The 57,671-nt window shown below is 39.4% G+C and carries 40 protein-coding genes, 1 tRNA gene and 2 pseudogenes (1 of these 43 running past the window's edge); 26 read left to right on the forward strand and 17 right to left on the reverse strand.

Annotated elements, in window-relative coordinates:
• The 12 genes from FVQ77_03985 to FVQ77_04040 all read left to right on the forward strand — a co-directional run.
• On the forward strand, nt 1-1,327 hold a 1,327-nt coding region (locus FVQ77_03985), incomplete at its 5' end, for a gliding motility-associated C-terminal domain-containing protein (protein MBW8049495.1).
• Nucleotides 1,328-1,590: 263 nt separating this feature from the next.
• Nucleotides 1,591-3,612, forward strand: coding sequence for a gliding motility-associated C-terminal domain-containing protein (locus FVQ77_03990; GenBank protein MBW8049496.1), 2,022 nt, complete (start codon nt 1,591-1,593; stop codon nt 3,610-3,612).
• Nucleotides 3,613-3,803: 191 nt separating this feature from the next.
• Complete coding sequence (locus FVQ77_03995; GenBank protein ID MBW8049497.1) at nt 3,804-4,484, forward strand: Crp/Fnr family transcriptional regulator; 681 nt, start codon at nt 3,804-3,806, stop codon at nt 4,482-4,484.
• Nucleotides 4,485-4,672: 188 nt separating this feature from the next.
• Complete coding sequence (locus FVQ77_04000) at nt 4,673-4,927, forward strand: hypothetical protein (GenBank protein ID MBW8049498.1); 255 nt, start codon at nt 4,673-4,675, stop codon at nt 4,925-4,927.
• Nucleotides 4,927-5,316, forward strand: coding sequence for a hypothetical protein (locus FVQ77_04005; GenBank protein ID MBW8049499.1), 390 nt, complete (start codon nt 4,927-4,929; stop codon nt 5,314-5,316). Before FVQ77_04000 ends, FVQ77_04005 begins: the two co-directional genes overlap by 1 nt.
• A gap of 125 nt (nt 5,317-5,441) precedes the next feature.
• Nucleotides 5,442-6,257 carry a purine-nucleoside phosphorylase gene (locus FVQ77_04010; protein ID MBW8049500.1) on the forward strand — a complete coding sequence of 272 codons (816 nt, stop codon included), beginning with the start codon at nt 5,442-5,444 and terminating at the stop codon, nt 6,255-6,257.
• Nucleotides 6,258-6,375: 118 nt separating this feature from the next.
• Nucleotides 6,376-6,891, forward strand: a complete 516-nt coding sequence (locus FVQ77_04015) for a rhodanese-like domain-containing protein (protein MBW8049501.1) — start codon at nt 6,376-6,378, stop codon at nt 6,889-6,891.
• 227 nt (nt 6,892-7,118) lie between these two features.
• Entirely contained in the window at nt 7,119-7,799 is a 681-nt protein-coding gene (locus tag FVQ77_04020) for a glycosyltransferase (protein ID MBW8049502.1), read from the forward strand.
• Between the two features lie 60 nt (nt 7,800-7,859).
• Entirely contained in the window at nt 7,860-8,444 is a 585-nt protein-coding gene (locus FVQ77_04025; GenBank protein MBW8049503.1) for a peroxidase-related enzyme, read from the forward strand.
• 28 nt (nt 8,445-8,472) lie between these two features.
• Nucleotides 8,473-9,870, forward strand: coding sequence for a DUF4403 family protein (locus tag FVQ77_04030; GenBank protein ID MBW8049504.1), 1,398 nt, complete (start codon nt 8,473-8,475; stop codon nt 9,868-9,870).
• Between the two features lie 277 nt (nt 9,871-10,147).
• Nucleotides 10,148-10,798 (forward strand): DUF4159 domain-containing protein, encoded by a 651-nt coding sequence (locus FVQ77_04035; protein MBW8049505.1) that lies wholly within the window; start codon nt 10,148-10,150, stop codon nt 10,796-10,798.
• Nucleotides 10,799-10,831: 33 nt separating this feature from the next.
• On the forward strand, nt 10,832-11,674 hold the full coding sequence (locus FVQ77_04040; GenBank protein ID MBW8049506.1) for a hypothetical protein: 843 nt from the start codon (nt 10,832-10,834) through the stop codon (nt 11,672-11,674).
• Between the two features lie 76 nt (nt 11,675-11,750).
• Here FVQ77_04040 and FVQ77_04045 read toward each other — a convergent pair whose 3' ends face one another.
• Nucleotides 11,751-11,984, reverse strand: coding sequence for a hypothetical protein (locus FVQ77_04045; GenBank protein ID MBW8049507.1), 234 nt, complete (start codon nt 11,982-11,984; stop codon nt 11,751-11,753).
• Nucleotides 11,985-12,140: 156 nt separating this feature from the next.
• A pseudogene (locus FVQ77_04050) lies at nt 12,141-13,214 on the reverse strand (aspartate aminotransferase family protein).
• Nucleotides 13,215-13,571: 357 nt separating this feature from the next.
• On the opposite strand from FVQ77_04050, the gene FVQ77_04055 reads away from it, so the two are divergent.
• The 3 genes from FVQ77_04055 to FVQ77_04065 all read left to right on the forward strand — a co-directional run bounded on the left by FVQ77_04055 (nt 13,572) and on the right by FVQ77_04065 (nt 16,481).
• Nucleotides 13,572-14,861 (forward strand): tetratricopeptide repeat protein, encoded by a 1,290-nt coding sequence (locus tag FVQ77_04055; protein ID MBW8049508.1) that lies wholly within the window; start codon nt 13,572-13,574, stop codon nt 14,859-14,861.
• 285 nt (nt 14,862-15,146) lie between these two features.
• Nucleotides 15,147-16,178 carry a type IX secretion system membrane protein PorP/SprF gene (locus FVQ77_04060; GenBank protein ID MBW8049509.1) on the forward strand — a complete coding sequence of 344 codons (1,032 nt, stop codon included), beginning with the start codon at nt 15,147-15,149 and terminating at the stop codon, nt 16,176-16,178.
• A gap of 78 nt (nt 16,179-16,256) precedes the next feature.
• The gene (locus FVQ77_04065) at nt 16,257-16,481 is read left to right on the forward strand and encodes a hypothetical protein (GenBank protein MBW8049510.1); all 225 of its coding nucleotides are present in this window, start codon (nt 16,257-16,259) and stop codon (nt 16,479-16,481) included.
• 29 nt (nt 16,482-16,510) lie between these two features.
• Here the strand turns inward: FVQ77_04065 and FVQ77_04070 are convergent, their stop codons facing one another.
• A complete protein-coding gene (locus FVQ77_04070) occupies nt 16,511-17,473 on the reverse strand; it encodes a threonine/serine dehydratase (GenBank protein MBW8049511.1) in 963 nt (320 codons plus the stop codon).
• Nucleotides 17,474-17,829: 356 nt separating this feature from the next.
• Entirely contained in the window at nt 17,830-18,783 is a 954-nt protein-coding gene (locus FVQ77_04075; protein ID MBW8049512.1) for an ornithine cyclodeaminase family protein, read from the reverse strand.
• 249 nt (nt 18,784-19,032) lie between these two features.
• On the opposite strand from FVQ77_04075, the gene FVQ77_04080 reads away from it, so the two are divergent.
• The 4 genes from FVQ77_04080 (at nt 19,033) to FVQ77_04095 (ending at nt 23,433) form a co-directional block, all read left to right on the forward strand.
• The gene (locus FVQ77_04080; protein MBW8049513.1) at nt 19,033-20,049 is read left to right on the forward strand and encodes a threonine aldolase; all 1,017 of its coding nucleotides are present in this window, start codon (nt 19,033-19,035) and stop codon (nt 20,047-20,049) included.
• Nucleotides 20,050-20,124: 75 nt separating this feature from the next.
• Entirely contained in the window at nt 20,125-21,750 is a 1,626-nt protein-coding gene (locus FVQ77_04085) for a two pore domain potassium channel family protein (GenBank protein ID MBW8049514.1), read from the forward strand.
• 186 nt (nt 21,751-21,936) lie between these two features.
• Nucleotides 21,937-22,779, forward strand: coding sequence for a protein-glutamate O-methyltransferase CheR (locus FVQ77_04090; protein ID MBW8049515.1), 843 nt, complete (start codon nt 21,937-21,939; stop codon nt 22,777-22,779).
• A gap of 84 nt (nt 22,780-22,863) precedes the next feature.
• On the forward strand, nt 22,864-23,433 hold the full coding sequence (locus tag FVQ77_04095) for a chemotaxis protein CheB (protein ID MBW8049516.1): 570 nt from the start codon (nt 22,864-22,866) through the stop codon (nt 23,431-23,433).
• A gap of 86 nt (nt 23,434-23,519) precedes the next feature.
• Here FVQ77_04095 and FVQ77_04100 read toward each other — a convergent pair whose 3' ends face one another.
• The 5 genes and pseudogenes from FVQ77_04100 to FVQ77_04120 all read right to left on the reverse strand — a co-directional run bounded on the left by FVQ77_04100 (nt 23,520) and on the right by FVQ77_04120 (nt 31,179).
• Nucleotides 23,520-23,738, reverse strand: a complete 219-nt coding sequence (locus tag FVQ77_04100) for a hypothetical protein (GenBank protein ID MBW8049517.1) — start codon at nt 23,736-23,738, stop codon at nt 23,520-23,522.
• A gap of 249 nt (nt 23,739-23,987) precedes the next feature.
• The gene (locus FVQ77_04105; GenBank protein ID MBW8049518.1) at nt 23,988-25,238 is read right to left on the reverse strand and encodes a T9SS type A sorting domain-containing protein; all 1,251 of its coding nucleotides are present in this window, start codon (nt 25,236-25,238) and stop codon (nt 23,988-23,990) included.
• Nucleotides 25,239-25,370: 132 nt separating this feature from the next.
• Nucleotides 25,371-25,526: pseudogene (locus FVQ77_04110) on the reverse strand (ATP-binding cassette domain-containing protein).
• 27 nt (nt 25,527-25,553) lie between these two features.
• Nucleotides 25,554-26,885, reverse strand: a complete 1,332-nt coding sequence (locus FVQ77_04115; protein ID MBW8049519.1) for a Fic family protein — start codon at nt 26,883-26,885, stop codon at nt 25,554-25,556.
• A gap of 292 nt (nt 26,886-27,177) precedes the next feature.
• The gene (locus tag FVQ77_04120; GenBank protein MBW8049520.1) at nt 27,178-31,179 is read right to left on the reverse strand and encodes a T9SS type A sorting domain-containing protein; all 4,002 of its coding nucleotides are present in this window, start codon (nt 31,177-31,179) and stop codon (nt 27,178-27,180) included.
• Nucleotides 31,180-31,385: 206 nt separating this feature from the next.
• Between FVQ77_04120 and gldH the strand changes: the two genes are divergently transcribed.
• Complete coding sequence (gene gldH, locus FVQ77_04125; GenBank protein MBW8049521.1) at nt 31,386-31,856, forward strand: gliding motility lipoprotein GldH; 471 nt, start codon at nt 31,386-31,388, stop codon at nt 31,854-31,856.
• Between the two features lie 586 nt (nt 31,857-32,442).
• Here gldH and ygiD read toward each other — a convergent pair.
• The 5 genes from ygiD to FVQ77_04150 form a co-directional block, all read right to left on the reverse strand.
• A complete protein-coding gene (gene ygiD / locus FVQ77_04130) occupies nt 32,443-33,327 on the reverse strand; it encodes a 4,5-DOPA dioxygenase extradiol (protein ID MBW8049522.1) in 885 nt (294 codons plus the stop codon).
• Complete coding sequence (locus FVQ77_04135; protein MBW8049523.1) at nt 33,324-33,791, reverse strand: peroxiredoxin; 468 nt, start codon at nt 33,789-33,791, stop codon at nt 33,324-33,326. The genes ygiD and FVQ77_04135 overlap by 4 nt, the downstream gene beginning before the upstream one ends.
• Nucleotides 33,792-33,793: 2 nt before the next feature.
• Complete coding sequence (locus FVQ77_04140; protein MBW8049524.1) at nt 33,794-34,447, reverse strand: YceI family protein; 654 nt, start codon at nt 34,445-34,447, stop codon at nt 33,794-33,796.
• A gap of 79 nt (nt 34,448-34,526) precedes the next feature.
• Nucleotides 34,527-35,807: a T9SS type A sorting domain-containing protein gene (locus FVQ77_04145; GenBank protein MBW8049525.1), complete on the reverse strand. Its 1,281-nt coding sequence runs from the start codon at nt 35,805-35,807 to the stop codon at nt 34,527-34,529.
• 35 nt (nt 35,808-35,842) lie between these two features.
• A tRNA-Arg gene (locus FVQ77_04150) sits at nt 35,843-35,919 on the reverse strand.
• Nucleotides 35,920-36,071: 152 nt separating this feature from the next.
• Here FVQ77_04150 and FVQ77_04155 point away from each other — a divergent pair.
• From FVQ77_04155 to FVQ77_04170, 4 genes are all read left to right on the forward strand, one after another.
• On the forward strand, nt 36,072-36,797 hold the full coding sequence (locus FVQ77_04155) for a PorT family protein (GenBank protein MBW8049526.1): 726 nt from the start codon (nt 36,072-36,074) through the stop codon (nt 36,795-36,797).
• A gap of 319 nt (nt 36,798-37,116) precedes the next feature.
• Nucleotides 37,117-37,644 (forward strand): Uma2 family endonuclease, encoded by a 528-nt coding sequence (locus FVQ77_04160; GenBank protein ID MBW8049527.1) that lies wholly within the window; start codon nt 37,117-37,119, stop codon nt 37,642-37,644.
• A gap of 5 nt (nt 37,645-37,649) precedes the next feature.
• Nucleotides 37,650-38,057 carry a hypothetical protein gene (locus FVQ77_04165; protein ID MBW8049528.1) on the forward strand — a complete coding sequence of 136 codons (408 nt, stop codon included), beginning with the start codon at nt 37,650-37,652 and terminating at the stop codon, nt 38,055-38,057.
• Nucleotides 38,058-38,078: 21 nt separating this feature from the next.
• Nucleotides 38,079-50,519 (forward strand): PKD domain-containing protein, encoded by a 12,441-nt coding sequence (locus FVQ77_04170; protein MBW8049529.1) that lies wholly within the window; start codon nt 38,079-38,081, stop codon nt 50,517-50,519.
• A 4-nt stretch (nt 50,520-50,523) separates the two neighbouring features.
• Here the strand turns inward: FVQ77_04170 and FVQ77_04175 are convergent, their stop codons facing one another.
• The 3 genes from FVQ77_04175 to FVQ77_04185 form a co-directional block, all read right to left on the reverse strand.
• Complete coding sequence (locus FVQ77_04175; GenBank protein ID MBW8049530.1) at nt 50,524-52,152, reverse strand: DUF4139 domain-containing protein; 1,629 nt, start codon at nt 52,150-52,152, stop codon at nt 50,524-50,526.
• Between the two features lie 343 nt (nt 52,153-52,495).
• A complete protein-coding gene (locus tag FVQ77_04180) occupies nt 52,496-53,635 on the reverse strand; it encodes an acyl-CoA dehydrogenase (protein MBW8049531.1) in 1,140 nt (379 codons plus the stop codon).
• Between the two features lie 219 nt (nt 53,636-53,854).
• Entirely contained in the window at nt 53,855-54,775 is a 921-nt protein-coding gene (locus tag FVQ77_04185) for a hypothetical protein (protein ID MBW8049532.1), read from the reverse strand.
• A 386-nt stretch (nt 54,776-55,161) separates the two neighbouring features.
• Here FVQ77_04185 and FVQ77_04190 point away from each other — a divergent pair, with 386 nt between their 5' ends.
• Both FVQ77_04190 and FVQ77_04195 read left to right on the forward strand, forming a co-directional pair.
• Complete coding sequence (locus FVQ77_04190; protein MBW8049533.1) at nt 55,162-56,475, forward strand: UDP-glucose/GDP-mannose dehydrogenase family protein; 1,314 nt, start codon at nt 55,162-55,164, stop codon at nt 56,473-56,475.
• A gap of 322 nt (nt 56,476-56,797) precedes the next feature.
• Nucleotides 56,798-57,671 carry the 5' portion of an SDR family oxidoreductase gene (locus tag FVQ77_04195; protein MBW8049534.1) on the forward strand. 116 nt of this gene lie beyond the right edge of the window, so the window shows 874 of its 990 coding nt (coding positions 1-874); the start codon lies at nt 56,798-56,800; its stop codon lies off the right edge, out of view.

The following is a 57,671-nucleotide window of genomic DNA, read 5'->3' on the forward strand; positions in this document are numbered from 1 at the left end:
ATCCAATGTAACAGGCAACCCTTCTATTCCCATGCAAATAGATGCTTTTACCGGCAAATTAAGTGTTACCCCTGCCTCCACCGGCCTTTTTGTTTTCTCAGTGTTGTGTGAAGAATTTCGTGGCGGTGTAAAAATTGGAGCAGTAAGAAGAGATTACCAGCTTTTGGTGATTGACTGTCCCGAAAACTTAAAGCCGGAAATCAATCTGGAATTACCTGATACCTCTGCATTTTATATTGAAGGAAAAGATACTATAGTTATCTACACTGCGGATTCGACAGATAAGTGGTGTTATCAATTAGCTATAACAGATAGCAATATAAACGAAAATGTAACCATAAAAATTATTCCACAAAATTTCTCACCGGGGATAATAACCCTTTCCCAAAATCAAGGCTTTTTGGCGGATACATCCGATACATTGAAAATTGACATGTGTTGGGATGATTGCAGAAATATTCAGGATACGGCAACATTTTATATATTTGATATAGTGGTGCAGGATAATGGATGCCCTGTGCCCAAAACCGACACCCTCAGTGTAATATTATTGGTCATCCCTGAACCTAATGATACTCCAGGTGTATTTAATGATACCGTTTATATAGAACATACTGATATTGAAAATCCACTCAATAATTATGTTAAAATAATAACAAATGATACAATTTACTTCTTAATAGTTGACGATTCAATTTACTTTAATGTATCCGGCACTGACCCTGATAGCGACTTTGTATCCTTATATGCTTTTGGAGAAGGTTTTAATTTGCAGGATTACGGGATGGTTTTTAACGATACATCCGGTATTGGAAGTGTAACGTCTCAATTTTATTGGAAAATTGAATGTGATAAAGTAGAAAAAGGAATATATGTTGTAAAATTTGTTGTTGATGACAATACCTGTTTTGAATCTCATAAGGATACTATCGCGGTAAAATTTATTGTAAGAGATATATTCACGGTTGACACATTCAAAATTCCTAATGTTTTTACGCCCAATGGGGATGGTAAAAATGAGTGTTTTGAAGTAAGATCGGGAATCAGGGATTTGAATCCTGAAGTTTCTATTATTTATGATGAAAGTCAATTTCCAAAAACATCAATATATAATCGTAAGAAAGGTCTTTTAGAGCTACACAAGGCAAGCTGCAAAGATTATTTTTTTGAGATTGAAATTTATAACCGCTGGGGCAGGCTTGTTTTTAAAGATGATAAAAGAGATTTCAAATGGTGTGGAGAAGGATTTCCCGATGGAGTTTATTTCTACATAATCAGCTTTTCAGAATCTGATCATTTTAAAGGCACGGTTACGATACTCAGGTAGCTAAAGAAGAACATAACTTCACCCGCCTGCCAAAGCGCCTGTCTGTCACAGGCAGGCAGTGGCGGGCAGGTAAGTTGATTAAAAATAATATTAGCCACTAATTATAATAAATAAATTCGTTCAAATTCGTGTAATTCATGCCTAAACATTGATATTCCGATACGTATATTTAATCTATTATAAACTAAAAAAGGATAAACAAAATTTTTAAAATATAACAATAGTATTATGTTATTTAGATAAAATATCTTTATTTTGCAGTTATGAAATGGACATTTCTATATACCATTCTGTTATTGTTATTATCCCCCTTCGCCCATGCCACGCACATTGTAGGCGGAGAGTTTGAGCTTATTTATCAGACAGGATATACTTATGTGTTAAACTTAAATCTCTATTTTGATGACGTAAACGGCAATCCTGGAGCAGAGGATGACACAGTAAAAGTACATACATTTGATAAAAAAACAAATACATGGATAGAAACTTTTAGTTTGCCGAAAACAACCAACAGTGAATTTATTAAATATACCGATCCGGATTGTGAAGATAGCAGATTGAGAACCAGGATCATCAAGTACCAGGCAGAGGTTTATCTCAACCCGGCAGATTATAGTGGCCCGGAAGGATATTATCTGATCTGGGAACGCTGCTGCCGGAATAACATCATTGATAACATTAATGACCCTGGAGTTACAGGCATGACCTTTTACATGGAATTTCCCCCTGTGGACAAAGAAAATACTTCCCCATTATTCAAACTGCCTTTTGGTGATTACGCTTGTGTGGATGAATTATTTGAATACGACTTTTCTGCAGTGGATCCGGACAGTGCTCTTTTCGGTGATTCATTGGTTTATTCGCTTGTAACGCCTTTAAAAGGACATAGCAGTCTTACGCCTGGTAACGTTATACCTCCTGCAATGCCTGCACCTTATGTTATTGTTAGTTGGTTAGATCCGCCATATAGTTTATCCAATGTAACAGGCAACCCTTCTATTCCCATGCAAATAGATGCTTTTACCGGCAAATTAAGTGTTACCCCTGCCTTCACCGGCCTTTTTGTTTTCTCAGTGTTGTGTGAAGAATTTCGTGGCGGTGTGAAAATCGGAGCAGTAAGAAGAGATTACCAGCTTTTGGTGATTGACTGTCCCCAAAACATAAAGCCGGAAATCAATCTGCAATTACCAGACACCTCTGCATTTTATACAGAAGGAAAAGATACTATAGTTATCTACACTGCGGATTCGACAGATATATGGTGTTATCAATTGGCTATAACAGATAGCAATATAAACGAAAATGTAACGATAAAAATTATTCCAAATAATTTCTCACCGGGGATAATAACTCTTTCTCAAAATCAAGGCATTGTGGTGGATACATTGAAAATCGATATGTGTTGGGATGATTGCAAAAATATTCAAAACATGGCAACACTTTTTATATTTGATATAATGGTGCAGGATAGCGGATGCCCTGTGCCCAAAACCAGTACCCTCAGTGTAATATTATTGGTCATACCTGAACCTAATGATACTCCAAGTGTTTTTACTGATACTGTTTATATAGAACATACTGACTTTGACAATCCACTCAATAATTATGTTAAAACAATAACAGATGATTCAATTTACTTCTTAATAGTTGACGATTCAATTTACTTTAATGTATCCGGCACTGACCCTTATAGCAACTTTGTATCCTTATATGCACTTGGAGAAGGTTTTAATTTGCAGGATTACGGAATGGCTTTTAAAGATACATCCGGTATTGGAAGTGTAGCGTCTCAATTTTATTGGAAAATTGATTGTGATAAAGTAGAAAAAGGAATATATGTTGTTAAATTTGTTGTTGATGACAATACCTGTATTGAATCTCTTAAGGATACTATCACGGTAAAATTTATTGTAAGAGATTTCGTTACAGTTGATACATTCTTTGTTCCCAATATTTTTACGCCTAATGGTGATGGTATAAATGATTGTTTTTATATGCCTCACGGTAACATAATAAATGACTCTGTTATTTATTATGATGGAACTCAAATCCTGAAAATACAGAAATTCAATTTAAAGGAAGGTCATTTAGAACTACAAAAGGCAAGCTGTAAAGATTATTTTTTTGAAATTGAAATTTATAACCGCTGGGGCAGGGTTGTTTTTAATGATGATAAAAGAGATTTCAAATGGTGTGGAGAAGGATTTCCAGATGGGGTTTATTTCTACGTGATCAGCTTTTCAGAATCTGATCATTTTAAAGGCACGGTTACGATACTCCGATAATCGGAATTTGAATCTCGAGTACCCGGGATGAAAGTTTTTAACATATAAAGCTGTATTTTAAATAATCAGATATTGGATATTAGATATTTGCCCTACTAATTACGAATTGGCGAATTACGAATTCGTAATTCGCCAATTCGTAATTGGTAGGAATTTACGAGCATCTATCAACATCCAATATCATTTTTATCATGGCAACGAACACTAAATTCTGGTACCTCGAAAATTTCATCTTATTTAGTTGTCTTTCCAAAGATGAAATGGGGGATCTTGCGCAAAAAACAACTATGCGTAACTGCTCAAGGGATAAATTTATTTACTTTCCTGATGAACCTTCCAGGAATATTTACTTTTTAAAAGAAGGGAGGGTGAAAATCGGTTCATATTCCGAAGATGGAAAGGAAATTATAAAGACAATTTTACAACCCGGGGAGATCTTTGGAGAATTATCAATAACAGGTGAAGAAAAAAGGAATGATTTTGCTCAAGCCATAGACGATAATGTGATGATATGTGTGATGAATATGAAGGATATGGAAGAATTGATGGAAAAAAACACCAAATTAGGAATGAGACTTACAAAGCTTATCGGTTTTCGCCTTAGAAAAGTAGAGAGGAGATTAGAATCGCTTATTTTTAAAGACGCCCGCACCCGCATTGTTGATCTCATAAAAGATATGGCGACAGAAGATAGCAAAATGGTAGGCACCGAAACATTGATCATGAACAATCTTACCCATCAGGATATGGCGAAGCTAACTGCCACTTCCCGTCAAACCGTAACCACCGTTCTGAATGAATTGCGTGAAAAAAATCTTATTTATTTTGACCGGAAAAGGATATTGATCCGGGATATTGGCAAACTGATATAGGCGTTTAGGGCATCTCTAAAAACTACATATTTTTTAAAACACACCCCTTGCCCCTCTTGATAGAGGGGAATATATGGTGTAGTTTTTAGAGATGCCCTTTAGTTAGCGGTCATGCTATGGGAACACTGCAAACTTGGAACTGACGGATATAAACCGCAACTTTGCACCGTAATCAAACTGCAATAAATATGGAACAACTATTAAACATCAACGACATCAAAAAACTTTATCCAGACGAGTGGGTTTTGATTGGTAATCCTATCATGGACGACAGTAAAATAAATGTTCTGTCTGGCATACCGATATATCACAGCAAAGACCAGAAAGAAGTTTGCTACATCGGCAGGGAAAAAACGGCTAACTTTGACAAAATCACTTTGGTTTTTACCGGAACATTTAAACCAATAAGAAAGATAACTGGTATTTTCAATCGCATCAAATAATGACATTTCCATTTGAACGAGACCCCGGCAGCGGACTAATCATTGTCAATACTGAAATTGACGGGAAGTATGAACTGAAGATGGTACTTGACACAGGAGCAACCAACACAACTATTAACAGCAACGCATTGTATTTATTGGGTTACGACCTCAAGGATAACATCGGCAAAGTAGAAATTGAAACAGCTAACGGAGTTATAGAAACAGAAGTTTTTGAAGTTGGCAGTTTCGATTCTCTTGGACAATCAAAAGACAAATTTCAAATTCAGGTTTACGACTTCTTAGCTCACGGTATTTTTTTTGACTACAACGGACTTCTTGGACTGGACTTTTTAGAGGGGACAAAATTTTGCATTGACACGAAGTTAAACACAATAACATTGAGCTGATGAAAAATTTGACGCTTAATTTAAGACGACAGACCTTCGTGAACAGAGCAGCACGAACCGCTTACGAATATTTGTTGAGTACATTCGTAATTCGTGAAAATTCGTAATTTGTAGGAGATTACAAAATGAAAAACCAGCTTATAGAAGCAGTTCAAAAGCTAAAAGAAAAAGGGATTACAAAACCACAAATCGGTATTGTATTAGGTACAGGATTAGGAAACCTGATAGAAGAAATTGATATTCAAGTGGAAATTGAATATAAAAACATCCCGCACTTTCCTCTTTCAACGGTTGAAACGCATTCCGGTAAGTTAATTTATGGTGATATTTCAGGTAAAAAGGTCCTGGCAATGCAAGGACGTTTTCACTACTATGAAGGATATAGTATGAAACAAATTACTTTCCCGGTAAGGGTAATGAAACAATCAGGGATAAAATACCTCTTGTTATCAAATGCTGCCGGAAGTATGAATCCCCGGATCAGGAAAGGATCGTTAATGCTCATAGATGACCACATCAACCTTTTGCCGGATAATCCGCTAAGGGGATCAAATTTAGATGAACAGGGCCCCCGTTTCCCTGACATGAGTGAACCTTATTCACCACAATTAAACGAGAAGCTGGAAAAAATTGCAGATGAAGAAAATATCACATTACACAAAGGCGTATATGCAGCCGTTGCCGGGCCTAACCTGGAAACACGTGCAGAATATCGCTACCTGCGTGGTATGGGGGCTGATGTTGTAGGAATGTCAACTGTACCTGAAGTGATTGTAGCAAATCATTGCGGGCTGCCGTGTGCTGCCATCTCAGTGGTCACCGATGAATGTGATCCCGATAACCTTGCAAAAGTAAATATTGAGGAGATCATTGAAACTGCCAATAAAGCACAGGCTAAATTGACAAAGCTGTTTGTTGGTTTGGTAAAACAAAGAACATAATTTTATGAATTAAAATAATGAAACCACTAATTACACGAATTTAACTAATTAAGAATTACACTAATTTAATTTGTGTAATTCGTGGTTAAACATTGAGATTCCGTTACAAATATCTCTGATGAACACAATTATCTGCCCCTTCTTATTCCTGACAATTTTTAATCTCGCTCTCACTGCCTGCTCGCAGAACGATGATCTTGATAAAAAACTAAAAAACATATTAGAATACAGCGTTCCAATTATTAAAGTAGAAGAAGCGCTAACACAGGAACAAAAGGATAATGTTTATTTTTTAGACACCCGCTCCAATGAGGAATATCTTGTAAGCCACATCCCCAATGCAATCTGGACAGGCTTTGATAAATTTAATATTCAAAAAGTGCTCGATATTCCAAAGGATGCATTAATTATCACATACTGCTCAGTAGGTTACAGAAGTGAAAAGATCGGGGAAAAGCTGCAGGAATCCGGTTATAAAAATGTTTGGAATCTATACGGTGGTATCTTTGAATGGGTAAACCAGGGAAATGAAGTTTATAACAAATTTGACCAACCCACAGATAGCGTGCATACTTATAACAGGAGTTGGGCAAAATATTTAGAAAGAGGGATAAAGGTAGTAAGTAGTAAGTAGTAAGCAGTAAGCAATAGGCAGTAGACAATAGACAGTAGACAAAAGACAGTAGACAATAGACAGTAGACAATGGACAATAAGACAATAGATTAATTGTTTTTTTTACAGGACGCACCTACGGTGCTTAATTTTTTATTGTTTTAAATTTTCTTATAATTATCTTTGCATCAATTATCATTCATTATTTTTACTTTTTACTTTTTACTTTTTATAGTGCATTTGGACCAGTGAAAGAGCTTCTGATCATCTTCGTCAAAAATCCTATTAAGGGCAAGGTAAAAACCCGTTTGGCCAAAACGATAGGAGATGATAAGGCTTTGCTAGTTTATCAATCCCTGTTGAGATATACAAACAGTGTTACAAAAAACATGGGCGTCAGTAAAGCTGTTTATTATTCTGATTTTATCCCTGAAAATGATATATGGACAGATGGAGTTTTTTTAAAATACTTACAAAAAGGGGAAAACCTGGGTGAAAGAATGAAAAATTCTTTTGAGCTTGCCTTTGAGCAGCATTATCAATCCGTTGTAATAATCGGCACAGATTGCCCTACCCTATCCCAAAAGATCATTGAAGATGGTTTTTCTAAACTTAAAATTTTTGATTTTGTCACCGGCCCTGCCACTGATGGCGGTTATTATCTTTTAGGGTTGAATGACCGCATACCTGCATGGCGTTCTATCTTACAAAATAAAAAATGGAGTACAAATACCGTTTTTAAAGAAACAATGAATGATATTCAGAAATTAAATAAAACAGTCTGTGTTTTACAAAAATTATCAGATATTGATACGGAAAAAGACCTTTACAAATTACGAAGTACGAATGATGAATTCGTACTTCATAAGATAAAATCCGAAATTCAAAATCCGAAATCCGAAACCACTAATTACACTAAATTAGTGTAATGCTTAATTAGTGTAATTCGTGTAATTAGTGGTTTCATAATTCATAATTCGTAATTCATAATGGCATACATAAAAATTATTCAGCCTGAAGAAGCCGATAAACGGTTAAAAGAGATTTATCAGGATGTAATTAAACGCAGGGGCAAATTAGCTGAAGTTCATAAGGTCCAAAGCCTCAACCCTGAAACTATTGTCAAGCATATAGACTTGTATATGTCAATCATGTATGGGCGTTCACCATTAAGCAGGGCGCAGCGGGAAATGATCGGTGTGGTAGTTTCTGCTGCAAACCAGTGTACATATTGTATGATACATCATGGCATGGCTTTAAACCATTACTGGAAAGATGAGAACAAAGTAGCTCAATTGCGATTAAATCTGTCCCGCCAGAGGCGGGATCAATCCCGGGTACCCGGGTTAAATAAGGTTGATAAATTACTTTGCCAATATGCCCGGGATTTAACTAAAGAACCGGACCTGGCTAACGAAGAAAATCATGTTAAACCATTAAAACAAGCCGGCCTTGATGATAGGGCAATCCTTGACGCAACGCTGGTAATTGCTTATTTTAATTTTGTCAACAGGATGGTGACTGGGCTGGGAGTTACGTTGGAGGAAGAAGAAGCGGGAGAGTATAAATATTGAGTAGTGAACGGTTAGACAATCTTTTTTTATGAATATTTCAAAACTATCTGTTTTTTCATTGCTCTCTATATTGATCTATACCAGCAGTTGCAAAACCATAAAACCCCAACGCCCCGAAAGCTCAACCTTTACAAAAACCCCTGCAAAAGAACTATCCGTTATCAATCTCCCTGTTGAATACGCTCTGCTAAATATGGAAAAAGAAATTAACGAAGCGTTTCAGGGTGAGATTTACAGAGATGACAGCTTTGAAGATAATGAAGGCGACAATCTTATGGTAAGGGCCTCCAAAATAGAAGCTATTACCTTATCAGCAAAAGGAAATGTGATCAGCACTGATATTCCGTTGCATATTTGGTGTAAGGTTCGCTGGCAGGAGAAAATACTGGGAATTAAATTAACCAAAATCGCAGAGACCGATTTTGACATTGTATTTAAATTTAACACCCAATTTAATGTTGATAAAAAATGGAACTTAATTACCAAAACCGCATCAAGTGGGTATGAGTGGATTAAAAAACCGCTCATAAAGCTCGGGCCAATACATATCCCTGTTACAAACCTGATAGAAGATGTGATCAAAGAAAAAATGGATGAGGTGGCAAAGGAAATTGATGATGATATAAAAAATTCATTTGATGTAAGAGCGTATATAGATAGTCTTTGGTTAAATATTCAAGAACCCATATTGATCAATGAAGATTATAACTTATGGTTAAAATTAGAACCTGTAAGTTTTGTTATGACCCCCATAAAAGGCTGGCAGAAGAAAATTTACCTCAATTTTGGGATCAATACATCGCTTGAAATCGTAACGGGAAAAAAACCACTTTATATTGTCAATACCTCACTTCCGGACCTGATGATCAGAAAGGATATTGATAAAAAATTCCATCTGGTGTTGGCAGCAGAGATCTCCTATGCCGATGCTTCTAAGCTGATGTCCGATAAGATGATCGGGGAGGTTTACGAATTTAAAAATAAAAAAATAAAAATTGAAGCGGTAGATATCTATGGCAGTGGTAAAGACCTTATTCTAATGCTTGACTTTTCGGGAGATATTAAAGGCACGGTCTATTTCAGTGGTTTGCCGGAGTATGATTCATTAACCAGTACAATATCAATTGAAAGCTTTGATTTTGATGTAAAGACTACAAAAGCATTGCTTAAATTAGCAGATTGGCTCCTTCATGCAGGTTTCAAACATAAGATCAAAACAGCGTTAAAATTCCCGCTAAAAGACAAAATTTCCGAAATAAATCAATTAATTGAAAGCAGCATCAAAAGCAATCAGATAGGAGAATCTATTATATTGAATTGTGATATCACTGATATATTTCCCAAAGAAATATACCTTACTCCCGAGGCTATTAAACTGATGTTAATCATAGACGGGGAGGCGCAGTTACTAATAAAAGATTGGTGAAAAAACGCATAGAGCATAGCGCATAGCGCATAGAGCATAGAGCATAGCACATAGTGCCATAACCCCGCACTTAAATTTATGTGCGGGGTAACAAACAACCATTAACTAATAACTAAACACTAAACTACTTAATTGCTTTATATGTTTTACAACTTGACCTAAGCAGATAGGCAGTTAATTTTATTATCTTTGCATAATGTTAAAACACCTCAAAAACGCAGAGCGCAAATCGCATAGCGGTGAACCCCGCCTGTGGCGGGGCCATGCTCTATGCTCTATGCGCTATGCGCTATGCGCTTTATTTATTATTACTTCAGCGAAGTGTCATAGCCAATCCTTTAAGATCGCCAAGTTCAAATACAATGGCGGGGGCGATTGGTATGCTAACAAAACCTCTCTGCCTAACCTGATCGCATTTTGTAATAAGAACCTAAAGATGAACATTGCTGCTGAGGAAGATATTGTAGAAGCAGGCAGTCAGGAATTATTTTCATATCCATTTGTACATATGACAGGCCATGGTAATGTGGTATTCTCAAAACAAGAAGCATACAACCTGAGAAAATACCTTATAGGCGGAGGCTTTCTCCATATTGATGATAATTACGGGCTGGATAAATTTATCCGGGTGGAAATGAAAAAGGTTTTCCCTGAACTGGATTTTGTGGAGCTGCCTTTTGATCATCCTATCTACCATCAGAAGTATAATTTTCCAAAAGGTTTGCCCAAAATCCATGAGCATGACGGCAAGCCGCCACAAGGGTTTGGCCTGATCTATGAAGGACGCCTCGTTTGCTTTTATTCATACGAATGTGACCTGGGCAATGGCTGGGAAGACCAGGTTATTTATAATGATCCTGAAGAGATAAGACGACAAGCACTGAAAATGGGAGCCAATATTCTCTCATTTGCGTTGACCGATTATTAGGAGGCTTTGCAAAACTCAATTGAAAACAAAAAAATGTTATCAAAAAGAGCCAAAGACCTTATCAAACTCGCAAAGAATCCCAAATTTATATCAGGGATCTACAATTATTGCGACCGCTGGTGCGAAAAATGTCCAATGACCTCTAAGTGCCTGCTTTATGCCCAGGAAAAGGAAGAAATGAGCGATACTGATGTCAATGATATGGAAAATGAAAAATTTTGGGAAAAAATTCATACAAATTTTGAGATGGTAAGGGAAATGATAGAAGAAGATGCCAAAAGACTGGGAATAGACTTGGATTTAAATGATCCTGAGTTGGAAGAGATATCAAAAAAAGAGGAACTTAAAGAAAAAGAAGCCGAAAACCATGAACTCTCCGGGGCTGCTATGAAATATTCAGAAATGGTAGATGTTTGGTTTAAAAATGAAAAAAAGCTCTTCGAGCAAAAGAGCGATGAATTGATCACCAATGTAAAAATTGGCCTGGACGAAAAAAAGGTACTTACGGAAGCTACTGAAATCGCTGATGCCACAGAGGTGATCCGCTGGTACCAGCACCAGATATTCGTGAAACTGATGCGCGGGTTAACGAATGATGATGACCTTTTTGACGATTTTGAAGAAGACCTAATCCAGAACGATGCGAATGGTTCTGTAAAGGTTGCTTTGCTGGGAATAGATCGCTCTATTGGCGCCTTTGAAACGCTGCGAAACTATTTCACTGAAAAAAACGACTCTCTGCTGGATTTCCTCATTCACCTCGATCGTTTAAGGCGGAAAACCGAACAACATTTTCCCAATGCGCGAAAATTTATCAGAGCAGGATTTGATGATGATTCGGATAAAGGGATTTTGGAAGTAGGAAAGAAGAAGTAAATTAAGCATGGCGCATAGCGCATGGCGTCCACCCTCATTCAAGCTCTTTTTCCCCGCCAACTGGCGGGGCCATGCGCTATGCGCTATGCGCTATCGCTCCCAAAATAACTTTACACGCTTCTTTGATCTCTTCTTTTGTAATAATTAAAGGCGGTGTTATTCTCATAGCGCTGTCACAGTAAAGAAACCAATCAACAAAAACCCCGGTGGTGTCAGAAACCCTACCTGACTGTTCCGTATTTCTCGGGGAGATACATTTATCAATGATAGATTTTAATTGATCATAAGATTCAAACTGAAGCGCCATCATCAGTCCTTTACTTCTGATAGCCTTGATTTTGGGATGTGCTAATAATTCGATGAATAGTCTTTCTTTTTCCGCTACTACAGCCCCCCCCAACCCCCCCGAAGGAGGGGCTTTGCCAACGCTTTTGCCAGCCCCCCCTAAATCCCTCCTGCCACTATTTCTTACCGAATCGGTGAATGGGTGAATGGGTGAATCGGTGAATCGCTTCGTTTTCCTGTTCTCCGTTTCTCCGATTCTCCGGTTCTCCGATTCAGGGGGGCTTGGAGTTAGAGGGGGGAGGGGGGGGCTGGCAGTTGGGCTGATTAGTTCCAAAGAAGCGAGCCCTGCAGCACAGCAGACGGGATGACCACCAAAAGTAGTGATATGTCCTAAAACAGGATTGGTTTTTAAGACAGACATAATTTCCTTTGAAGAGATAAAAGCGCCAAGCGGCATACCCCCTCCGATCGCTTTGCCGCAGCATAAAATATCCGGCACAACGTCAAAATGCTCAAAAGCAAACAGCAATCCTGTTCTGCCAAAGCCTGTTTGAACCTCGTCAAAAATTAGAAGTGTGCCCGACTCGCTGCATTTGTTTCTCAGTGTTTTTAAATATTCTTTGTCAGGTATTATTACACCCGCTTCTCCCTGGATGGGCTCTATAATAACCGCTGCAATTTTATCTGTGATATATTCCAGATCTTCAGTGTCATTGAATTTTATATGTCTTACCTCCGGTAATAATGGCCTGAACGCTCTTTTAAACACTTCGCTCCCGTTTAATGATAAGGCGCCATGCGTAGAACCGTGATAGGCATTTTGAAGTGAAATAATTCCAGTTCTGCCGGTAAATCTTTTGGCTAATTTTATCGCCCCTTCTACCGCTTCACTACCGGAATTAACAAAATAGGTGCATTCTAATTGAGCAGGAAGATTTTCAGCAAGCTTTTTGGCAAGCATTACCTGTGGCGTTTGCACCAATTCTCCGTAAGCCATCAGGTGAAGATATTTATCAAGCTGCTCCTTGATCGCTTTTATAACTTCTGGATGACGGTGGCCTACATTATTCACGCCAATCCCGGATATCAGGTCTATGTACTTTTTCCTACTTGCCCCGCTTGTCCCGGTCCTATCGGGTTTTTTGGGGGCTTTTCCAAACATATATACTCCTTCTGCGTAGTCAATCTCAAGCATAGAAGGAAAATCAGAAGTTTGGGCTAAATGGTTCAGGAAATCTTGTTTTATTGTGTTCATGTATTTGTGTGTTAGTGTGTTCACGTGAGCACTTGAACATATGAACACGTGAACACTTATTTAAGGGAATGATGTTGATCAAATTTAATGGAATCACCGATGCTAATATACGAATTATACTAATTATACGAATATTAGGTACTGCTTAAATTTATGTTTTGCCTTTGTATCAATATGGATAAATACGTTTCAAGATAAATCATCATACTTTCTTCTTCTTCATTTGTATCATTCGCATACATTCGTATATTGGCATCGGTTTGACTCATTCTTGTATAGGCATTATCTACTAAATTATAGACCCCGAGTACTCGGGGGTCTTTAAGACTTTTTTAAGAGCCTAAAAAATTCAACCCTATGAAATTCTTATTAATCATTATCATCTTTTCCTTCAATAAAGATTCTCTTTCCAAAGCCGCCCTGATTGATACTATGCTTGCCGATAAATATTTTAATAAAGCTACTCAACTATTTAATAATGCCCAATATGACAGCTCTGTATTCTATCTACAAAAAGCAAGCGATATTTACCTGGCTTTAGCAAAGTCTGTTGAAGGATCAGCACAGAATTCCCCCTCTCCACTTGTGGAGAGGGGGCAGGGGGTGAGGTGGAAAAAATATGTTGAATGTAATAATGTATTGGGCAATACTTTTTATACTATAGCTGAATATAATAAAGCTGTGGATCATTTTAGCATTTCCGCTAAAATTGGTTTATTAAAATTGGGGGGTAAGCATCTCTATATTGCTGATGCTTATACGGGTCTGGGAGTTGTGTACTGGATGAGACGTGAAAATGATAAAGCGCTCAATTTTCAAAAAAAAGCCCTGGAAATAAAAAGTGCATTCTATGAAGGCGATCATCCTCATATTGGTTTGTGTTATAATAATATAGGACTTATTTATAATGATCAGGGCGATTATTATACCGCATTGGAATATTTTAACAAAGCATTATCAATCTACATGAAACACATTGCAAACCACCAGCATCCTTTGTTTACTGCTAGTTATAATAATTTAGGTCTTGTATTTTTTAATATAAAAAACTATGCAAAAGCCATTGAATGTCATCAAAAATCCCTGGAAATAAAATTAAAGACATTGGGTCCGGATCATCCTGATCTGGCTATAAGCTATAATAATCTTGGGGACGTTTATCGAATTTATGGCAACTATGACAAGTCGCTTGAGTATTTTCATAAAGCAAGAGTACTCATAGAAAATAAAATTGGCAAACAGCATCCTTATATTGCCCTCTTTTATTTTAATATCGGAAAAGTATATGCAGATAAAAGAAACCATGATGAAGCAATGAATTATTATCAGAAGGCATTGAAAGTTTCTGTAAATATTTTTGGTCAATACCACCCGGATGTAGCTGATACATATTATGAAACCGGGAACATATTTGCAGCAAAAAAGGAACTTAATACTACATTGATCTATTACCAGAAAGCCCTGAAATCATTATTCAAAGAATTTTCTAATAACAGGGTTTTTATTAATCCTGTAATACCCACTACATTTGAGAGCAAAAAAGAACGGGAGGAGTTTCTTAAGAAAATAAATTCTTTGCCTCTTTTGCTCGATGTGTTAGAGAGCAAGGCAGAGGCGTTTTATGAGAAATGGAAGATGTCACCCTAAAGGGTGACCACCCGAAGGGTGGGAAAATGCCCGCCTGCTAAAACAAAGTGACGTGCGGGGAAGATGGAAGGAAGAGTAGAAGTAGAAGTGGCAGTAAGCAGTAGACAATAGACTATGACTAATTACGAATCACTTCAAGAACAATAAAATAAAATAATCTGTGTTTAAAAATCCGGTAAATATCTTGAAAAAAATAACTTATATCCCCGCCTGCCACCCACCTGCCACAAGCCTGCCACAAGCCTTTAGCCTGTCCGCCAGACAGGCGGGCGGGCAGGTAAGCCTTTGGCGGGCAGGTCTGTAATCTGTATATTGATCTGTGTAATCTGTGTAAAAGCCCAGAATCATCATTTATCACAATTCACTTCTTTGCCCTTAAGTGTAAATCCTGCATTAACCGGTATAATCAAAAGTGAGATCAGGAGTATTGTAAATTACAGCAGCCAATGGACAACCCTGAGTTCTCCTTTTACTACTGTGGCTGCTTCTGTAGATATGCCATTTGAGCCGGATAAATTGAAATCAGGTTGGTTGGGAGGAGGATTGGTCATGTTGAATCATAAAGCAGGCGCTGGATACCTGGATTATTATAAGGGTTTGCTTTCCGGTTCATATTTAGTACCGCTCAATGAATGGTTTAAATTCCTGGGGGAAGGACATTATCTATCCTTTGGACTTCAAGTGGGCATGTTGCAGTTTACGAAGGATTTTAGTAAACTACCCGTTGATGAACAATTATTCAGTGGAACGATCAAGGAGACTAAATTGGATATGCAAACTGGAATTTTGTGGTCTTATACACCTCACCAATGGTTGAAATTTTACACGGGGGTCGCATTATCTCATTTTTTAAAGGCAAAAGATCCGTTTATTGAGTATCATCCGGGTGATTTGAAAGAGATAGACCAATCAGGAATAAAACCTGTTTTTCACAGCAATGCAATAATATATTTAGGCAGCAGAATAGAGCTATCACCCTCCATATTATATATGTATCACAAACAAGCAAACCTGTCTAACCAGAGGCGGGATGAAATAACGCTTGGTACATCTGCTGGGTTCCATTTTGGAAAATATTATAACTGGAGCGCAACCTATTATTTAGGAACCTGGTATGGATTCAAAGATGAGGTAATGTTCATGGTAGGACTCAGATATCATAAGTGGATGTTTGAGATAAGCACCGATGCTAAAATAGCCTTATTAAAACAGGCAAGTTTTGATGCGGAACATCCGGAGTTTACTTTCACATATTTAATTCATCTGCCGGGAGAAAAAGAAAAACAACGCCTGCCCTGGCTCAATCTTCAAGAATAATTAATGAAACAAGAACATAATTTCGTAAGTTGATTAAAAATTTCACCGCAAAGGTGCAAAGACGCTAAGAAAAAAACCATGAATAGAGATAAATTTAAAACTTTGCGTCATAGCCCCGAGTACTCGGGGGTGAAAACATTGAAATGCCGGTACATATTAATTATAACATTCATAATTCTTCATTTTATGATGTGCTTTCCTGTTAAAGCGCAAAATAGAGACACTACTGTAGCTAATTACTACTTCCATTTTGCCGACTCCCTCACCAAAGCCTCCCGATACGACAGCGCTATTTATTATTAATTTTTTTATTTTTTAGCTAATAACTCAAATCAGGGAATCTCACCATCCAATATCTTTTTCAACTTTTCGTGATCAATATTACCTCCTGATATCACACATACTATTTTTTTACTTGCTGCTTTTCCTGTGAGGGCGGCTGCCAGGGAGGCAGCTCCTGCACCTTCAGCGATCATGCAGTTACGCTCTGCAAGCAGTTTAATGGCATCAGCGATTTGCTTCAGACTTACAACCAACGAGTCGTCTAACAGGTTACTTACCAAAGGCCACATTTCAGGTAAGATACCTGCGCTGCCCATCCCATCCACAAAGGTTGGAGTATATTTTACTTTTTCAGGTTTACCGGTTTTGAGTGATGCTGAAAGCGGACAGGCAGTGTCTACCTCACAGGCAAAAATTTTTGTATCAGGTTTAGTAGCTTTGATAGCAGAGGCGATACCACTGCTTAAACCGCCTCCTCCATAAGGTATGATCACCGCATCAACATCAGGCAGGTCTTCAAGGATCTCCAGACCGATCACACCATTACCTGCTATTACAGCCGGATCGCTTACTGGATGTATAAACAATCCTTGCATGTCTTTATATTTCCTGTCAACTAGTACCTGCCACCAAACCTCAAAAGGAATTTTATCATACGTTGCCCCTAAGCGGCTAATGGCATTCAATTTTGTTTCCGGGGCGTGGTCCGGAACAATAACATGACAAGGTATTTTAAAATTCCGGGCAACCCATGCCACGCCCTGAGCCATATTTCCTGCACTTGCAGTATAAACACCGTTAGAAAGCTGTTGTTTTGAAGCTATACTCATAGCATTAAGCGCTCCCCGCAATTTAAATGACCCTATAGGCTGCAGATTTTCCGGTTTTAAGTAAATTTCTGCCGGTGAATCTTTAATATGAAAACGAATAAGCGGTGTACGGAAAACCTTTCTTTCAAGATTTTTTTGAGCAGCTTTTATAGCCGTAATTGGAATTGGGTTGGGTAATTGCATTTTTATAAGAATTTAGTTTGTTTTGCTGTAGCAAAATTTTTCCCAGTGTTTTTTCCAGTTTCATCAGAGTCTCCCGCCACTACAAACTTCATATCTGCCTGTTTTCGAAAAGTCAACACATTGCAGTCAGATATACCCAAAACTTAATTAGGGGACTCTGATGCACACGAAATCAAATACTATTTAATGTCCTTTCTATTCCATATCCATCAGAGTCCCCTTTTTAAGATCGTGGTATATTTGAATTTAGGAATTGCGGGAGACTCTGATGGGACTTGAAATTTTTTGTAACTCATAATTTTCTACTGTTTAAGATTTCAAGTATCCAGTATCAAGTATCAAGCATCAAGCAGTAATCAAATGCTTTTTTTGTAGACATAATATCCAGCCGCAAGATCCTCTACAGCCAGCCCCAGAGCCTTGAATATTGTAATTTCCTCCCGACTTTCTCTTCCCTTCACTTTTCTTAGCAGTACTTCTCCAATTTCTCCACCTATCTTCTCTTCTTTAATCAGCCCTTCTTTCTTAGGAATTAAGAAGTCGCCTGCCTCATTAAATAATGATTCACGCCTGTCTGTAAATAATTTTGATCTTACAACCAATTCAGAATCCAACTCACGGCTTGAAGGCGTACATGCGCCTACTGCATTAATGTGTACCCCTTGTTTGACCCATTCACCAGACAGTATTGGTTCTTTTGCAGCCGTTGTTGTACAAATAATATCTGCATCCTCAACTGTTTGCTGTACAGTTTTGCAAGCTTCTACCTTGAAATTAAGCTTCCCGGATTCATGTCTTACTAACTGTTCAGCATGTTGGTGGTTACGGCTCCAGATCTTAGCTTTTTCTATTTTTCTAACCAACGATATTGCTTCAAGGTGTCTGCTTGCCTGTACCCCCGAACCTAAGATAGCCAGGTTCCGGGCATCTTTATTCGCCAATGATCTTGTAGCAACTGCACTGACGGCTGCTGTTCTGATAGCTGTAACTTCTTCTGCATCAATAATTGAGAGCAGCTTTCCGTTTTTACTGTCAAACAATAGAATGACACCCTGGTGAGAACTCAAACCTGCCTTTTGATTTTCAGGAAATACGCTTATTACTTTAATTCCCATGATCCTGGTATCTCCTTCAAAAGCTGGCATCATGCCCAATAATCCCTTTTTACCAGGAAGCCACATTATTGAACGTAGAGGTTGTATTGATGCATCTTCAGCTAAAGTTTTTAGAGCATTGGCCATCAAATCTATGCATTTGCCCATAGAAAGGTGGGCAGCCACCTGTTCCCCATTTACGGTAACAACTTTCATAAAATTTCCTCCGAGGCCAATATACGAATGAATGCGAATTATACGAATACTTATAATGTTAATATTCTAATTTATACTAATGATACGAATAGGGTATAATGCTAATCCCGCAAATATGCGGGACTAATGATACGAATATTTTTACTCTGCTTCTTAATATAGATTTCTTTATTAGTATCATTAGTATTCATTCGTATATTAGCATTTTATTATTCGTATATTGGCATCGGGTAATAAAAGTAAATCTATATGATAATCGACCTGCGTAGCGACACCGTCACAAAGCCAACAAAACCCATGCTGGAGGCAATGTTCTCTGCCGAAGTAGGTGATGATGTATTTGAAGAAGATCCAACTGTTAAGAAGCTGGAACAAAAACTGGCTAAAATATTTAAGATGGAATCCGGGCTTTTTTGTCCATCCGGAACTATGTGCAACCAGATCGCAATAAGGATCCATACACAACCAGGGGATGAAATTATTTGTGACGAATCAGCACATATTTATAATTTTGAAGGGGGTGGCCCGGCTACTAATTCGGGCGCTTCTATTAAAGTGATAAAAGGCGCAAATGGGATCATTTCTCCGGAAGATATAAAATCAAATACCAGGTCTGTTGCAGATTGGTATGCCAGAAGTCGAATGGTCTTTATTGAAAACACTTGCAATATAACAGGTGGTAATTACTATAGACTTGAACAAATTAAGGCGCTCTCAGCGGTATGTAAGGAAAATGAACTAAAATTTCACCTTGATGGTGCCAGGATTTTCAACGCATTAGCAGAAACAAGAGATTCTCCACAGGATTTCGGTCAATACTTTGATTCTATTTCTATAGTTTTATCAAAGGGTTTAGGTTGTCCTGTTGGATCTGTCATTTTAGGAAATAAAGATTTTGTTAAAAAAGCACGGAAAACCCGGAAAATTTTAGGAGGAGGAATGCGACAAGTAGGTTATTTCGCGGCAGCCGGATTATATGCCCTGGATCATCACATCGACAGGCTAAAAGACGACCATCAAAGAGCGAGAGCTTTACAGGATATTTTAGTGGAAATTCCATTTGTAGAAGAAATTTTGCCTGTTTACACCAACATTGTCATATTTAAATTAAACAACACCATGAATAGTGAAGATTTTGAAAATAAATTATTAAAAGAAAACATCAAAGTAGTTCACCTGGACTCACGTACGATAAGGATGGTAACACATCTGGATTTTGATGATGAGATGCTTGAAAGGGTTTCTGAGGTATTAAGAAGTTTATAGTGACCTTTGAAAAACCTACTAAATCTTGCCATTCACCCTGTTAGATAATAAATTAATCTAAAAATATCCACTACCATGAAAGCACTAATATTAATTTTAATTTTAATCGGATTACTTTTTATTGATTCTCTTTTTGCTCAAGGCAAAAAGGAAATGGACCTTGCAGATATTTTAGACGAGTGGGTGCTAAATGATGACTATAATCTGACTTTTGAGAATATCAGGATCATTGAAGATAGAGCCCGTGCCATTACCGGAATTACGCGGGATGGTCAACAAGCGTCTGTATGCCTCGCGCAGGAATATCTAAAACAAACCCACAGGGAAAAGCTCAAATATGATGATGAAGGTTACATCGAAATAAATAAATCAATCAGTTTTAAGAATTCAGAATCTGAAGACCAAGAACTTTCAGAGTTTTTTTTGAAGGGTATTGCAATCGATACCCTGAAAGTATTAGCCTCAAATCTAAATATTTTAAGAATGGAAAATGTTAAGATCAATTATCTGTTTATGGATGGATTTGTTGCGCGTGATCGTGCCGGCATTTCAACTGGAATGGCGCTTAGGCAAATTAATATATCCCAATGCTTTTTTAAGGGTGGGGTTAAAATTTTGAGCTTTGAAGTTGTAATGGCCTGGATTAAGGATTCTTATTTCGGTGATAATATCACAATTATGATAGGGTCAAAGCATGGGTTATCATTTAGTGGTAACAGAGATTATATACTTAAAGATCGGGTAATCAACTTATCCGATTTTCCCAAAAAAAACTTGCAGTGGGCATCAGAACAAGTGGTTCCAAAAGATTATAAGATGATACGGATGTATTCATCCGTAGATGAGTGGTATGGTATCAAGGAAAATTTCTTTCCCAATCACGAGGTTTTCATCGGAGCCAAAACCAATAATTTCTATTTGGATGATAATTTATTTGGGCACATTACTCTTCTCATAGAATTTAATTCCATCGTTTCAACCGGTAACCATTTAATTTATGGTTTCACTCCGAAATTTCAGCTTGCAGAAAAAGTAATTGATATTGAGTGGCCACAAATAAAAGACCGGTTTAGTATAAAAATTGACTCTTTTTATGTTCATCCGGCTCATGAAAAAATAATATCAGATTGGGCTTATTATAAAAAGGTATCCCGGTTTCTATACAGTTTGTCTAATAATTATAAACAAGCCGGTTTAATTCAGTACGCCAATGAGTGCCTGGTTTTGTTTAAGAATATTGAACTTGAACGATTAAAATTTATTTTCAAAAGCGAAGGTGGTTTTGAACATTATTTCAGGTGGAAACTGGCACAACTTCTTAAAATTTATGTTGACCACGGTACTAATCCTGCCAAAGCTATTACAGTTTCAATGTATGTGATTTTCATATTTGCCATTTTCTACTTTTTCTTCCCTTCTGAATGGGATGTAACCTCCAAAAGCAGGTTAATTAAAGACTTCAAAGACTTCACCCGGAAGAACAACAAAGGCTATTTCAGGCCATTTCTATCTATGCTATTGGGATTCATAATTTCTTTGATAAATGCCCTGACACTGTCTTTAAACTCTTTTACAACCCTTGGATTTGGCAGGATACCCACCAAAGGACTGGCCCGGTATGTATGCATTATCCAGGGATTTATTGGATGGTTCCTGCTGACTATCTTTACTGTTTCGTTGATTAATCAAGTGTTGGCTTAAATGTAGTTTGTTTGCGGAATTCTGTAAAAAATGCTAAATTTGAATAATTAAAATGAACATAATTTCGTAATTTGATTATTAGTGCTAAATAGATATATTATGTATTACATTTATTTATTTAAAATATTTCACCCTCACGGGTGATCACCCGAAGGGTGAGAAATTCCGATACGAAAATTATCTGTGATGAACCCCGAAGACAAAGATATAGATATAGAATTTACCGAGCTTGAGAAGCTCACCTCCGCTATAAAAGAGACGTACAATTACGATTTCACAAACTATGCAATGTCTTCTTTCAGAAGAAGGACATGGAGAATTTTAGAAAAATATGAGCTGGATTCTGTGGAGGTGTTAACAAAAAAAATTCAGGATGACATCAATTTTTTCAAAGAGGTGCTCTCAGAAATTACCGTTAGTGTTACCGAAATGTTCAGAGACCCATCCATGTGGCAAATACTGCGAGACGATGTAATTCCGGATATCATACAGAGACCAAAGATCATTAATATCTGGCATGCAGGATGTTGTACAGGAGAAGAGGTTGTTTCAATTGCCATATTATTAAAGGAAATGGAATTATTAGACTTTGCACGTATTACAGCTACTGATATTGACCACGTAATATTAGAAACAGCTTCAAAATGTACGCCTCCCTTGAGGCATATGGATATTTACATAAAAAATTATACGGAATTTTCAGGGAAAGCAAAATTAAGTGATTATTACAAAGAGGAGAATGGCCTGGCTAAGATGGACAGGTCTTTGATGGAAAAAGTAACATTTAAAGAACACGACCTTGTTGCCGGCAAACCCTTTTCAAAATTTGATCTCATTATTTGCAGGAATGTGATGATCTATTTTAACCAGAAATTACAAAATAACGTACTAAAATTATTACACCAAAGTTTAGAAATGAACGGATATCTGATCATAGGACAACAAGAGTCTTTGATATGGTGTGAAATAGCGAATAAATTCAGTGTAGTGAACTACAGGGAAAAAGTTTATAAAAAAATAGCAGAATAGCTGACCCCGAGTGGTAGAGACGTTGCATTGCAACGTCTCTACCACTCGGGGACAACTATTTGTACATTTCGAAAATATATTTAAATGAATACAAACAATAGTTATGAAGCAATCGTGATAGGCGGCTCTGCAGGGAGTTTTAAGATGGTATTGAAAATTTTAAATAAGATACCTGCCAACTTTAAGTTGCCCATTATCATGGTCTTACACCGCCTGAAGGATGTAAAGCATGGCTTTAAAGAAGCATTATCCATTAAATCAACCAAACCTGTTTATGAGCCTTCTGACAGTGAAGTTATTAAAAGTGGGAATGTGTACCTTGCTCCTGCAAATTATCATATAGTGGTTGAACCCGGTTTTAAATTTTTCCTTTCCAAAGGAAAAGTAGTGCACCACTCACGTCCGTCCATTGATATCACCTTTAATTCTGCCGCTAATGTTTATAAAAACAAACTGATAGGGATCTTGCTGTCAGGTGCTAATAAAGATGGTGCGTCGGGGATGAAAAAAATAAAAGACAAAGGCGGCTTAACTATCATACAGGACCCGGCTGAATGTTTGGTAGATACCATGCCTGTAGCGGCATTAAATGTAACAGAAATTGACCATATTTACAAAGTAAATGAAATCATTAAATTTTTGAACAGGTTATAAATTCCTATTTTCAATCAACCTTTTTATTTCTTGTTTAGTTTAAGAGTTTTTTTGCCTCTTTTTGAAAGTTCTCAGTTGAAATTACCTTAACACTCATTCAAAAATTCTCTTAAAGTTTTTCCCTTTTTCTTTCCTTTTTTAATTTCTTCTACTTCATCAAGGGCATTTGCAATTCCATTCAGAACCTTAATCTTGTTTTGCAGTTTTTCGTGTTCATTTTTAAATCTTTCCCAATTTTTCATTGGAATGACAACTGCTGTGTTATGTCCGTTCTGGTCAGTGATATATTTTAGTTGAAGTTCCATTTTAGTTGGTTTTTTGTAAATATAACGAATTTTATTAATTGTTAAAAATTTTTGAGTCAATAATTTTACGTTACTATTATAGAAAAGTTTTTTTCGTTCGCTCTTTAATCAGTTGTAGGTATTCTTTTTTCAATTCTTCTGCTAAAAAACAAATCTGAATAAATTCGATTATATTTTTTATAAATGAAAGCTTTTAAGCTACTTAGATGAATATACCATGATCACGGATATTCCCAAATTCATTCATTCTCACCTTACAATCATAAATTTGGTAATAGCATGCCTCCCTTCATTATTATCTACTTCCATAAAATACACTCCATTGCTCCAACCTTGAATAGAAATACTAGTAGTGTTTTGTTCGTTTACATCAATATTATTCACTTCAACACCTAACGCGTTTAAGACCCGAATTGAGATTATAGTAGATTCATTCCACTTTATCGTTACAAAATCCTGAGCAGGATTAGGGTAAATCTTCACCTCCAGGCCATTTTCGTTCAAATGATCAATTCCGGTTGAGCTAATTCTTCCTTTGATATCATATTTAGCAAAAAACTCCCAAATTTTAAATGAGGCATCAATGTCGTAGTTGGTAGTTCCAATTACTATGGGTGCCCCAGGCCAGGTGTGTGCTCCGTTAATTATTTTATAATGCTCTACTTCTACTCCGTTAATACCATTTTGATAGAGATGATGCTCTGCAGTACAACCATCTAATGTATCAATATCAGGCACATTAGTAACAATTGCAGGGGTATCGCACTGATTGAAACTCACCCAATAGCCGAGCGTATTATCAATAGATTCAATAGAGCCGGCTATGCCATTGTAGGGTACAGTAGGGTCTGCAGTTCCATGAATTTCCATCACCGGCATTGGATGCTGAGGGTTGCAGGACAGTGACTGGTTAAAATTCATGGTTCCGGTAACCGATGCAATAGCTGCAATACGATTACTCAGCTCGCAGGCCAACGTATAACTCATAAATCCACCATTAGACATGCCGGTGCTATAAACCCTGTTAAGATCAATATTATATTCTGAAGCAAGAGAATCTATCAATGCTCCAGTAAAACCGATATCATCAACGATACCGCCCCAATTAGCGTTCCAGTAAGGTTGTCCATTGATATCCAACGTACCCATTGGATGCACTAATAAAAAGCCCGCAGTGTCTGCAATCATGCGGAAGTCACCATAAAACATCTGCTGATTGGCATTGCTGGTATAACCATGGAAATTAATTACCAGAGGAGCTGGACTTCCAGGTGAATATGTTGCAGGTACATATAAAATATATGATCGTTGTAATCCATCATGTGTAATGGTGTCATTAATCGTTTGTTGACCGAGGCAGAGAGTCGCTGCTAAAGAAAAACAGATGAGAAATAGAGGGTTCATAGAATTTGAACAGATTTTATCTTTTGAACTTGAATTTAAAACCAACGTCTGCAATATACAAAAAGTAGTAAATCTGTATTTATTTATTGATTTCATATTGTAAGGATAAAAGAGCCTTTATTTTGCTCATTAAACCATTAATTTTTTATCCGCAATATATTCATCGTAATCCATTACTTTATCAATAATACCCTTAGGAGTAAGTTCAATAATTCTGTTACAAGCGGTATCAATTTCTCCCGAAATTGCCTTTAAAAGTGTTGATTTTCCCGAACCGTTTGCTCCTATCACTCCATAACAATTTCCTGCTGTAAATTTCATATTCACATCCTGGAACAACACTCTCTTACCAAATTGAATTCTTAAATCCGAAACTGTGATCATTTGAATAAATAGTTTTATAGCATTATACTATGTTGTAGGTAGTTCTCTTTTAATTAATTGTTCAAAACCCGGACTCATATAAAAAGCTTTGGTTTTTTTATTCGTTTGTATAATTTCCAAATATCCTTTGTTAACAAGTTCTGTTAAATCATTTCTCCCTGTCTGATTAGATACGTTAAGTCTGGTTTCAACTTCCTTTACAGTTAGTAATATATCAGGTTCCTCATAAATCCATTTTATTATCATTGCCTGGCGTTCATTAAGTCCTTTGATTCGTTGAAAGTGTATAAATCGTTTCTTCTCATTAATTTTTCTTTGAATATACTCTCTTAAACTTTCATAAGCTAAATTCATAGTTTTTAGCTTGTAATTAATAAAGTAAGTCAAGTCATTTTCATCTATTTCGCTATGGATGAATGATAAAGCATATTGAGTTTTGCTTTTTACGATTAGCCTTGAAATAGAAAGATATTCAGTCAACCAATAACCACTTCTAAGTAAGAACCAATAGAATAATGCTCTTGCACATCTTCCGTTTCCATCTACAAAAGGATGAATGAAACCGATCATGAAATGAATAATACACCCTTTAATAATTGGATGGATGAATTGATCATTGTTCTTTTCATTAAAGAAGGAAAATAACTCCTCCATTAGTTTTGGCACCTCTTTGTAATCAGGTGGAGTATGAATAATTTCACCGTCTGTTGCGTCAATTACATTTACGTCATTATTTTCTCTGTAAGCTCCTTCATCATTTGAGTCGTCTAATGTTCGACTTGTAATTAACTCATGAATTTCAAATAGCTTATCAATGGTTAAAGACTCATTTTGTATTTCAGCTATATGTTTAATTGTTAAGTAATTATTTACGATCATCTGCTCAGATTTATTTCTTGGTTTTTTACTTTTTCTGAGCATTTCTTTAGCTTTTTTCCTGGTAGTAACGGCTCCCTCAATTTGGCTTGAAGCAATTGCCTCTTCCATTATAGAACTAATCAGGTATCTTTTTTTATCCTCTTTTGGGATTACGCTTTTTGTTCCCAATTGACCTCCAATATTTAAATCGAATTCGTGAAGCTTTTTCTGAATAAAATCGGTTAAATTGAATTTGAAATTATATTTCCCAAATTTCAAATGCTTGGCATGAATCGCACGACTGAATTTGATTGCTGCCCATAGAATTTTTGCGTCCTTTTTTTGCTGCAGTTTTTGATATTTTACCTCATCCCAGTAAAGGTACCTTTCATTAATATTTTTTATTAATGACTGAAACGTACTATCCCTAAGCAGTTTAATTCCTTCATTAATGTATCTGTATTTCATCCAGCTAGCAGGGGGGTGTTCAGTTTTTCTCATTTCCTAAAATGTCCTAATTTATGAAAAATTTGGAAATAATGCAAAGATAGTGATTTTTCCTAAAATGTCCTGATTTTTAAATAATTTGGAAATAATGACGGTTTCTCTCTTTACTTTTGAATTACCGCAACGGGAGTCTGTACATCAACACCTGCAAGATATTAAAAAAGTATTTAGGATTTCTGTTTTTGGATTTAGAAAGTTAATAGTGAGAATTATAAACAGTGAGAGGTTAATGCACAGTCTGACGATTGGTATAAAGGGCGTTTTAATACCCTTTGTTTATCGTTTTCTAATGTTTTATCAATTTAACATACCCGGAACTCACGCCATTACTCAATTTTAAAACGTACACCCCTTTCATCATTTTTACTACGTTATCATCAAGTTCAATCATATGATCCCCTGCAAATTGATACTGATCAACCAAAATAGCTATTTTCTTACCCGGCAAATCAAAAATATTCAGCACAATATGTCCCGGCTCGTTCAACCGGTATGAAATAGTAATGCTTTCATCAAAAGGATTCGGATAAACCCGTAACCCGAAACCCGAAACCCGAAACTCATTTATAGCAGTGGGGTTTTGAAATACCTGCCCGTCAGAGGAAGTAATATTTGACAACAGGCCTGCACCGTTTTCGGCCTTCACAGAAAAATAATAGGACTGCCCAACGATCAGGGTTAAGCCGGTATCTGTCAAAGTAACTATACCATTATCTGTCCAGCCAACGATGTCGCTGTCTCCGGGCATAGTACCTATGGCATACCGGTATTTTGCTATACCTGAATTGGTGTCGGTTGAAGGGGCCCAGTTAGCGGTAAGCTCCCCGGCAATGTAGGTGGTATCAATATCGGCAGCAGCGCCATCGTTAATAGCAGCAATGTCAGCAGGTGTAGTCCAGTCTATGTTTACACTTAATCCGGCAGGGGCAGACCAATTTTCTGCCGAATCTTTCACAATAGAGACTATTTTACAGGATGGTGTGGCCGGGCCTGCATTTTGAAACCTGATGTCATTGGCAGCTGCAGAGCCAAGGGTGATCAATTCGGAATTGGCCCTAACTTTATATACTTTCAGGTCATCATACATCACGTTGGCATTGCCTGTTCTCAATGATATATAACTTCCGGTAGAATATGGTGAAGGATCAATCCACGAAGATACGAGTTGATCATCACGATACCCCTTTATTTCCCCTGTGGCAGGATTAAAGATCACCTTAAAGTCATACCACACACCGGGGTCTAAAATACAGGGGTCATTGGTTTGAATGGCCCAGGTATCATTTGTTACTTTATAGATCTGGCATTTATCCTGGTCAACGCGGTAGTACACGAAATATGAATTTCCCCTGTTGGGCAGCGAGCCGTCATCAGAGAAGAAATGAATGCCGCTTCTCCGGTTAACACCTGAGCCGTTCATGTTTGCCTGCCAGTGGTACAAATATATTTGTGTAGAACCCTGAGCTAATGAAGCATAAATATTGGTATTTCCCTGGCTTTCATCCGTTTGATGAATGGCGCCTGAATTGATCACCCAGATACCGGCAGTATCCGTCCAATCCGGGTGAATGGCAATGTCAAAATGGTCATTAAAGAAACCATTATTGTCATTGGCTCTCCATTCAACGCCATTGAGATCAAGCGCCTGGTAAAATTGCAGATCAAGGCCGCTGCCTCCGGGATTATCTGCATCCGTAAACGTTGCCATGAAATCGGTTGTTTCAAAAAAACCCGGATTACTGATTGATGTGGCGGGAGGCAAAAAGTCAACAGAGTCTAAATTGCAGCTCCAAATGGCATCCCAACCCGGGTTTACTGCTGAACCATCTGATGTAAACCTGAAGGTAATATCACCGCCCGAAGAAACGATGGTACCGGGCGAATTGGTACCGGTGAAAGGACTTCCGGGAATTTGTGGCGAGGCTGTACCTGGGCCGTCATGTATATATAAATAATCCCAATTCAATTCAATATCAAAAAAAGTAAAGGACACAGTGATTGAAGCAGCGCCAGCAGGAGAAATGGTAAATAGATGGTCTTCATTATTGAAATAGGTTCCCAATTCACCGCCTGAATCTCTGAATAAACCCGAGCATAATGTTGTTGTTTGTGATTGGGCAGCAGGCGTGTTAAAGGAGGAACCACCAAAGCCGGAAGAATCAGCTACACACAATGTAGAAACCTGCCAGTAATAAATGGCATTGGAGGCAAGGCCTGTCAGGGTATAATTATTGGATGAAACATTTACGTAAGTCCAGGAGGCATCAAGATTTCGTTTGTATTTTAAAAGATACCCCAATGCACCTGCCACAGTGTCCCAGGTCAGGTCTGTGGTAAAAGCAGCCATATTACTTTCAGTGAGGTTGGTCGGTAGAGGACATGCCAGGGGAATCGTGTCTGATGTCCAGGCAGCTTCCCAGCCGGGATTGTTGGTGTTGCAGTCCGAACGAAATTCGATCAAAAAAGAGCCGCTTTGTGCAGTGATCGTCCCGGGTGAATTGGTGCCGGTATAAACGCCTGTCAGCGGATCATCTACCGTGGTTCCGTCATAAATATACAAGTAATCCCAGTCTGTTTCCAGGTCAAAAGAAAGGTAGGTTAGAGTCACCGAAGCAGCTCCGGCCGGGCTGATCAGCCAGAAGGATCGTTCATCATCAGCATAATTGGAAGCCGGCCCTCCGCTGTCATAAAATGTGTCGGATGAGGCCGTGTAGGTAGTAACAACCATACTATCATTGATCAACTGGTAAAAATATTTCCAGTCCCAGTAAATACCCGGGTCGGTGTGCGTTTGATTTGGATAATGCTGGTGTCCCTTGATTTTAATACATCCCCCAAGCAGGCAGCTTGAGCTGCTGCCGGAACAGGCAGGCCCGGAATACGTTCTTAAAGGATTAATCCCGTAGTCATTGCAGATATCTTTTACAAGGTCTGCCGAAGCCTGGTACATTACCTGTGTGTACCAACCGGGCTGGCCGGCATATCCTTCATGCTCCAACCCAATGGTATATGGATTTTCTGAACCAACGTGCCAGCCTTTATCAACTTCGCAAACCATTTGCGTGATCTGTCCGTCTAAAGAACGTAATACGTAGTGAGCAGATACATTAGCAGCCGGATTCTGAAACCAGGAAATGGCTCCCGCATAAGATCCTTCAATATCGTGAATAACAACAGCAGAAATTAGTGTACCAGCCCTTGAAGAATAGTTGGAGGGGTCGGCCGGAACCCAAGTCACACCTGGATAATCTATGCACGGTTGATTTGGTGATTTGATCTTATATTGAATATTATCATCACCGGTAACCGTATTATTGTTGATCATTACTTCTTTGGAAGATAAGACACGGTAATTGTTCTTTCCAAAAACTTTTTGCAGGTTAATGTTATGATCCGGAATATTAAATGCTGAACAAAACTCACTATCATTCAATAAAGTCAATACTGAATAAATATGCGAATTAATTGCAAAATCATTAACCGTATTGTCATTCCGGGCAGGGCGAAAGCCAGTGGCTTTCGAGCCAGCCTGAGGGATGGAGCCAATGGGAATGGCTGAGCGAGGAATCTCCTTTGGATTTACCACCGAGTTCTCGGGGCGCGCGATTTTTGAATCCACGTGTAATTCACTCAACTCAACAATAATTGTGATATAATCCACTGGATTTGCAGTGTGAATATTTTTGGAGTTTATTAGTGACGAAAATGCCGCTGCATAAGCCAAAATATTCTGACGAGGGTCGTTGATAATATCCTCTACAGCTATTCCTGAAAGGTTTGAAACAAGCTCCAGGTTATTTCTAAAATATCCTTTACCATCCAGCACAAGCCCCATTACACCGTAGTAAGCAGGCAGACCTGTGCAGCTTAGAGCAGTCCCCCCTAAATCCCTCCTGCCACTATTCCTTACCGAATCGGTGAATGGGTGAATCGGTGAATCGGTGAATCGCTTCGTTTTCCTGTTCTCCGTTTCTCCGATTCTCCGGTTCTCCGATTCAGGGGGGCTTGGAGTTAGAGGGGGGAGGGAGGGGCTGGCAGGGATAATATGCCTGATTCGGGTATTGGTATAGGCAATGGCTTCTAATAATCCCCCGGGTATGTCGGGATAATTAAGATATGCTTCCTGAAAATAATTTTTGTATTGTGTATCGGGTGCAACTGAAGGAGCAGCCCCCATTGAGCGGATTGCTTGTGCAAAACACTCTCCGCTCCAACCAAAGCCATGTGTGTAGCAGGCAAACAACTGGTTTATGAACAATAATAAAAGTAGTAAGATTTTTTGTACCATAGGATAATTTTTGTTTAAATGACTATCCGCCTTTATAAACAATATTAGTCCCGTAGGGACGACCTGTTTGTAGAAAAAATGTCAATACAGCAATAAGCTCCGTAGGAGCGACCTGTTAAAACTTTTGTTTATCTTTGCGGATAGTCATTTTTGTTTATTTTACAAAAATATAAAAAATCAGGCTTATATACAAAATTTTTATTGAAATGAAAAAGATCACCTGTCTTTTACTATTAGTAAGTTTCTTTGCCTGCAACCCAAACCGTATTTACAATGAATACGAAGGAATCCCTGGTATGGTCTGGGAAAGCAGTAATAAACTTAACTTTGAAGTGGAGATTGAAGATACAATTTCTACCCATAAATTAATTATTGCCATAAGCCATGGAACCTATTATATTTTCAACAATCTGATCATTAACGTGACGACCACTACCCCCTCCGGCCGGCAAAATGAAAAAAGATATGAGTTGCAATTAAAAGATGAAAATGGTGACTGGAAAGCCTTAGGCGCTGGCGATTATTGGGATATTGAGATACAGGTTGAGGAAGGTATCAGGTTTTATGAAACAGGAACCTACAAATTTGAAATAGAACAGCTTGTAGCTGACCAATTACCGATGGTGATGGAGGTGGGGTTGATCATAGAAAAGGAAGATTGTAGCCCGGATTGTTGAGCTTCAGCGAAATCACCCCGCCTATCCCGATCCTATCGGGGAGTACTCGGGGGGGGGGATCCCGGGTACTCGGATGAAACGATTAGGCAATTTATATTTTAAAGACCCTGTTTAAATTAACGACTTCACCTAACCCCCTCTCCACTAACGTGGAGAGGGGGAACTTTGAAGGGTAGAACATAAAATATTGAATACATCTATTATAATCAAGACTGCAGAGGAACAAAAAAAGAAATTAGAAAAAACTCCCCCTCTCCACGTTAGTGGAGAGGGGGCCGGGGGGTGAGGTGAACGGTATAACAAACTGGTGCTCCCGCTTTTGTTCAGTTTTTTGCGTACAATATGCCCCAAATATAAGCCGAAACACCCAAGAATATATCTTTGATAGCAACTAACTTACTGATATTCAATAACTTACAATTTAAAGTAAAGAGGGGTGACGAAAACAGGAATAGAATAACATTTTAAATTGACTTCAAAAAAATATCGAATATCAAACACCGAATAATGAATGTAAAATTTGACATTGGTTATTCAATGGTCATTGGTATAGCGCCATCCACTGGATGACGGAAAGTTGGTTAACTTAATCACCTATCCTAACACATCTCATTGAGGCGGAAGCGTGGTGAAAACCTTCATAGGGAAAAGTAATTGTTTCATTTTTTTCCCGTAATGCAATACTGTAAATTAAAGGGTAGTAATGATCTGGTGTAGGATGCGCTAATTTTGAAATTTTGCCCCAATCGCGATAATCAATCAGGGCCTGGTAGTTGCCATCAAGCAAAGCATCTTTTATTTTTTCATCAAACTCTACTGCCCAATCAAAGGGCTTGGCATTTATATCTGAAAAATCAAATATGCTTAAATTATGAGTAATGTTACCGCTTCCTATAATTAATACTCCTTTTTTCCGGAGGGACGCTAATTCCCTTGCGAGGTCATAATGATATTGAGCAGGTTTGTAATAATCAATGCTCATTTGAAAAAGAGGTATATCCGCTTTAGGATATAATCGCCTCAAAATCGCCCAGGTACCATGGTCGTAGCCCCAATCGGTATCCCATTTTACCTCCGTCTTTTTCACAAGGGATTGTACTTCCTTTGCCAATGCCGGTGAGCCGTGAGAAGAATATTTCACTTTATAGAGTTCCTGCGGAAAACCGGAGAAATCATAGATCATTTTTGGGTTGACAGAACCATTCACATAAGTGCCTCTTGTCAGCCAATGTGCTGAGATACAGAGTATCGCTTTGGGAGTCGGTATCCGGGCTGCTAACTTTCCAAGACTTTTTGTAAAATCATTGTCCTCAATGGCATTCATAGGCGACCCGTGCCCACAAAACAAAACAGGCATTTTTTCATCTGATTCGGGTAATTCCTTTAAAGATTTAGCGAAAGATGACAATTTTATTGTTCCCATTGCTAAGGTTCCTAACCCAATTGCTTTTAAAAATTCTATGCGATTCATAATTGATCTTTATTCATAGTTTTAAGAATTTTCAGTGCTTCATCAATATGTTGCTGGGGATTTAACTGAGAATCAAAAATGTGGCGGATAATTCCTTGCTTATCAATTATATAAGTCACCCTCCCTGGAAAAAACCCTAATGTTTTAGTCACTCCATATCGTTTTCTAACTTTGCCTCCCTGATCACTCAGTAGAGTAAAAGGCAGGTCGTATTTTGCACAAAAATTTTTATGCGAATCTTCCGAATCTGAACTAATTCCAATTACCATTGCTCCTTGTTCGGTAAAGACTTCATAATTATCTCTGAAAGCTTTTGCCTCAATGGTGCACCCGGGGGTATCATCTTTGGGGTAAAAATAAAGTACTATATTTTTTGTGCCCGTTAAATCAGATAACCGTACGCTATTGCCATGTTGGTCAGGAAGTTCAAAATCCGGTGCTTTATCTTCTGTTTCCGTTTTCATATTTATAATTTCTTTGCTTCTATGGTGAAGCTTACAACGGCTTCATCATCCACCCCCATCCCGCCATAATCATCCAGGTGGAAATCTTTTCTGTCAATTGTAACTTTACCCGAAAACTTCGCTACCATGGTTCCGTTCTTTTCCTCCAAACCGTTGTAATTAAATGGAACTTCAACGGTTTTGGTAACATCTTTAATGGTCAGATCCCCTTTTGCGATATACCCTTTATCCACCTGGCTAATACGACTGCCTTTAAAAGTAATTGAAGAATATTTTTCAACATCAAAAAAATCATCGCTTTTCAGGTGATTATCCCGCTTTTTTATACCTGTATTTATCGTTCCGGGCTTTAAAAACAATTCAATAATTGACTCGCTGATATTTTTTGCAATAACAACTTGTCCCTTCAGCCCTCCCATTGTACCCTTGACATTCATTACCCACATGTTTCCGATTTTAAAACCGATGGTTGAATTGCTGGCATCAATTCCCCATGTACCAACTGCCTCTGACAGATCAGGATTGTCCTGGTATGCGATACCGGAATTTATATCTTTACTCCAATTAAAAGTAAATGCAGCAAGGCACAGAATTACGAAACCTGCTAAGCAAAATATCAGGCTTGTGCGATTCCATTGTGTAAATGTTTTTTTCATCTTGCAAATAAACAAAATATTTGAAGAAGTATGATAAGGAAGTGTAAAATATTCTATATATGATTACTCATTTATTCTTTTATTCCATTATTATTTTCCCGGTTTTAATAATTTGCCTTTCGTTTTGCAATTTGAAGAAATACATTCCAATGGCGAGGTTTTCTCTTGTAATTTTAAATTTATTTGTCGTAATACCCTCTAATCGTTTTACTTCCCTGCCAAATAGATCGTAGAGAAAAAATGAAACCGGCCCGGTATTGTCCGGCACACCTGAAATGGCAATAGTGGCTGAAGTGCTGATCGGATTTGGATACACTTCAATACTACCCTGAGTAATTGCAAAAGGGTCATCATTGATCCCAACGCTCTGGTCAAAAAACAGCGCACCCATATCCGCTCTTGAACCATCGGGGTCATTCGGGCTGTTAAGGTCACCAGCATCAATGCAGGGTGAGGCGGACTGCAAGTTATAATCAAAATTGTTGGTATCTGCAAAAACAGGATTTAGATCCATGTTGCCCGTTCCAGTCCATCCACCTTCTATATTGCTGTATGATATTATTACGGTATTATTTACAGTATCTATTATGAATATACTTTGGCTGTTATTCCCCCATATTATTGTATTGGTGATAGTTACTGACGAGGTATCCCGGATTAATATTCCATTTCCGTTATATACAACTGTGTTGTTGACCACTTTGGCAGAGGTATTAACTAAATCAATACCGTGTGGTGAATCACCCCATGAACCTGTTATTAAGTTATACGCTATATAGGGTTCACCGCCTTTACAAGCGACACCGCCTCCAATAAAGTTGTAACCACCCCCATTATAGATAATATTATTCCTTGTGATGACAGCAGACGAATTTTCACAATAAATACCACCTCCGTATGCAAAAGATACAGTATTTGAATCAATTAAATTATGATTTATAGTTGGAGAGGAGTTAATACAGGATACGCCTCCACCTGAACCATTCAGCCAACTTGCCCCCAATCCGTTTCTTATTGTAAATCCGGTTATCATTGCTGTTGTGTCTTCTCCATTTTTAAAGGTGACTACACTACTGCTATCCCTGCCATCAATTATAGTTTGACTTATGTAAGATTTATCACCTGTTGTTAGAAAAAGGGAGCCTACGATTATATTCTTGCCGGTAAAATCGATGTTTTCAAAGTAAGTACCGGGTGAAACAAGAACCGTGTCCCCGGCAGTTGCAGCGTCAATACCTTGCTGAATTGTCGGGTAATCATTTGGTATGGAAATGATATTTGCGTAGCCGTAACCTGATAGCAGAATAAGCGCTACCAATTTGGCCACAAAACTATTTTTAATACTTATTTTGGAGTTCATGGCTTTAGGTTTTAGTTTTTTTAAAGAAAGACGTTTGGCGAACCTGGAGGGATTCGAACCCCCAACCTGCACATCCGTAGTGTGCTGCTCTATCCAGTTAAGCTACAGGTCCGATTCATTTGTTGATTTGTTGATTTTGAGATTTAGTAATCTTGTAAAAAACAAAGTTAGATAATTATATGCTAAAAAAACAAAATCAGTCATAAACCGGTAAATTATTATTATATTTGCCCGCAAATACAAGAGAAACTAAAATCTAATAAAATGAAAAATCTAAAATTATCTTTACTAGCCTTAACTTGCTTTGTAAATTATTCATTTGCTCAGAATAATAAACCAGCTACTCCCACGGGTAGTACCAAAAAACCCGATATACCAGGTAATCTTATTTTTGATATCGGTTTTAATCAATGGGCCAATGTTCCTGAAGATATTGAGCTGAACATCTGGAAATCAAAGGGTTTGAACATTTATTATATGTACGAAATAGAGTTAGGTACTGAAAAGCTTACTTTTAATCCGGGTTTCGGTGTGGGATTGGACAATTATAATTTTGAAAAAGAAAACACTTTGATCTATAAAGGTATAGATACGCTGGATAATAAAATACTAATATTTTCTAATGATACTTTCAACACTGATCGTACCTATAAAAAATCCAAATTATCAGTAAATTATATTGACATACCTATAGAATTTATGTACAGAAGTCATAAAGAAAAGAAAAAAGCATTTATGTTCGCACTGGGCGGTAAGATTGGTTTGCTTATCCAGGCACATACCAAAGTGAAATATAAGAAAGACGGTGAAACTATCAAAGAAAAATTACATAGTAATTTTTTCATAGAACCCTTCAGATATGGTGTTACCACCAGGATAGGTTATGGGGGGCTGAACCTGTTTGGTTATTACAGCCTGTCAAAAATGTTTAAGAAAGATAAAGCCCCTGAGATGACGCCATTAATGCTTGGATTTACTTTAATGATTTAGGATGGTGGAATTTCTTTGATTAGTTCTTTATTAAAAAAAGATATATAAAAGTTGGATATTATAAAATATAATAGTATATTTGGGCTTTCAAAAGTTCATCCCTTGCTAGTCGGGATTAAGGGGGATGGAGCGAAAGGTTCCTTTCGGGACATGCTTAACGATAATTTTTGATGGGCTTTTCACAAATAATACAGTTTCTCGGAAAAAGAAAGTAATTGATGAAATTTAGTTACTAATAAAAAGCACCAACTTTTGTCTATTAGACCATAATTTTATTACTTATTTATTTTTCACCTTTCACTTTTTAATTTTTCTTACAATGAACAACACACTTGTAGAAGATACTATTTATACTTACAATGATCTGACTTTTTTACCGGACGGAAATTATGAAATTATTAATGGAAAACATATAGATATGTCACCTGCTGGCTTTTTACACGGAAATTTTGAAAGTATTTTTTCCGATTTATTACGAAAACATTTTGGGAAAAAGGGGTATGTTGCAGTAGGAGAAATTGGCATAGTGATCAGTAAAGCGCCCTTTACCCTCAGAGCTGCTGATGTAGTTTACATTAGTAAAGAGACGTATCCCCGGAAACCAGTGGGGATGCTTGAAATACCCCCTGATCTGGTTATTGAAATCATATATGAAAGCAGGAAGGGAATTGAGGAAAAGGTCAATGATTATTTATCAATAGGGGTAAAAAGAATTATTGTTACAGATATTCCAAATTCCACTGTCACAATATATCAACACGGCAATAATACGCCTGAATATTATACTTTTGAAGATGAATTTGAACTTTTTGACGGTGTAAAAATAATAATGAATAAAATAATATAATTATTATGATATTTCGAACAACTATATACAGCAGCTCTTATAAATTCTTGAAGATATTGCTGATGATGATCCTATTTTCTTCTACCTGTTTTTTCTCCTCTCTCCTTTGGAGAGGGACCGGGGGTCAGGCTTTTGCCCAGGTATCAAATGAAAAAAAAACAGTAGTAAAACAGTCTGTAAATCAATTATCCAAAGAGCTTGAAGGAACCTGGCAAATACAGGTGATCAATTCCCGGAAAATGCCTGCTATACCTATCCAGGTTGTTGAAACAATTGAACAAAGAAGATTGGATAATGATACTTCTTATTATTATTTAGATCCCGATATTAGGATAATGATATTACCAAGAAAGGTCATTTCAAATAAAAACTTTCAAAAGTTAGAAAAAATTACCTATATTAGCATAGATTAGGATAATTTTCAACAGACAATTATGAATTTAAAAACCTTCATTGTCTTATTCGTATTTTACAACTGGTTTACCGGTAATTTATTCGCCCAATCAAATGATTGTGCAACTGCCACACCAATAGACCTTTCTACCGGTTCTGCTTGCGTTACAGGAACTACTGTTGGCGCTACCAGTGATAATATTTTATACGGGGGTTGTAATACTTCAGCAGTTAACGAAGTTTGGTATACTTTTGTAACTAATGGAACGGTTAATGATTTTACAGTCACTCCCGCAACTTTAACTAACTCGATGATCGTAGTAGACGGTACCGGGTGTATTGATGGTGTATTTCAAACTTGTGCAGCAGTTATGGGAAGCAGTACAGTAACTGATTCCTGGAGCTTCCCTCCGGGTACACAGGTTTGGATAGCTGTAGCAAGTAATCAAGGTACGGAAGGGATTTTTGACCTATGCATCACCTCATCAACTCCCCCACCTGCTCCAGGAAAAACCTGTGCTACAGCTACGCTGATTTGTGATAAAACTCCTTTTAGTCTCACAAGCACGCCTATGGGTTCAAGTGGCCTACAACCTTCATGTTTTTTAAATGCTGTTCAACAGGATGTCTGGTATCAGTTTACCGTTGGTCAAACCGGTACTTTGGAATGGCTCGCTACACTTGTTGGTGGTCAGGCTGAATATGACTGGGCAATTTTTGATATTACTATGGGCTGCCCCGGTATTGAAGTTTCCTGCAACTATAATTTTGCAACTGGCAACAGCGGGAGTGTAGGAATGCAGTCAGGTGTCATGGGCTGCCCCCCGGCTATGGGTTCACCGTCAATTAAGGAAAAATGTCAACCCATCACAGTTACTGCAGGAAATACATACGTGATCTTAATTGACAACTGGTCTGCAAATGGCGTAGGCTTTGACTTCACCTGGGGCGGAACTTTTGAAATGGCGCCCACTTCCGCTTTAATAGTTTCACCTGATACAGGATGCGGCTCAGTTACGGCATGCTTTACGAATAACAGTGTTGGTGCAACGAGCTATGACTGGAATTTTGGTGACGGCTCTATGAATTCTACTGCCTTTACTCCGCCTTGTCATACCTATTCTACACCGGGAACGTACTTAATTTCCTTAACCACTACCTCAGCTTCGGGTTGTACAGACGTCTCTTCTGCGTCCGTACAGGTATTCCAGGGGCCTACTTCCATTTTTACTGCTTCCCCATCACCAATCTGTATAGGCGATACCGCTATCATCACCTATGCCGGCAACGCAACACCAGGGGCAACCTATACATGGAATTTTGCTGGCGGTACCATTATCACCGGTACAGGACAAGGGCCTTATGCAATTGGTTGGTCCACATCAGGAGTAAAAAATATTACGCTGCAGGTTACAGAAAACGGGTGTCTATCTACAATTACCACTATTTCAATAACCGTAACGCCCGCACCAACCTCAACGTTTACCGCTACAACGCCACTTTGTTTTGGTGATTCCTCTGTGGTCACTTATACCGGCACAGCGGGTGTTGGCGCTGCGTATAACTGGGACTTTGACGGAGGGATTATCCTCTCAGGAACCGGACAGGGGCCCTATCAAATTAGTTGGTCTACTTCGGGTATAAAAAATATTACCCTTTATGTTATTGAGAATGGGTGTTCTTCTGATACTACTACAATATCGGTTACAACACCGGCTCCCCTTACCCTAACGCTTTCTAAAACTGATGTAACCTGCTTTGGCGCCTGTAATGGCACTGCTTCTGCTTCAGCAGTTACCGGGGGTACCTCCCCCTATACATATCTTTGGGATGATCCATTATCACAAACTACAGTTACTGCTACAGGTTTATGTGCAGGAACCTATGCCGTTACAGTAACCGATGCTAATGGATGTACAATTACCTGTGGCGGCTTTTTATTAACTTGTTTTGAAATTACAAGCATTTTGGTTGATGTATGCACAGCAGGTAACGAAGGAGAACAGGAAATGTTTGCATTTCAGGTTGGGAGCAGTTCATTGAATACTGCTGATATGAGCGTTGTCTGGCCCAATAATTCCTGGAAGGGTGTATGTACTGACCCGGTCTTTGTGGCTGATGCAAACAGCACCATTACCGGTGGCGGGTACCTGGTAGAACCACCGGGCGGTATCATACCTGCCGGTGCTTCGGTAATTATGGTTACAAGCACGGCCTTTAATACTTCTTTTGCCAGCTTTGTGGATCTCAGCGATACGGTTTATATCATATTCCAGTGTGCAGGCAGTCTGACTGGCCATTTTGCCAACTATTCAGCAGGAGGCGGAACCAGAACATTAACCGTTACTTTTGCCGGCTGTGGCGCTGATATTGTTTCTTATGAAAGGGATTTGCTTAGTTCATCAAATGGAGCAGCCGTTAACTATGATTTTGCAGGAAATCCTACTTATTTCAACAACGGTTGTACCGCACCTTTTGATAACTTTGCTGCAACACTTTGCGTTATCGTTTCTGAACCAGCTCCAATATCCTTATCCACCACTACATCCCCCACCACCTGTGCCGGTGACTGTGACGGATCTGCTACGGTAGTTGTTGATTCAGGCGGTACGCCCGGTTTTACTTATTCATGGAATGATCTTGGTTCACAGACTACTGCTACTGCCACAGGACTATGTGCCGGTATTTTTACAGTGGTGGTTACAGATGCCAATGGATGCACGGCAACTGCAACTGACACAGTGAATGATGGCCCGCTTGCTTTAGCCGGATTTACCTACAATGGAAATCAATGTTTAACCGGCAACAACTTTATTTTTACGAATACGGGAACGCCTCCTGGACCTGGGATAAGCTATACCTGGAGTTTTGGAGATATGGGTACAAACACATTAGAAAATCCCACCCATACTTATGCTGATACCGGAAGCTATACCGTTATACAAACAGTGACCAATGGAGTTTGTTCTGCTGTTTTCTCAATAGTCATAACGGTTTTTCCTGAACCAACAGCTTCTATTGCCGGAACCAATGTTACCTGTAATGGAGTTTGTAACGGTGCAGCAGACCTTACAGTTACAGGAGGAACAGGGCCATATACCTGGCTGTGGAGCCCTGGTGGAGAAATTACCGAAGATCTGATAGGATTATGTCCCGGAACTTATGATGTCACCGTTACTGATGTGAATGGCTGCCAGGACAGCGCTGTAATTGTGATTACAGAACCGCCTTTATTATCCTTGTTAATTTCAAAAACCGACCTTATCTGCAATGCCGTATGTAACGGAACGGCTGACCTAACCGTTACAGGAGGTACTACACCTTATACATATTTGTGGTCGCATGGTCCAACAACCCAGGATGTAACCGGGCTTTGTGCCGGTACCTACCAGGTTGTTGTTACCGATTCGAATGGCTGCCAGGATTCTATTTCTGTAGTAATTACGGAGCCCACAGCATTATCACTATCCGTTTCCGGAACCAACCTTATTTGTAATGGCATGTGTGATGGTGCAGCAGATCTCACTGTTATAGGCGGTACTACCCCTTATACTTATGCGTGGTCGCATGGCCCTGCAACCCAAGATGTAACGAGTCTTTGTGCAGGTACTTACGAGGTGATTGTAACTGATTCCAATAGCTGTCAGGATTCCATTGATGTTATTATAACTGAACCTCCCCTTCTCACAGTTGCTGCTACAAGCACCGATCTGCTTTGTAATGGAGTATGTGATGGCACTGCTTCTGCTGCCGTTTCGGGTGGAACAAGTCCCTACACCTACCAATGGGATGATCCTGCAGGTCAAACTACCGCAATTGCTGATAGCCTGTGTGCAGGAACATACCAGGTAGTGGTTACCGATACCAATGGCTGCCAGGATTCTGCAACTGTTATTATCAACCAACCTCCTGTTTTAAGTACACTCATTATTGGCGACAGTCTAAATTGTAATGGTGTGTGCGATGGTGCGGCAGATCTGACCGTTGTCGGTGGAACGCCACCCTATACCTATTTATGGTCAAACCTTGAAACTACCCAGGATATATCCGGTTTATGTGCAGGTCTGCATACTGTTGATGTTTTTGATGTGAATGGGTGCAATATGTTTGATGCTATAGTCATCGGTGAACCTCCTTTGCTAACGGCAAGCATTGTTGATTCAAATGTCAGTTGTAATGGAGTTTGTGATGGCGCTGCAGATGTGACCGTTTCAGGCGGCATACCCTCGTATTCCCACTCCTGGTCAAACCTTCAAACCACCGAAGATATAACGGCTTTATGTGCCGGTACTTATGCTGATACCATAAGGGATGCCAATGGATGTACGGTGATCGTAAGTACAGTGATCAGCGAACCTACAGCACTTGCAACCTTAATAGCAGGTACGGATATTACTTGTAATGGTGTCTGTGACGGTGCTGCCGACTTAACCGTTACCGGTGGTACTACACCCTATACCTTTTCGTGGTCAAATGGACCTACAACTGAAGATATTTCGGTGTTGTGTGCCGACACATTTAATCTTGCCGTCACAGATTCCAACGGATGTACCATTTCAGATTTGGTGATCATAAATGAGCCTCCGGTTCTTTTAACAACCATTTCCGGAACAAATGTCACTTGTAATGGAGCTTGTAACGGATCGGCAGACCTTACTGTTACCGGAGGCACACCCGGCTATTCTTATTTGTGGAGCCCCGGTGGAGAAACTTCGCAAGACCTGATGGGAGGCTTGTGTCTCGGTACCTATGATGTAACCGTTACCGATTTGAATGGCTGCCAGGATAGCGCCACAGTGATCATTACCGAACCTTTGGTTCTTTCAACTGCCGTTGCCGGAACTAATGTTAGTTGTAATGGATTTTGTAATGGATCGGCAGACCTGACCGTTACAGGCGGCACACTGCCTTATTTGTTCTTATGGTCAAACCTTCAAACCACAGAAGATATTTCCGGCTTGTGTGCGGATACGTTTAGCGTTACGGTTACCGATTCCAATCTATGTACAGGTTCAGAAACTGTTATTATCACGGAACCCCCTCTGCTGACGGCTAATGTAGTTGGTACCAATATTAGCTGCAACAGCGTCTGTGACGGATCAGCAGACCTTACCGTTTCAGGGGGTACGCTGCCTTATTCCTATCTATGGTCCAATACTGATACTACAGAAGATATATCCGGTTTATGTCCGGGAACTTATAGCGTAACGGTCACGGATTCTAATGGATGTACAGCTTCAGACAGTGCAATTGTTATTGAGCCAACCCCTATTGCGCTTACCGTTTCAGGCACGGATGTAACCTGCAATGGCGCCTGTGACGGACAAGCAAGCGCCAGCGTCTCTGGCGGAACTACCCCTTATACTTACCAATGGAATGATCCATTTTTACAAACCACACCAACTGCTGATAGCTTGTGCGCAGGTACTTACCAGGCGCTCATAACCGATGCAAACGGCTGCCAGGATTCTGCAACCGCTGCCATCATTGAGCCTCCGGTATTAACTGCTTCTACCGCAGGAAATGATGCAAGCTGTAATGGCGTATGTGACGGTGATGCTACTGTAACTCCTTCAGGTGGTACATCACCCTATACCTATCAATGGGATGATCCCTCATTCCAGATAAACGACACGGCAACCGGTTTATGTGCGGATACAGTCAACGTAACAGTGACAGATTCCAACGGATGTACTTTTGATACAAGCTATACGGTAAATGAACCAGCTGCCATGACGCTAACCCCCGGTAGCGTAGATGCCACCTGCGGGATAGCAAATGGAGAGGCATCAGTGTTCGTTTCAGGCGGTACGAGCCCTTATACCTATTTGTGGTCACCGGGTAGTCAAACTACCGATACGATTACAGGACTATCTGCAGGCGCCTATACGGTTGTGGTTACAGACGCAAATCTTTGCAGTGATTCAATAACCATATCCGTAAACGATGCCGGAGCTCCCACTGCCAGTATAGTAGATAGTATAAATGTTAGTTGTAATGGAGGCAATGATGGCAGCGCTACAGCGACAGGTTCTGGTGGTGTGAGACCCTTCACCTGGTCTTGGTCACCTCCTGCTGTAAGTACTGATTCATTTGCTACAGGTTTACAAGCCGGAACTTACACAATAACCATCACTGATGATTTAGTATGCGTAGCCACAGCAACAGTAACCATATCAGAACCACTTGTCCTGATAGCTTCCATTACTTCAAATGTGCCGGTGGCTTGTAATGGTGATAGTACAGGCAGCGCTACAGTTTCTGTTTCCGGTGGTACACCGGGTTATACCTATTCCTGGTCGCCTTACGGTGGAACGGGATCCATTGCCGTAAACTTGATTGCAGGAACTTATACGGTTACCGTTACCGATACAAACGGATGTGATACAACCGCCTCTGTTACCATCAGCGAACCTCCCCCTCTTACAACAGCTATTACAGATACAAGTGTAAGCTGTAACGGTACCTGTGACGGTGCAGCCGATCTGACCGTTACCGGAGGAACTTTTCCTTATATATTTTCATGGTCCAATACAGCTACTACTGAAGATATAGCCGGTTTATGCGCTGATACTTTTTATATTTTGGTTACCGATCTTAATTTATGTACTATATCAGACAGCGTGATCATCACTGAACCTGATTCACTTATTGCCGGCATAGCCGGTACGAATGTGAGTTGTAAAGACTCTTGTAATGGTGCAGCAGATCTAACGGTTTCAGGAGGCACACTTCCCTATTCCTGGTTATGGTCAACTTCAGATATAATTGAAGACCTGGCCGGCTTATGTGCAGCTACTTATAGTGTTACTGTTACGGATTCCAACGGATGCACCGTTTCGGAAAGCATCATTATCAGTGAACCTGGCGTACTTGCCACCGGCATTACAGACACGAATGTGAGTTGTTTCGGAGCTTGTGACGGGTCAGCAGATCTGACAGTGGCAGGCGGCACCTCGCCTTATACATACCTCTGGTCAAACGGATTTACAACCCAGGATATTTCAGCATTGTGCCCTGATACTTTTATCGTAACCGTTACCGATACCAATTTATGTACAATATCAGATACTGCGATCATTACACAACCTAACGTACTTACCGCAGCCATAGCCGGAACAAATGTAAGTTGTAACTTAGCTTGTGACGGTACAGCAATCCTGACTGTAACGGGTGGCACACTGCCAACTACTTTTTTATGGTCAAACGGAGCAGGAACGAAGGATGTTTTTAGCTTATGTGCCGATACTTACAACGTTACGGTTACCGATGCCAATGGTTGTACTGCTGCGGATACGGTGATCATCTCTGAACCTTTAGCGCTTACTGCATCCATAGCAGGAACAAATGTAAGCTGTAACAGCGCCTGTGATGGTGTGGCTGACCTGACCGTTACAGGTGGTACAGCGCCTTATGATTACCTGTGGTCAAACCTTGCTACCATAGAAGACATATCCGGCTTATGTGCTGATACCTACAACGTTACCGTTACCGATACGAATGGATGTACAGCTTCAGATACTGTGATCATTACTGAACCATTGGCGCTAACCGCAGCCATAGCCGGAACAAATGTAAGTTGTAACGGAGATTGTAATGGTGCAGCAGACCTAACCGTTGCAGGCGGTATTTTACCCTATTCTTATTCATGGACAAGTGGAGATAGTATTGAAGATCTAATAAACTTATGTGCAAACGTTTATGATGTTACCGTTACCGATAGCAACGGATGCACGGTTATCACCGGCATTGTAATTAGTGAACCTGCTGCGCTTACTTCCAACATTGCAGGAACAGATCTTAGTTGTAATGGCGCCTGTGACGGAGCAGCGGATCTAAGCGTAATAGGCGGCGTCATTCCATACACTTATTCCTGGTCAAGTGGAGATTCTACAGAAGACCTGACCAATATTTGCGCTGACACTTTTATTGTTACTGTTACAGATTCCATTGGATGTACATTATCTGATACCATCATCATTACCGAACCTGCAATACTCATAGCAACCGATTCAGCTACGAATGCCAGTTGTAACGGAGGTTCTGACGGGGCAATTGATCTTACTGTTACCGGTGGTACGCTTACCTATACCTATGTATGGTGCCACGGGCCCACGAGCGAAGATGTAACCAACCTGATTGCCGGCAATTATTGTGTTACTGTGACAGATGGTAATGGGTGTACAGCTACAGATAGTGTAACCATCAGCGAACCCGATTCGTTAGTATTGACAACCTCAACGATTGACGCAAATTGCGGTCAGAATGACGGACAAGCTTCTGTGATCGTTACAGGCGGTGTTGTTCCATATTCTTACTCATGGAATACCTTTCCTGTGCAAGCAAATGATACTGCTTTTAACTTGCTATCAGGAATTTATACAGTTACGGTTACTGATTCCAATATTTGTACACAAACAGCCACTGTAACAATTAGTGATTTAGGTGGCGGTACGCCAACAATTACCTTGAATAAGAATGAAACCTGTTTTAATTTTCCTTGTGATGGGTCAGCCACTGTTACAATGACAGGGGGTACGCCTGGTTTTACTTATTTATGGGACAATTCAGATCCTGATTCTACTGCAACAACGTTATGTGCAGACACACATACAGTAACGGTGACTGATGCAGTGGGCTGTGTTTCTATTGCACAGGTGGTCATTACTAAACCAGATGCAATAAATATTAACATTTCTTCCTCTGGCGCTCTTTGTAATGGCGATAGTTCCGGTGTGGCAACAGCCACAGTTACAGGAGGCACGCCAGGATATACATATTCATGGACGTCTTACGGAGGGAATGATTCAATTGCCGACAGCTTGATTACCGGGGTTTATACGCTTGTTGTTTTGGATGCTGCCGGATGTTTTGCTGCGGGCGCTACAGTCATTGGTGAACCGCCTCCTTTAACTGCAACGGTTACAGTCACGAATGCTTCCTGTAATGGCTACTGTGATGGTTTAGCCACGGTAACACCCTTAGGAGGCACATTTCCTCCTTATTTCTATTTATGGTCAGATGGTCAGGATACTTCTACTGCTGTCGGCTTATGCGCAGCTACTTATTGTGTAACAGTTACAGACGCGAACAATTGTACATGGGATACCTGTGTTACTGTGAATGAGCCGCCTGCTATTGTGCTTACAACCGGCACAATAGATGCTACCTGTGACAGCAGCAATGGAGCAGCTTTTGTAAATATTGTTTCAGGGGGCATAGCTCCTTTCACATACCAGTGGAATGATGGGGGCTCACAAATAACTGATACTGCTACCGGTTTACCTTCAGGAACCTATACTGTGGTTGTTACAGATTCAACCGGCTGCCTGAATTCTGCTACTGTCGTAGTTATAGATGTAGGGTCTCCAACGGCTGCGATTATTTCAAGCGGGGATGCAAGCTGTTTTGGTTTATGTGACGGGTTTGCTGTTGTGAGTGCAGCAGGCGGGACTTCTCCATATACCTATTTATGGGATGACTCTAATTCAACCACCGGTGCGTCAACAGGGAATATTTTATGTGCCGGGTTTTATTCTGCTACTGTAGCGGATGTAAATGGCTGCAAAGCTTTTGATACGATCACGATCAGTGAGCCGGATTCTTTAATTGCTGCCTTTACTACGGTAGATGAGGGCTGCTACAATGCCTGTGACGGGCAAGCCACGGTAAGTGTAATCGGGGGGACAGCGCCTTTCAGCTATCTATGGATCAATGATCCTCTATTCCAGACCACTCCAACGGCAGACAGCTTATGTGGCGGCACCTATACGGTTCAAATTACTGATAGTAATGGCTGTATCTCTGCTGCTGATGTTACAGTTGCTGCTGCCCCCTTACTTGATATAGCGCCAATAATCACTACCGATGCTACTTGTGATTCTGCCAATGGTACTGCATCTGCTACTGTGATCGGTGGCGTTTTTCCTTATACTTATTTATGGGTAAATGGCAGTGGAGATACAGTATCCACTTCATCAATTGCTACGGGGCTGCCAGGAGGCGTATATACAATAACCGTTACAGATGCTACCGGATGTGATACTTCAGCGATTGCCAATGTGAATGACGAACCCATACCTACACTTTCACTAAATTCTATTGTTGATCTTACCTGTTTTGGAGATAGTAGCGGTTCAATAACGGTTTCCATAGCATCCGGAGGCGCTCCGCCTTTTAGCTTTAGCTGGGATAATGGAGATACAACAGCTACCGCTAACAATCTTACAGCAGGAACTCATATTGTTGTAGTAACAGATTCAAACGGCTGTATTGCATCTGCAGACACCACCCTTACAGAACCATCTCCTATTAACGCTGCCATTTCATCCCAAACTCCACCTACTTGTCCCGGAGCTTGTAATGGACTGGCTACGGTCAGTTCATCTGGCGGAACTACTCCATACACCTACCAATGGGATGATCCTTTAGCACAGACAACCGTAACTGCTGTTGGCTTATGTGCAGACACCCATATTGTATATGTATCAGATGCAAATGGCTGTCCGGGAGATAGCAGCACGGTAATACTTGTTGATCCGGATACCATTGTAATAACGCCTGTTTTAATTCAAAACATAAGTTGTAGTGGGTTTTGTGATGGGGTAATTACAGTTACCGTTTCAGGCGGTACTCCAAGCTATATTTCTTATTGGCCTGCTACAAATGATTCTGCACTTACTGCAACCAACTTGTGCCCTGGTACCTATACCGTATTGGTTACAGATGACAATAACTGCCTGGAATCTGATACTTTTTCAATCAGTCAACCACCTACCCTTGTGTTATCATTGGATACTTCATTGGCTGATACCTGCGGCAGGTCCAGTGGCATAGCTATGGTCAATACAAGCGGTGGAGCTTCTCCTTATTCTTATTCATGGAACACATTTCCGGTTCAAACCAATGATACTGCTACCGGTTTAGCAACCGGGACCTATACCGTAACGGTAACAGATACGAACGGATGTATGGACAGCATAAACGTAGTTGTTGATAATATTCCGGGCCCTGCTATTGACACTTTGCTCATTTTACAGCAAATAATTTGTACAGGCGATAGCAATGGAATCGTTACAGTTACCGTAAAGGAAGGCGCACCACCCTATACCTATAGCTGGTCACCAATAGCAGGGAGCGCTGATACTGTTTATGGTTTATATGGCGCTCAATGGTATGCGGTTACGGTTACAGATAATAATGGTTGCTTCACTGAGGATAGTATTTTGGTTCCCGAACCTGCTGCTTTAACTGCTAACATCACTAATTCTCCTGAAAGCTGCACCTTTGCCTGTAATGGTACTGCCATGGTTTCTATTTTAGGCGGAATACCTCCTTACACCTATCAGTGGAAGGATTCGCTTGGAATAATAATACCTGGAGAAACAAATTCAATTGTCACAAGCCTATGTGCCGGAACTTATGGTGTAACTGTGACAGATAGTATAGGATGTGTGACCAATTCAAGCGTTTCAATCTCATCGTCCGTTTTTTCTTCCGGTACAACTATTACCGATGTAAGCTGTAAAGGATTATGTGATGGCAGTGTTACGATATCTCCCAGTGGAGGAGGTAATGGCCCTTATCTTTACTTTTTTGACAGGGATAGTTTTGCTATCGCTTTAGCTGATACTACTGTGGTTGGTTTATGCCCGGGATCTTATCAATATTCTATATTAGATACTATCCTGGGCTGTTTTACAGAAGATTCAATAGCAATTACCGAGCCTGCTTCATTGTTTGCAACAAAAAAGCGTACACCTGAAATTTGTACCAATAGCCAAGGTACTGCATCAATATTGCCAACAGGGGGAACTCTTCCCTATACATACAACTGGACAAGTGGCGATACTACCCAAACAGCAACGGGCTTAACTGAAGGAATTGATACTGTAACAGTAACCGATAATAACGGATGTACCATTTTAGATACGGTAATGATCAGTAGAATTTACGATACCCTGATAACAACAATTGATACTTTATCAGAAAGCTGTGGCGCGACTATAAGAGTAACCGGAGGAGTACCACCTTATACTTATCAATGGAGTGATCCTACCGGACAACTTGATTTAACCAACGAAAAGGATAGTATTGTAACTAATTTAGTAGCAGGAACCTTTGATGTTGTTGTTACTGATCTCAATGGATGTACTGTACTTAGACCGGTGAATGTAGTTTGTGCGTGTAATCCAGAACCCTATAATAGTTTTTCACCCAACAGCGATGAGGTTAATGATCTCTGGATAATTGCTAACATAGCGCCTTGCAGCCCGATTGAAGTAATCATTTTCAATAGATGGGGAGATGTGGTATGGAAGAATAGTGATGGCATTTATGATAATGAAAATGTAAAGGCAAGGCATGTCTGGGATGGTACATACTACAGAAATGGTTCACCTGTTCCTGATGGCACCTATTACTACCTGATCAAAGCTGCTGATAAAAGGCCGAAGCATAAGTGGGTTTATGTTGTGCGGTAAATATTTATAACTGCGAAACCGTTTTCCCCTTCGGATATTTCACTGAAAACTTAAAGAGCACTTTCTTCGTTTCAGCAGGTTTGAGGGCTAATTTCCAGGTGAGTTTCCCGGTGTTTTTATTGTAAACAGCGCCGGAAGATTCAATGAGCTCTACCTCTATCTGGCTCTGTTTGGAAACAGGCGCCTGGTCTTCAATGGTTATTTCAATAAGGTCTCTTTTGATATTTCTTACAGAAAGCTCATAGGCAAAAGTTTCTTTTATATTGGTGCCTATCACTCTTCTCTTAGTAAGGTCTTTTATCTTTTCACGCTTGATGATCACCTTTTTATCTCTGCCTAAGGAAATATCCAGCGTATCTCTTATGTTTTGCACATCCAGTATTGATTCTGCTACATAAGTTCCCTCAAAATAGATGTTTGCCTTACCGGAAAGTAAATTGTACTCTTCCCAGCCGGTTACTTCCGCTACCAGAAAAGCATCTTTATCCATTTTGGGAATTGCAAAATGTTTGTAGCCGGCAGAAAGCTCGTATTTTTGTATATCTATTAGTTTTGGCTTGCCATCGGATGAAACCGAGTAAGGCAGGGCGATCTTGAATTCAGTGGCTACAGACGACTCGGTTACTTGTGTAAAATCTGCTATGGATTCAGCTTTTTCCATTTCCTCGAGTGTTACTGCATAATCTGCTCTACTGCTTGCTGCAGGTGCAGGAAAAGACCTGCTCTGTGGCTTCATCTTACCTTTTTTCTGATACGATATTACAACAGGCGTATAAAAATCCACATACCAGGCAGCTAATGAAGGTTTGGTACCACCCTGGGCAGGATTTGCGGTAGAAAGAGTAAATTTTACTTTGTTCCAATCTACGCCTGTGTTCTGCCATACATTGGCTTTATAGCTTAACTGGATGGGGCTCCTGGTGTCTTTAGCTCTTAAGTCATATATCGGGACCCAGCCTGCATTTTGAACTAAATAATTTAATTCCAACGTAGCTGTGGTTTTTGCTTTTGCAGAAACGCTCACCAAGATTTCACCCGTAGGCTGGTTTCTTCTTTTATTGAGCTCATTGAGCTGGCTATTAATTTTTACTACCCTTTTGTTTATTTTTTGCATTTTTCTATCATTTTTCAAACGCCTGTTTCTAATGTCGGTCAACCTGGTTCTGAAGAAATCTGCGGCTCGCTGCAATTCAGCTATTGAAACCCCATTATCCTGTCCGCCAATAGCCTGGTTTTTAAGGATCATAATTTCTTCTTTGGTCAAAACATCCACTACATTGGCATACTGTTCCAACTCCCTCTGATAGTATCTTAGAGAATCTTCTAATTTAATAAGCTTCGGTGTTTTTTTCTGCTGATCCAGATAATTGACCTTATGCTGCACAGACATGATAACGATGCCCCCTTTACCCGAAGCCTGGATGCTTTGCTTATCTATATATGCGGATAGATTGTCAAAAACCAGGTTGGTTAAACCTGCATCAACAGTAGTCTTAGCGGCCCTGGTTATTTGTGCTTTGTTAAGAAATACCGTTACATGCTTAATATTTGAAGCGAGTGTTTTCTCTGTGTCAGCATTTGCTGAATATATAGTTGAGAATAACGCAATAATGAATAAAGAGCTATTTTTCATGATAAAATAGTGTTTAATGTTGTTTAGGTGTTCGCGTGTTCATGCGTTCAAGAGAACTAACATTAACACGTGAATACTTGAACACATTAACACATTTGGCTCTATTCTAAATATTGGTTGATAGTAATTATAAAAACAGTTGGCAGTTGGCATTTTCAAGTTGGTTCCGAGTACTCGGGAGCAATTGGCAGTTGGCAAAAAACTCCCTCGTCAAAGGCGAGGAAAGATTTGCCAACTGCCAACTGCATTTTGCCAACTTATTGAATTTACTGAGCCGAAAACCGATCCCGAGTACTCGGGATCATCCAATATTTAGAAAAGAGCCACACATTTTTAAGATCTCTCATTTCAATATCTCTTTCCCTATCACCATTTTTTGAATCTCAGAAGTACCCTCACCAATTGTACACAGTTTTGAATCCCTGTAATATTTTTCGGCAGGATAATCTTTGGTATAGCCGTAGCCTCCAAATATTTGTACAGCTTCGTTGGAGACCCTCACCGAAACTTCTGAAGCGTAATATTTAGCCATTGATCCTTCTTTATTAACAGAAAAGCCCCTGTTTTTCAGATCGGCTGCTCTATAGATCAATAATTTTGCTGCTTCTATTTCGGTAACCATATCCGCAAGTTTAAACGCAATAGCCTGAAATTCTGATATTTTTTTGTCAAATTGTTCTCTTTCTTTGGAATAGGCGAGTGCCGCTTCATAAGCACCTTCGGCAATTCCCAGTGCAAGCGCAGCAATAGATATCCGTCCACCGTCCAATACTTTCATAGCCTGGCCAAAGCCTTCCCCTACTTTGCCCAGCATATTATCTGCTTCCACACGGCAATTTTCAAAGATCAGCTCAGTGGTTTCAGAAGCGCGCATGCCAAGCTTGTTCTCTTTCCTGCCGGAAGAAAATCCGGGTGTGCCTTTTTCAACAACAAAAGCTGTGCTGTTATGACTCTCACGCGGCTTTCCTGTACGAACGATAACCACTGCCACATCACCGGACTTGCCATTGGTGATAAAGTTTTTAGTTCCATTGATCACCCAGTGATCACCGTCAGGAATTGCTGTTGTTCTCATAGCTGCGGCATCAGAACCTGTATTGGGTTCTGTCAATCCCCAGGCGCCTATCCATTCAGCGGTTGTTAGTTTAGGCAGCCATTTGTTTTTTTGCTCTTCAGTTCCAAACTGGAGAATATGGCCGGTACACAAAGAGTTATGTGCTGCTAACGAAAGCCCGATAGACCCGTCTATCTTAGATATTTCAGAGATAACAGTTACGTATTCCAGGTATCCGAATCCGGCTCCGCCATATTTTTCGGGCACCAATACGCCCGTCAACCCCAGCTTGCCCATTTCTTTAAATACCTTGACAGGAAATTCCTGGCTTTCATCCCATTCCATCATTTTGGGTTTGATGTACTTTTCTCCAAAATCACGGATCATCCGGGAGATCATGTTTTGGTTTTCTGTGAATTTAAAATCCATAACGTACGAATGGGTGCCAGGTGGAAACCCCGAAGAATTTTCCCCCGAGTCATTCGGGGGGACAGGCGGGGCAGGCACCTGACACCACATTAAAAAGACAAAAGTAAAAAATTTTATTCCTTTTTACTTCTTTTTTGAGGATTTTTACTGAGAAACAGGCTATCTGGCAGGGAATATTGTAATATCAAAGCAGAAAGGTTTTATTTTTAAAAATTTTTATTAATAGTAATAATACTCCTCCGGCACTTTCTTGTAAATTGGTATCAGCCAGCCAAATTTTATCCCCCATAGCGTATCAAATCTTTTCGTTTCGTCCTTTGCCATGGTATCAAAATTAAAATCCCGCCTGCTTTTGGTCCATGCCTGGGTAAATTCAATATTGATGAAAAAGTTAATCCGCTTTTTTTTATCCAGGTAGAGGTAGCCAAAACTTTCCGTTATCGCTGATCCATTGGTCAGTCTGTCATAGCCTTTAATATAATCTCCGGCTATTTGTGGTACTGTCCGGGTAATATCCTGTATCTTTATTTTATGTTGCAACAAGCCATATCCTATCAATACAAAGCATCCTGAGTTGGCATTAGCCTTTAATATTTTATAATTCCATAATTTACCAACTTTTATAAAAGGTAATTTCATTCCTCTTTCAGAGATCCTTACTTCGGCAAACAACCCATCGCTCCCAATGATCTCCCCACTTTCTGTTTTTATACCGTCTAAAATATTATCCTCCTTTACATTGTCACCCCATAAAAAATTGCCATCAATGCCAATTATCCAGTTGCTTTTCGTTTTGAAAAAGAACCCTCCTCCAATCTCTGCATTATTGCCAAATCTGTCCGCCATATCACCTCCGGGTAATTCATAGCCTGTATTAACAAAAAAAACAGGTATATTCGCAGCAGTGTCCTTTATTTGCGCAACCAGGGTAAAGGGGGAAAGCGCATAGAGCATAGAGCATAGCGCATAGCGCATGGTGTATAGCATATGGCGCATGGTGTATAGCATATGGCGCATGGCGGGCATATGCCCGACCGTATGGTCGCATGACGTATGGCGAATAACGCATAGAGCAAGGACCATAGCATTGAACGCCATGCACTTTGCTCTATGCGCTATGCTCATAACAACTTTGGTCATTTCAAAACAAAATTAGTAATTTTAATCATAAAAATATAATTTTGCATACCTTTGCGTATTGATGTTATTAAAGTTTAATATACAAATGCAGTAGTAAAGCTCTATCATGATGAATTGGGGACAGTAAATTTAATGGAGTTCCTATACGCTCATTCTGACAATTTGATTATCACAATTTCCGATCTAACCAATAATTTTAGTTCATGGTTTTTGGTTATTAGTTTTAGTTATTTGGTTATTAGTTTTAGTTCATTGGTTCAATAGTTTGCTAATGCCGGACTCATGGCACGACCAACAAACTAAAAAACTATAACCATAAACTATCAAACCATAACCAAAAACTAACAACCAAAAACTAAATATTTTGCCATTTTTAATTCGCAATTATGAATATAGCAGTAATTGGAACCGGTTACGTAGGCCTGGTTACAGGAACCTGTCTGGCAGAAACAGGTAATAGTGTAATATGTGTTGATATTGATGTGGAAAAGGTCCGGAAAATGAAACAGGGCATCGTCCCGATTTATGAACCTCACCTGGATATTATTTTCAAAAGAAATCTAAATCAAGGAAGATTAAGCTTTACAACCAGCCTTGAAAAAGCTGTAGCAGAAGCCAGCATCATATTTTTAGCATTACCCACACCTGCTGATGAGGATGGTTCGGCAGACCTCTCTTATGTTCTTGGTGTTGCTGAAGGGTTAGGGAAGCTTATTAATGATTATAAGGTGATCGTGGATAAGAGTACCGTACCAGTTGGAACGGCTGAAAAAGTAAGAAAAGCCGTATCAAAAAATGCTAAAAACGATTTCGATGTGGTTTCAAATCCAGAATTTTTGAGAGAGGGATATGCCGTTGATGATTTTATGAAGCCTGACAGAGTAGTCATCGGTACGAATTCAGAAAGGGCAAAAAAGATCATTGAAGAGCTTTATAAACCATTCGTTCGCCAGGGTAACCCCATCATTTTTATGGACGAAAAGTCTGCAGAGCTTACGAAATATGCTGCAAATGCTTTTCTGGCCACTAAAATCTCTTTCATGAATGAGATTGCCAATTTGTGTGAAAAAATGGGCGCTGATGTTGATATGGTTAGAAGTGGAATTGGAGCGGACAATCGTATAGGAAAGCGTTTCCTGTTTGCTGGAATTGGTTATGGCGGGAGTTGTTTTCCAAAAGACGTCCGGGCGCTTGCTAAATCTGCCAGTGAATACCAGTATGATCCCAAAATCCTTAAAGCAGTAATGTCGGTCAATGAAACGCAATCCCTTGTAATTGTGACAAAGATAAAAGAATATTACCAGGGTCATCTGAAGGGAAAGAAAATAGCGATCTGGGGGCTGGCATTTAAGCCGGATACCGATGATATCCGGGAGGCTCCTGCTTTAATTGTCATTCGTGAATTATTAAAAGATGGCGTAAAAATAACAGCTTTTGATCCTGAAGCAATGGATAATGTAAGGAAAAAAGGGATTAAAATTACGTTTGCCAATGATCAATATGGTGCTCTTGAAAATGCTGACGCATTGATCATAGCTACGGAATGGTCAATATTCAGAACACCCGATTTTGATAAAATTGTAAAGCTCATGAAACAAAAAGTGATCTTCGATGGCAGGAATTTATACGATACTGATCAAATGAAAAAATTGGGGTTTTACTACAATAGTATTGGTAGGGAAGTTGTAAAAAGGAAATAAAGGAATAAGGAAATAGGGAATTCATCAATTAATGGTAATTCAATGGCAAAGGACAGTAGACAATAGACAAAAGACAAATAGACAATAAACAAGACAATTGCAATCAAGTTATAATAGAATATTATGTTTAAATTTAAAGAATTAACCGTGTAAATATATTTCTGAAAAAACTAAAAATGATTGGTTTGAAAAAGAACACGAGATTGGTAAAATGTTAAATCATATGATAAATTATCCTGAAAAATATACACGTAAAAAAAACAATTAATCTATTGTCTTATTGTCCATTGTCTATTGTCTACTACCATTGAATTACTACTGAATGACACCTAAATCAAGGTCTCAAAATAACAAATGCACGCTGGTAACCGGCGCTGCAGGATTCCTCGGTTCTCATCTTTGTGACAGGCTTATCAAAGAAGGCTTTCATGTGATCGGGATTGATAACCTGATAACGGGCAGCTTAAAAAATATTGAACACCTGTTTCCTTTAAAAGAGTTTGAGTTCTATCATCATGACGTTTCAAAGTTTGTACATATTCCCGGTAACTTAGACTATATTCTTCATTTTGCATCCCCGGCCAGCCCGATAGATTACCTGAAAATGCCCATCCAAACGCTTAAAGTCAGTTCATTGGGGACACATCATCTTTTAGGTCTTGCAAAAGCTAAAAATGCTACGATACTGGTCGCTTCTACATCTGAGGTTTATGGCGATCCGCTTCAGCATCCACAAAGTGAAGACTATTGGGGAAATGTCAACCCGATCGGTCCAAGAGGTGTGTATGATGAGGCAAAGCGATTCCAGGAAGCTATTACCATGGCATATCATAGATTTCATAAGATTGATACACGTATAGCCCGTATTTTTAATACCTACGGGCCAAGAATGAGGCTTGATGACGGACGTGCCCTGCCGGCATTCATAAGCCAGGCAATCAGGGGTGAAGATATTACCGTTTTTGGTGACGGCTCACAAACCCGCTCATTTTGTTACGTAGATGACCTGGTAGAAGGGATATTCAGATTACTGATGAGTGATTACGTATATCCTCTTAACATTGGCAACCCTGATGAAATAACGATCAAAGAATTTGCTGAAGAGATCATTAAATTGGTAGGTGGCAAGTCGGCAAAGATAGTTTATAAGCCATTACCTGAAAATGACCCAAAACAGCGAAGGCCTGATATAACCA

The sequence above is a fragment of the Cytophagales bacterium genome, assembly GCA_019456305.1.
In the GTDB taxonomy this organism is placed as follows: Bacteria; Bacteroidota; Bacteroidia; order Cytophagales; family VRUD01; genus VRUD01.

Excerpts from the sequence above, each read along its gene's own strand:
- FVQ77_04100 (MBW8049517.1), bottom strand. The coding sequence starts at position 23,738 with ATGGAACTTCAACTAAAATATATCACTGACCAGAACGGACATAACACA.
- FVQ77_04095 (MBW8049516.1), top strand. The coding sequence starts at position 22,864 with ATGAATACAAACAATAGTTATGAAGCAATCGTGATAGGCGGCTCTGCA.
- FVQ77_04015 (MBW8049501.1), top strand. The coding sequence starts at position 6,376 with ATGAACACAATTATCTGCCCCTTCTTATTCCTGACAATTTTTAATCTC.
- FVQ77_04080 (MBW8049513.1), top strand. The coding sequence starts at position 19,033 with ATGATAATCGACCTGCGTAGCGACACCGTCACAAAGCCAACAAAACCC.
- FVQ77_04180 (MBW8049531.1), bottom strand. The coding sequence starts at position 53,635 with ATGGATTTTAAATTCACAGAAAACCAAAACATGATCTCCCGGATGATC.
- FVQ77_04055 (MBW8049508.1), top strand. The coding sequence starts at position 13,572 with ATGAAATTCTTATTAATCATTATCATCTTTTCCTTCAATAAAGATTCT.
- FVQ77_04185 (MBW8049532.1), bottom strand. The coding sequence starts at position 54,775 with ATGACCAAAGTTGTTATGAGCATAGCGCATAGAGCAAAGTGCATGGCG.
- FVQ77_04010 (MBW8049500.1), top strand. The coding sequence starts at position 5,442 with ATGAAAAACCAGCTTATAGAAGCAGTTCAAAAGCTAAAAGAAAAAGGG.
- FVQ77_04025 (MBW8049503.1), top strand. The coding sequence starts at position 7,860 with ATGGCATACATAAAAATTATTCAGCCTGAAGAAGCCGATAAACGGTTA.
- FVQ77_03990 (MBW8049496.1), top strand. The coding sequence starts at position 1,591 with ATGAAATGGACATTTCTATATACCATTCTGTTATTGTTATTATCCCCC.
- FVQ77_04090 (MBW8049515.1), top strand. The coding sequence starts at position 21,937 with ATGAACCCCGAAGACAAAGATATAGATATAGAATTTACCGAGCTTGAG.
- FVQ77_04165 (MBW8049528.1), top strand. The coding sequence starts at position 37,650 with ATGATATTTCGAACAACTATATACAGCAGCTCTTATAAATTCTTGAAG.
- FVQ77_04075 (MBW8049512.1), bottom strand. The coding sequence starts at position 18,783 with ATGAAAGTTGTTACCGTAAATGGGGAACAGGTGGCTGCCCACCTTTCT.
- gldH (MBW8049521.1), top strand. The coding sequence starts at position 31,386 with ATGAAAAAGATCACCTGTCTTTTACTATTAGTAAGTTTCTTTGCCTGC.
- FVQ77_04040 (MBW8049506.1), top strand. The coding sequence starts at position 10,832 with ATGTTATCAAAAAGAGCCAAAGACCTTATCAAACTCGCAAAGAATCCC.
- FVQ77_04155 (MBW8049526.1), top strand. The coding sequence starts at position 36,072 with ATGAAAAATCTAAAATTATCTTTACTAGCCTTAACTTGCTTTGTAAAT.
- FVQ77_04135 (MBW8049523.1), bottom strand. The coding sequence starts at position 33,791 with ATGAAAACGGAAACAGAAGATAAAGCACCGGATTTTGAACTTCCTGAC.
- FVQ77_04035 (MBW8049505.1), top strand. The coding sequence starts at position 10,148 with ATGCGCTATGCGCTATGCGCTTTATTTATTATTACTTCAGCGAAGTGT.
- ygiD (MBW8049522.1), bottom strand. The coding sequence starts at position 33,327 with ATGAATCGCATAGAATTTTTAAAAGCAATTGGGTTAGGAACCTTAGCA.
- FVQ77_04140 (MBW8049524.1), bottom strand. The coding sequence starts at position 34,447 with ATGAAAAAAACATTTACACAATGGAATCGCACAAGCCTGATATTTTGC.
- FVQ77_04070 (MBW8049511.1), bottom strand. The coding sequence starts at position 17,473 with ATGCAATTACCCAACCCAATTCCAATTACGGCTATAAAAGCTGCTCAA.
- FVQ77_04085 (MBW8049514.1), top strand. The coding sequence starts at position 20,125 with ATGAAAGCACTAATATTAATTTTAATTTTAATCGGATTACTTTTTATT.
- FVQ77_04065 (MBW8049510.1), top strand. The coding sequence starts at position 16,257 with ATGAATAGAGATAAATTTAAAACTTTGCGTCATAGCCCCGAGTACTCG.
- FVQ77_04000 (MBW8049498.1), top strand. The coding sequence starts at position 4,673 with ATGGAACAACTATTAAACATCAACGACATCAAAAAACTTTATCCAGAC.
- FVQ77_04190 (MBW8049533.1), top strand. The coding sequence starts at position 55,162 with ATGAATATAGCAGTAATTGGAACCGGTTACGTAGGCCTGGTTACAGGA.
- FVQ77_04030 (MBW8049504.1), top strand. The coding sequence starts at position 8,473 with ATGAATATTTCAAAACTATCTGTTTTTTCATTGCTCTCTATATTGATC.
- FVQ77_04120 (MBW8049520.1), bottom strand. The coding sequence starts at position 31,179 with ATGGTACAAAAAATCTTACTACTTTTATTATTGTTCATAAACCAGTTG.
- FVQ77_04105 (MBW8049518.1), bottom strand. The coding sequence starts at position 25,238 with ATGAAATCAATAAATAAATACAGATTTACTACTTTTTGTATATTGCAG.
- FVQ77_04005 (MBW8049499.1), top strand. The coding sequence starts at position 4,927 with ATGACATTTCCATTTGAACGAGACCCCGGCAGCGGACTAATCATTGTC.
- FVQ77_04145 (MBW8049525.1), bottom strand. The coding sequence starts at position 35,807 with ATGAACTCCAAAATAAGTATTAAAAATAGTTTTGTGGCCAAATTGGTA.
- FVQ77_04170 (MBW8049529.1), top strand. The coding sequence starts at position 38,079 with ATGAATTTAAAAACCTTCATTGTCTTATTCGTATTTTACAACTGGTTT.
- FVQ77_04160 (MBW8049527.1), top strand. The coding sequence starts at position 37,117 with ATGAACAACACACTTGTAGAAGATACTATTTATACTTACAATGATCTG.
- FVQ77_04115 (MBW8049519.1), bottom strand. The coding sequence starts at position 26,885 with ATGAGAAAAACTGAACACCCCCCTGCTAGCTGGATGAAATACAGATAC.
- FVQ77_03995 (MBW8049497.1), top strand. The coding sequence starts at position 3,804 with ATGGCAACGAACACTAAATTCTGGTACCTCGAAAATTTCATCTTATTT.
- FVQ77_04175 (MBW8049530.1), bottom strand. The coding sequence starts at position 52,152 with ATGAAAAATAGCTCTTTATTCATTATTGCGTTATTCTCAACTATATAT.
- FVQ77_04045 (MBW8049507.1), bottom strand. The coding sequence starts at position 11,984 with ATGATGGCGCTTCAGTTTGAATCTTATGATCAATTAAAATCTATCATT.